This is a genomic window from Fructilactobacillus sp. YLN 2412 (assembly GCF_059488745.1).
Window position 1 is genome coordinate 519,045 of the sequence record NZ_CM183165.1, and the last position, 57,671, is coordinate 576,715.

The following is a 57,671-nucleotide window of genomic DNA, read 5'->3' on the forward strand; positions in this document are numbered from 1 at the left end:
TTCAAGTTCATTGACAATTCGGTTAACGCTAATTACATTACCAGGAATTGGATTACTTGAAAGAACTACGGTATCTCCAGGTTCAATTGCAATCTGACGATGAGTTCCATTGGCAATTCTAGAAAGAGCAGCCATTTGTTCTCCTTGAGAACCTGTACATAAAATCATAGCCTTGTCAGCAGGAAGTGATTTTAATTGAGCAGCATCTACAAAAGCACTGTCCGGGACTTTAATATATCCTAATTCTCTACCGTTTACTACGGCTGCTTCCATACTACGTCCGAATACAGCAATTTTTCTACCATGTTTGTAAGCAGAATCAATTGCTGTCATTACACGCGATAAGTTTGAAGCAAATGTTGCAAAAATAATTCGTCCATGCTCTTTATCGAATATTTTTCTAACAGATTTGCTAACATAATTTTCAGATTTGGTCCAAACAGGTTTTTCAGCATTGGTACTATCACCCATTAGGCATAAAACACCTTCTTCGCCCAGTTTTGCCATGGCTTGTAAATCTGGTGGAGTGTTAGTAACAGGGGTTAAATCAAATTTATAATCTCCTGTTTCAACAATTACTCCATCCGGAGTATGGACTGCTACTCCAAGTGCATCAGGAATCGAATGAGTAGTTCTAAAGAAAGAAACGCTAGTTTTTTTAAACTTTAAAACAGATTTTTCATTGATTTCATGAAGCTCGGCCTGTTTTAACATGCCATGTTCTTCAAGTTTACCTTTAATTAAAGCAAGTGCTAATGGTCCAGCATATACGGGCACGTTAATGGCCTGTAAAATGAATGGAATTCCACCAATATGATCTTCATGACCATGAGTGATAACTAAAGCCTTGATTTTATCTTGATTTTTAACTAAATATTGATAATCAGGAATAACATAATCAATTCCTAGTTGTCCATCTTCTGGAAACTTAATTCCAGCATCAATTAAAACAATTTCATCTTGGAACTGAACCCCATATGTGTTTTTTCCAATTTCGCCTAGTCCACCAACGCCGTAGATTGCAGTTTCATTATTTTTGACGTTTAGTTTATTCATTATTTATTAAACTCCGTAATTTTAAAATCTGGTTCATTTTTTTCAAACTCTAAATGTTTACCTTCAAGAGGTTGAATGTATTCAATTGTATAATCAGTATTTTCATCAATTAAATCTCTAACTTTAGCCTCGGTTTCAGTATCTAAATATAAAGACTTAGTTGATTCCCGTTTAGGATTTTCTTGAGGTTTTTCTTGGTATAAAACTTTAAAAATCAAAATGATTACTCCTTTTCTAAAAACTTTTAAGTGTCGAACTAATTGTTGGTAATTACCAACTATTGTGTAACATTCTACCATAATAAAATGTATAAGTATATCTTCGTTAACTTACCAACTATATACGGAACGTGATAATATAGACTAAAATATTAAACTGGAGATAAATATGCAAATTTTTATTGAATTAACGATTGGATTTGTGGTTGCTGTTATTATTTACAATATTTTGCATCATTTCTTAGTGACCATTCCTGATCGCAAATATCAAATTGCTGTAAAAAAGCAGGTTGATAACGAAGTCTTTCAAATTATTTCTGAATTAAAAGATGAAAAAAATGTTTTAGTCATTGATCGGTTTATTAACTCAAATGTTCTGACGAGTGTTTGGGGACGGGGAGTAATGGTTTTTGAATATCGATGTCATGTGAAAACCAATCAGGATTTAAAGTATACTCGTGCTACCATTGACAATAAATTGCGAAAACAAGCCAAACAAGATAATTTTGTTGATAAAAACGGTAACGTTAAATTGATTTTAACTGACTGTTGGCTTAACAATCATATTTTAGTGTTTGATGTGGCTGATGAACGAAATCGAGCTACTTATGAATACGTTAAGGATATTAAAAAAATGGATGAAAAATAACAGTGCATTATTTAATGCACTGTTATTTTAAATTAATCTATAAAAATTTCATTTTCAGTCTGATTAAATGGATTTTTTGTATCAATATGATCATAAAATAAAGTTCCATGTAGATGATCAATCTCATGTTGAGCAATGATAGCAGGGTAGTGTTTCAATCTTACTTTGTGTTCCTTGCCGTCTAAATCTTGGTATTTGATGGTTACACGATCAGAACGTGGAACATATCCTGGAATATCTTTATCAACAGATAAGCACCCTTCACCAACAGTTAAAGCTGCTGTTTGCACAGAATTAGAAATAATTACTGGATTAACCATAATGGCTTTAAATGGTGATTTTTGTCCATCTTCTTCTGGTGGGGTTAAAACCGCCGCCATTAATTTAGAAACGCCGACTTGTGGTGCTGCCAAGCCAACTCCTGCTCGCAAATTATATTTTTTACATTTTTCTGGATCTTGACTGACTTCTAAATATTTCATCATATTTTGGCCCAGCTCACGATCTTCTTTACTGAGTGGAAACTTAACTGTTTCAGCTTGTTTTCGCAAAACAGGGTTTCCATCTCTTGTAATATCTTTCATTAGGTACAAAAGATTACCTCCATTCGTTTCAATAACTACTAATCAATTATATTGCATTTACGTAATTATTGTAAGACTAGTGGAAATTTAATGAAAATTTTACTTTTTATGATTTATAATGTTAGATTATATAAAGACAGTCTAAAAGACGAGGGGGATTACCATTTTTAAATCTAAGATATTAATTAAAGGGGATACTAAACGTGTTTCTGCCATGCTTCATTCATTAATAATGAGTGATTTGGCGTTGTCAGTATTAGTTAATGATGAAGAAAATTTTTCCAGTGACTTTTTAGCGAGTGAAATGTGTCAAAATCTTGATATTAAAGAAATTAATTCTGAATCTAAGTTAGATGATTTTGATGCTATGATTTATCTACCAAATACTGATTTTTATAATCCTAAAGTTACTGACGCAGTTAGAATTGCAGAAGATATTTCTGATGAGCTTGATAAATTTAGAGATACCATTAATGATGTTATTTCACGTGGTTTTAAAGGTAAAATAATCCTTGATGCCCCTCATGATGAAGTTTTTGTTTATTTTGCAGCATATTTTTCTGGATTTGATGTTAATAAAATTATTGGACTTGGTACGTTACCTCAAGAAATGATATTAAGGGAAAAATTAGTAAAAGAATTTAAGGTTAGTGATGAAGATATCAACGTAAATACTTTGGGATTGAGTACTAATAATTTAGTGGCATGGAGTAGAGTTTATATTGGCCCTGCTACTTTATTATCTTATATTGCTAGTGATAATAATAATTTTGATTCGAAATTAATTACAGATGTACAAGAAATGATTTCTGACCCACAAATCGTCACAAATTTAATGATTCAAGCGAAAGCAATTATAAAATTATTAAATTATCTTTCAAAAAGTGAATCATTAATCTGTTCAGTTGTAAGTTTAAATAAAGAAAATGATAAATTTAGTTTGGATCTCTCACCCAAGTTAATTAATCACAATGGGATTATTCAATCAATTAATTTACAGCTTTCTGATGACGAAACTAAAGAAGTTGATGATGATTTAAAATGGGCGACTAATATAATTGAAAATATAAAAGAAGGTAAAGCACATGGTAAGAAAGACTAATGAAACTTATTCTTATCCAATCGTTGAAGACTGGTCAACGAAAGAATTAGCTGAGGTAACAGAGTTTTTCCGTAATGTTGAACGGGCTTATGATTTGCCAAATGGAGTTAATCGACAGAAATTAGTAAACAGTTTTAAACGTTTTCAAGAAATTAATCCTTCTCGAACGGAGCAAAATAATTTGCGTCGTGAATTTGAAAGGAATTCTGGATTTGATATTTATCATACTTTAAAAAAAGCAGAGCAAAATCCAAAAATTAAAAACATTAAACAAAACGATTAGACGTGATTTAGCAGTATTGACGTAATTCACTCTAATGTGATATCATCATAAATAGTGTTAATAGCGAATTTAAAAGAGTGCAAGTTAATTTTTAGATTAACAATAGGCAATTGAATGAGCTGTGAGATAATCACGGCTTTTTATCTTGTAAATGGTCTATCTAAAATTGATTGCTCACTTTTTTAACTGCTTTTTGAGGAGGAAACATTTTTGAAAACAAGAGATGATATTAGAAACATTGCGATTATTGCCCATGTCGATCATGGTAAGACGACATTGGTTAATGAATTATTAAAACAATCTGACACTTTAGATGGACATGATAAAATCCAAGATCGTGCACTTGATTCCAATCCAATTGAACGTGAACGTGGAATTACTATTCTTTCTAAAAATACTGCCGTTAAATACGATGGCAAGCAGATTAATATTTTAGATACACCTGGACATGCTGATTTTGGTGGAGAAGTTGAACGAATCATGCGAATGGTTGATGGTGTACTTTTAGTGGTTGATGCTGCTGAGGGCACTATGCCACAAACACGATTTGTTTTGAAAAAGGCTTTGGAACAACATTTGACTCCAATTGTTGTTATCAACAAGGTTGATAAGCCAGGTGCTCGTCCTGAAGAAGTTGTTGATGAAGTACTTGATTTATTTATCGAATTAGGTGCAGATGAAAGTCAACTTGAATTCCCAGTTGTTTACGCTTCAGCTATGAATGGTACTTCAAGCGACAAACCAGAATTAGAAGCACAAGAACATACAATGAAACCAGTTTTTGATGCAATTTTAGATAATATTCCTGCACCTATTGATAATTCAGACATGCCACTTCAATTTCAGGTAGCCATGCTTGATTATGATGACTTTGTTGGTCGAATTGGAATTGGTCGTGTTTTCCGTGGTAAAATCAAAGTTGGTGACAGCGTTGTCGTTATGAAACTTGATGGTTCAAAACAAAATTTCCGTGTTACTAAAATTATGGGATTTGTTGGTCTAAATAAAGTTGAAATTAACGAAGCAAAAGCCGGTGATTTAATTGCTGTTTCTGGTATGGAAGACATTAATGTTGGCGAAACAGTTGTTTCTCCTGAAAAATTAGAGCCACTACCAATTCTTAGAATTGATGAGCCAACTATGAGAATGACTTTTGGTACAAACACTTCTCCATTTGTTGGTAAAGATGGAAAATTTGTTACTGCTCGTCAATTAATTGATCGTCTTGAAAAAGAGCTTCATACTGATGTTTCTCTTCGTGTTGAAGAAACTGATGACCCAGGTGCATGGCTAGTATCTGGACGTGGTGAACTTCATTTATCAATTTTAATTGAAACCCTTCGTCGAGAAGGTTTTGAACTGCAAGTTTCTCGTCCTGAAGTTATTTACAAAACAATTGATGGTGTTAAATGTGAGCCTTTTGAATCAGTTCAAATTGACACTCCAGAAGAGTATTCTGGCTCAATTATTGATACTTTATCACAACGTAAAGGTGAAATGCAGAATATGGAAAGTGTTGGAAACGGACAAACTCGGATGAGTTTCTTAGTTCCTTCACGAGGATTGATTGGTTATTCAACTCAATTCCTTTCACTTACTCATGGTTATGGTATTATGAACCATAGTTTTGAAAAATATGCTCCAGTTGTTAAGAATTGGGATCCTGGCCGTCGTAATGGTACATTGGTATCTATTAATACTGGTAAAGTTACGACTTATGCAATCATGGCTGTCCAAGATCGTGGTAAGATTTTTACCGATCCATCTACTGAAGTATACGAGGGTATGATTGTCGGAGAAAATTCTCGAGATAATGACATTTCAGTTAATATTACTCGAGGACGTAATCAAACTAATGTCCGTGCTGCGGGATCAGAAGATATTGCTAAAGTTAAAGCACCGGTTCATCTTACTCTTGAAGAATCACTTGAGTTTTTAAATAGTGATGAACTTTGTGAAGTAACACCTGATCATGTTCGTTTGAGAAAACGTATTTTAAACACTAACGAACGTGAAAAGTCAGCCAAAAAACAAAAACACAATAATTAATTATTGGATTAAGATTACTCATTATGAGTAGTCTTTTTTTTAGCTTATAATACTAGTACAATAGTTATATTAGGATAAATTATTGTATCGTTGGAGATTGATTATGAGAAAGTTTTTTAGTAAGATTGATTGGTTTTTATTCTTTCCTTATATTTTATTGTGTGGGATTGGAATAGTGATGGTATATTCTTCTAGTGCTGGGATTGGACTACTGCATGGTGGAGTAGCTAAATCATATATGATTAAGCAGCTGATTTTTGTTGTGATTAGTGTTATTTCTCTTTTGGCTATGTCTAGAATCAATTTTAGAATATTAAGAAGTCAAAAATTTATTATTTTTTTTACTTTGATTATGGCTTCATTGCTTTGTTATTTAAAATTTAAAGGTGCTACTATCAATGGTGCTGCTGGTTGGATTTCGTTTGGTGGAGTAAGTTTGCAACCAGCTGAATTGTGTAAATTTTTCTTTATTATCTATTTTGCTTATTTGTTTTGGAAAAGGCAGCAAAAAATTGTTAGTATCGGGTTATTTAAAGCATCAATCAGTAATGTTCTTCCTTTTTTTATTCCTACTGTTATGTTGGGATTGATTTTAATACAACCAGATACTGGTGGATTTGCTATTAATTTGTTTATTATAATAGCTATGTTTGCTGCTGCTAGTAAAAGTACAAAATCAGTATTTACTTGGGCAGTTCTTTGTTTTGCAGGACCTTGTTTATTGCTATGGGTATTTATTAATCCAATTGCAAATTGGGCTGCTAATAGTCATAGTTATCAATTACAACGATTTGTATCGTTTAATAATCCGTTTTTACATGCACAAAGTTCAGGGCAGCAATTAATTAACTCTTATTATGCAATTAGTAATGGCGGTATTTTTGGTAGAGGTTTGGGGAATAGCATCCAAAAAATGGGTTATCTAGCTGAACCGAATACAGATTTTATTCTTCCAATTATTTCAGAAGAATTGGGACTTATCGGAGTAATAGTTGTTTTGGGATTGTTATTTGTGATGATTGTTAGAATCATAGACATTGGTTTTAAAACTACTAACATTTATTACAGTTCAATTTGTTATGGGACAGCAGCTTACTTTGTTATCCAAACGTTATTTAACGCTGGTGGTGCTGTTGGTATTGTTCCATTAACTGGAGTTGCATTACCATTTATTAGTTATGGTGGATCTAGTCTTCTAACTTTAAGTCTTTGTTTGGGAATGGTTTTGAATATTAGTCGAATTGAAAAAATGAAAAACAAACATAAGTTGAAACATTCGAGGTGATTTTTTGTCACAATTTGAAAATCGAACGGAATTAATAATTTCCGTTTTTGCTATTAAACAGGCTAAAACATTACAAAAATATGGTGATATTCGTTTTATTTCAAATAAAATGCATTATGTGATTTTGTTTGTTGATAGTAAAAAATTAGATGAAATAATTAAAGAAATAAAGAAACAGCATTTTGTTAAGAAAGTCGAAATTTCTAAAACTCCAGCTTTAGCAATTGATTTTAGTGAATTAAATCAAAATGTAGAAGAGGAAGGTTAAGTTAGTTATGCGGATAATCTCTGGAAAATATGGCGGTAGAAAAGTTCAACCCGTTCCTGGTAACAAAACGCGTCCAACTACTGACAAAGTTAGGGAATCATTATTTAACATGATTGGACCTTACTTTGATGGGGGTAATTTTCTTGATTTATTTGCAGGATCAGGAGCAGTTTCAATTGAAGCAATTTCACGCGGTATGAAACATGCTATTTTGGTTGATCACCAATATGCTGCTTATAAAATCATTAAAAAAAATATTCAGATTTCTAATGAAGAAATTTCTGATTTTACGGTTTGGAAAATGGATGCCGAACGTGCAATTAAAAAACTTTCTGTTCAAAATAAGAAATTTGATTATATATTTTTAGATCCACCATATGCTAAGCAGCAAATGATTAAGCAATTAAATGAAATTAACAATTATAACTTATTAAATGTTGATGGAATAGTGATTTGTGAGACTGATAATAAAACTGAGATTGGTGAAGTTGATGGTTATCACTTAATGCGTAAAAAGAATTATGGACTAACGAGTATTACAATATATCAAAAAATTCAAGGGGAAGATATGAAATGAAAAATGCAGTTTATCCAGGAAGCTTTGACCCTTTAACTAATGGTCACTTAAATATTATTAAGCGGGCTAGCGTTATTTTTGATAATGTAACAGTTGCAATTGGTATTAATCCTGAAAAAAACAGTTTATTTACTGTAAAAGAACGTATTGATTTAATTAATCAATGTATTTTTGAACTAAAAAATGTGACAGTTAAGTCTTATAGCGGGTTGACAGCTAATTTTGTTAAAGAACAAAATACCAATATTGTTATTCGTGGTACGAGAGATTCTAGAGATTTCATTTATGAGCAAGAAAATGCTAATCTTAATAGTCTGATAGATAAGGATATTGAGACGATTTTATTATTTGCTAATCGTGATTATGAACTGATATCTTCTTCAATGGTAAAAGAAATTAATCGTTTTGGCGGAGATGTTTCTAAATTTGTTCCGGCACCAGTTGAAGAAGCTTTAAAGGAGAAAAAGACGAGTGAATAAATTTATTCAAAAAGTTAAAAAACATAAATTTTTAATTTCATTCATTATATTTATTTTATTTTTATTATGGTTTCTTTTTTGGCCGTTAAAATCATTAGTTGAATCTCCTGGAGAAGCGATTAATATTCAACCAATGGTTAAAATTAATGGCAAAAAGCCGCTTAAAAAAAGTCATTTCATGATAACTGCCGTTTCACTTTCTCAAGCAAGACCGATTTCGTATGTACAAGCTAAAATTGATCCACATTTATCAATTGAAAAAGCGGATGATATTACTGGCGGACAAAATAACGAGCAGTTTAATAATGTTCAAAATGTTTATATGAACAGTGCAATTAACAATGCTATTTATGTTGGATATCACAAAGCTAGAAAGTCAGTAAAACGAACTTATCATGGAGTATATATTTTGAATGTATTACCACATTCAGATTTTAAAAACAAACTTCAACCTGCTGATTTAATTGAGTCAATCAATGGTAAACGGATGAAGCAAAGTACTGAGTATGTTAAATACATTAAGCATTTACCCAAAAATGCTAAATTAGAAATTCATTTTAAACGAAATGGTAAAAATAAATTTGTTAAAGGTGAAAAACGAGAAATTGTTCCCGGATTTAATGGAATTGGAATTACGATGATTGATGATATGACAATTAAAACTAATCCTAAGGCTTCTATTACTCCTGGAGATATCGGGGGACCATCAGGTGGATTAATGTTTGCATTGCAAGTTTATAGTCAGTTACAAGAACATCAATATTCATTTAAAAAAATTGCTGGAACGGGAACTATTGCTACTAATGGTGATGTTGGTGAGATTGGTGGAGTTGACAAAAAAATCATTGCTGCTAATAATAGTGGGGCCCAAGTTTTCTTTTGTCCTTATGTAAAACCAACCAAAGAAAATCTTATGTTGGAACCTGATCATAAGACTAATTATCAAGTAGCAAAGGCAACTGCTAAAAAATATGCTCCACATTTAAAAGTTATTCCAGTTTCATCATTTGATGACGCTTTAAATTATCTAAACAAAAATTAACAAAAGACATCAAACTAATTAAAGTTTGATGTCTTTTTGCGTATTTATGTTTAGGAAGGGGATTAAGATGGATAAGTATATTGAAAAAGCACAGGAAATATTTGAGGAATATAAATTTAAAATTGTCATCGGATTGGTATTTTGTATCTTATTACTAGTTGGTTTTTTAATTTTTACTCAGAAGGTAAATAAGCCACATTCAGTTCAAGCGACAGACACTCAACCAACAACTTTATCTAAAAATGGAACTAAAGTGAAAAGTCATAGTAATGAACAAATTTTTGTAGATGTAAAAGGAGCAGTGAAAAATCCAGGAGTATATCAAATGAATAATAGTATGCGTGGGTCTGATGCCGTAAATTTTGCTGGTGGTTTTACAGAAGCAGCAGATATAAACCATATTAATTTAGCAAAAAAAGTCACTGATCAAGAAATTATTTATGTACCTTTACATGGTGAAATAGTTGGAATTCCCAAAAGTGATTCTATTAGTGATAGTAGACAACCTAACCTTGAAAATCCTGAATCTGATGAAAAGAGTTCTGCTATGGGGAATAAAGTTAATTTAAATGATAGTGACAAAACTAAGTTACAAACTATTAATGGAGTTGGCGATAAAAAAGCAGATAAAATTATTGATTATCGAAATCAAAATGGACCTTTTAAAAGTGTTGATGATTTAAAAAATGTTCCCGGGTTTGGTGAAAAAACAGTTTCAAATTTGCGACCATCACTGACTGTTTAATGTAAATCAAAATAATTATTGCTATACTTAGGGAAAGGATAGGTAAGGGGATAATTATGAAGAAAAAAAGGATTCCGTGGGATCAATATTTTATGTTACAAGCAATTTTAACTGCCACAAGAAGTACTTGTGAAAGATTATCGGTTGGAGCAGTACTTGTAAGAAATAAACGTGTAATTGCCTGCGGATATAATGGATCTGTTTCAGGCGATGTTCATTGTACAGATGTGGGTTGTTATTTAGTGAACGGACATTGTGAGAGAACCATCCATGCTGAAATGAATGCAATCTTACAATGTGCTAAATTTGGTGAATCGACTGATAATGCAGAAATATATGTTACTGATTTTCCTTGTTTACAATGTACAAAAATGTTGTTGCAAGCTGGAATCAAAAACATTAAATATTTGCGTGAATATCATAATAGTGAATATGCCAAAAAATTATTGCTTAATCAACATGTTAAGGCTGAAAAAATTAAAATTAAGAAAGAACAAATTGATAATTTACCATTCGATGAATACTTATCTATCGATAAATAATTAAAAAAAATTTTTATATTTTTACGGCTATTCTTTGGAGTCTTGTTAGCGTTACAATTTTGATTGATTTTTGGTGGGGAATAATTTTAACCTTAATTTGGTTAATTAGAATTTATCGACTTCAGATTAAAAAAATATTATTTGTTAATTTGTTATTAATGTTAATTCCCATCTTGATTTTTACTTTATATCAACATAATGAAACAACTAAGGTGGTTGATTTAAACCACAATTGTGGGCTATCTAAGCAGATTAAAATAGAAATATTACCAGATGAATTAAAAATTAACGAAAATAAATTCCATGCAATTGGATATGTACCTAAAATTAATCAAAAAGTTGTTCTTTTTGGGTTTTCTAAGAATAATCAAGAACAGCAGTTATTAAAATCAATTAAAACTAAGTCATTAGTAGAAGTTACAGGGGATTTATCTGAGATAGAAAAAGCACCTAATTTTAATCAGTTTGATTCCAAATCATTTTATGGTGAACAAGGAATTCATGGTCAAATAAAAGTTATGCAGATTAATAAGATTTCATATGATTTTAAGCAAAATATTAGTGAATGGATGCATTTAATTCGTTATAAAGGATTACAAAAAACAAGTCAGTTTCCAAAAACACTCAAAATGTATGTTCAAAGTTTGTTGTTTGGATTTAAAAATAGTGATTTTAAAGACAATATGTTAGGTGTAAAGCAACTTGGGTTAATTCACTTATTTAGTATTTCGGGGATGCATGTTTATTTTTTAATTAATTTTGTGATACTTTTTCTTTCTTTATTACACATTAAACGAGAATCTATTGAGTGGATACTTATTTTAGTTTTGCCCGGATATTTTATTGTAGCAGGAGCATCAGTTGGATTATTACGAGTTATTTTAATGGTTGAGGGAAGATTAGGAGTAAAAAAATTAGGTCTTTATTTTACACGTTTGGACATCTGGTCATTGGCATTAATGATTAATTTGTTAATTAATCCTATGCTCTTATTACAGTTTGGTTGCCAATTGTCTTACGTGTTATCGTTTGCATTAATTTATGCTAATCGTCTTAATACTGTTAAAAGAACCATCATGATGAATGTGATTGGTCTTCCTTTTATCCTTTTCAATCTTTATGAATGGCATATTTTGTCTTTACTTGCTAATATTTTAATAATTCCTTTCTTTTCGGTTATTATTTTTCCCATTGTAATAATTGGTTATTTTTTAGCAAGATTTAATTTGCCGTTTGTTAATTTAATTGATAATGGATTATCAATTTTTGATAAAATTATGATGGGAGTTTCTAGATTTCCTGGCGAAATAACATTTGGAAAACCTATTATGTTAGTCGTAATTGGAATGGTAATTTTGAGTTTGTTAATATTAGAAGTACCCAATTTAAAAAATAAAATAATATTAATAAGCTTATTTATACTTACTTTTTTAGTGATTCATTTTCCACTAACAGGTGAAATAACTTTTTTTGATGTAGGACAGGGTGATAGTGTTCTAGTAAGACAACCATTTAATACCTCGATAACTTTAATTGATACAGGTGGGAAACCTAATTTTTTTGCTAAAGAGGGTCAAAAGACAATTTACTTAGCCCCTGAGACATCTATGAGATACTTAAAGAGTATCGGTATTAATCATATTAATAACATTTGTTTGAGCCATCAGGATGCAGATCATATTGGTGATTTGCCAGCTTATTTAAATGATATGAAAGTTGATTATGTATATGTTCCTTGGGGAATGAGTCATAATCAACATTTTATGAAGAAAATCAAACCATTTATGCACAAATTTGAATTGGTGGAAGTAAAAGATGGCAATGATATTTCCAATACCCCGCTTCATGTCGTTCATCCTTTTATAAAAGGATTAGGTAAAAATGAAGACTCAATGGTTTTATTTGGTAAAATTAATGAAAAAAACTGGCTTTTTACAGGTGATTTGACTAGAGATGAAGAATTAAAGGTTCTAAAAAAATATCCTCATATGAAAGTAGATGTAATAAAATTAGGCCATCACGGAAGCAAAACTGCTTCTGACCCTAACTTTATTGCAGCAATCAAACCGAAGATTGGAATTATTTCAGCAGGAAGAAATAATCGTTATGGACACCCTAATGATGAAACTTTAGAAACGATGAAAAACAATAAAATCAAAACAATTAATACCCAAACGAATGGAATGATAACGTATAAATTTTCATCAAACGATATTGGTGAATTTAATACCAAATGGAAGGATCAAAAACATGTCAATAGTTGAGGAAGTTGAGTCTATTTCTAAAAATCCAAGTTCTGTTTATTTAGTAGTTGGGGAAAATGATTATTGGGAAAATCAAATTATCAATCAACTTAAAAAAATTATTCCACAAGAAGAAAGAACGATGAACTTTGCTGCATATGATATGGATAGTGTTCCATTGTCAGAAGCAATCAATGATGCTTTATCAATTCCATTTTTTGGTAATCGACGTGTAGTAATTGTAAAGAATGCTTTTTTTTTAACTGGAATGCGTAATAAAAGTAAAATAAAACATAACATTAGTGAACTAGAAAAATATTTAGATAACGTTTCTAGTAACACTGTCTTGCTGATTTTTGCACCGTATTCTAAATTGGATGGGCGAAAAAAAATCACTAAAAAATTAAAAAAAAATAGTACTATGATTAACTTAAATGATTTTTCTGAACGCGAAATTATTAACTTTGTAAAACAATATATTAACAATAAACATTATGAAATTAGTAATGATGCACTTAACGAGCTATTCTCAAGAACTCAAGGTGATCTTTCTAAAATGATTAATGAATTAAATAAAGTTTTGATTTATTGTAATAAAGAAAAAAAAATTGATCTAGAGATTGTTGATTTACTAGTTGCTAAATCAATTAATCAAAATGTTTTTTCATTGGTTAATTATTTGATGAGAGGAAAAACGACAAAGGCAATTCAGTTTTATCATGAATTACTTGAGCAAAAACAAGATCCAATTAAAATTAATGCAATTTTAGAAAGTCAATTTAGATTATTATTGCAAGTTAAGGTTTTAAAAGATTATGGATATAGTGCTGCTATGATTGCCAAGTCTTTGAAAATTCATCCGTATCGTGTAAAACTTGCCTATCAGTCTGTTGAATCATTTACAGTAGAGTATTTACAAGCGGCATATTTAGAATTAGTACAAATTGAATGCAAACTAAAAAGTAGTCAAGAAAATTCAGAACTACTTTTTGAAATGTTTTCAATTAAATTTAGTAAAAAAAAGAACTCGATTTAAAATCGAGTTCTTTTTTATTTTTATAATGTATTCTTAATCTTAGCTAAGTGTGACTTTTTACGGTTAGCACTATTAGTTTTGATTAGACCTTTTGATTTAGAATGATCAATTGCAGCAATTGCATCACGATAAATCTTTTCAATATCTTTAGCACCATTTGCACTAGCTTTTTCAAATCTCTTAATGGCACTTCTCATTTCATTCTTTTCAGAAGCGTTTCTTTTACGAACGATTTCATTTGTCTTCATACGTTCGATAGCTGATTTAATAACTGGCATAATATGTTCACCTCCACTTAGTGAAATAAATTCAATAATTCCACAGTTTTAACGGTCTTAATTATACAAAAGAGCCGCTCTAATTGCAATACTAACTAGATATATCATTTAGACTTGTTAAATGAAGCTAAATAAGGTATATTAAATACTGTACCTTAATCTTGGTTTTGCGAGTCACTGACGTAGTACCCAGTTTGAGGAATAAAAAAGGATAGAAAGGTGGAATAATAATGGCATTAACTAAAGAACAAAAAACAGACATTATTAATAAATACGCTAAGCATGAAGGTGACACTGGTTCTACAGAAGTACAAATTGCTGTATTAACTGCAGATATCAATGAAATCAATGATCATATGAAGACTCACAAAAAGGATTTTCATTCTCAACGTGGACTTATGAAAAAAATTGGTCACCGTCGTAATTTATTAGGATATCTTCGTAAAAAAGATGTTCAAAGTTATCGTGAATTAATTAAACAATTAGGCTTACGTCGTTAAGATTAGATAAAAAGATGAGACAATTTTAATTGTCTCATCTTTTTTTGAAACAAATTATTCTATAATTATGTTACACTTAATTACAAGTTATATTGGGACGGATTGAAGCTTAGTCTTCATAAAGAAAAACAATTTGTAATTTTGAGGTGTATTAAAATGAAAAAAAATGTAAAAATCATTCCTCTAGGAGGAGTGCGAGAAGAAGGTAAAGATTTATTTGCCGTTGAAGTTAATAATAATAGTATCTTTATTTTAGACTGTGGTTCTAAGTTTCCTTTAGATGAAATGTTAGGAATTGATTATGTTATTCCTGATTTTTCTTATTTAAGAGAAAACCAAAGTAAAATTGTCGGAGTGTTTTTAACCTCTGGTCATTTAGACTCCATTGGTGCACTTCCGTACTTCTTAAGTGAATTTAATGTTCCTGTTTTTGGAACGCAGTTAACTATTAAATTAGCAAAGCAAATTGTAGCAAAAGATAAGAAATCTGCTAAATTTGATGATTTTCATGTTATTAATGATGAAAGTGAAATTGTTTTTGATGATGGTACTGTTAGTTTCTTTGGTGTAACTCATTCGATTCCTGATGCTGTTGGTATTTCTATTAGCACGGAGTTGGGGAGTATAGTTTATACTGGTGATTTTAGATTTGATCAAACGGTTCCAAAACAGTATCAGACTAATTATGCTGGGATTTCAGCGATTGGGAAAAAGAAAGTTTTAGCACTGCTTTGTGATTCACGTAATGCTGAAAATATTGGAAAAATTGATGAGGAACAAAAGGTTCGTAATTATTTAGTGGATACTTTTGATTTTCAAAATGGGAGAATGATTGTAACATGTCTTTCAGATCATATTTTGCGGTTGCAAGAAATTATTAATGCTGCTAATCAGACGGGTCGAAGAATCTTTTTTGCTAATGATAAGTCTAAAGATATAATTGATGCATCAATAAAAGATGGTAAAATTACGCTGCCTAGTGATGATGTTTTTGTAAATTCAACTACCGATTTAAAGAAATTAGATCCTTCTCAAGTAATTATTTTACATGTTGGTCAGCCAGGAGATGCTATGCGATCATTAGAACGAATGGCTAGTAAAAAGAATCCACAAGTTAAAATTGAGAGTGGTGATTTGATATTGTTAGCCACGGCTCCAATGCGTTCAATGGATAATGCCTGGGCTAAAACTAGAGATTCAGTATATAAAGCTGATGGGACGGTTGTAAGCTTAGATAGTGCTCTTAATTTATCAAGTGATGCTAGTCGTAGTGATATTCAATTGATGCTTAGTTTGTTAACACCTGAATACTTAATTCCTGTTCAAGGTGAATATCGACAACTACAAGCTACCAAAGATGCGGCAATTGCCACTGGTTTCCCCGCTAGTAATATTATTATTCCTGCCAAGGGCGATGTGATCGAATTTAGTGATGATAATATGTTGATGGCTCAATCTGTTTCAGCTTCTGATACTATGATTGATGGTATCGGCGTTGGAGATATAGGAAATATTGTATTGCGTGATAGAAGTGTTTTATCACAAGATGGAGTATTTATTGCCGTGGTAACAATTGATCGAAAGAAAAAGAAAATCATTGAAAAACCTAAAGTTACATCTCGTGGTTTCGTTTATGATGAATCGAATAAACCCTTATTAAAAGAGGCTTCTGATCTAGTTGAAAAAACTGTGCAAAATAATTTAGATAATAAAGATTTTGATTGGGGACATTTAAAACAAGATGTTCGTGAAAAATTAAGTACATTTTTATACAAAAAGACTGATCGGCGTCCAGTTATTCTTCCAGTTATAATGGAAGTAAATCAGCATCATCGAAAATTTAAAAATAATAAAAAGAAAAATTAAGCTGTTAAAAGAATTGAGTTAAGCTCAGTTCTTTTATTGTTTCAAGGTGAAAATAATGAACGAAAATCAATTAAAGGAATTCAAAAAAGCGCAAACTGCAATTAAAGACCAAAATTATAAATTATCTACTGATATTTTATTGAATTTGTATGATGAAGTGGATCAAGCAAATATTGTTAGTTTATTGGGTAAATCTTTGTATAATGAAAAAAAATATGCTGAAGTTGGTCGTTTGATTGATGATAATTTCGACTTTTTTTTAGTTGATGACCCCAATTTTTTATGTAAAGTACTATTGACTAATCATCGTTATATCGATTTGCGAATGATTGCGAATGGATTATCAAAACAAGAACGGAATGATTTTTTACAACAAATTAAGGCTGCTGAAACTAAATATAAGCAAAAACAGCCAGCTGCGATTCATGAAAATTCACGAGAATTTATGCATCTCGGGGCTTTTTCTCCACAAAAACAACAGCTAATCATTCAGCAAGCTGAGCAGTTACCATATGATGAGTATGTAAAGGGAACGATGGCTAATATAGTTGATTCAGATGTTCATCCAATTTGGAGAATTCAACTTTTAAATAATCTAATGAGATTAGGATATCAACAACCAGTTAAATTTCTTTGGATTGATAATAAAGTGTATAAAGTTATTCCCGCAAAAACAACAGATACAAAAGATACCGTTAGTTATCGAAGAATGATGAAATTATTAAAAAATCAATATGAACAAACTGATCCAATTAAGTTTGAACAATTAAGATTAATTATAAATTTGGATTTGCAAAATTTGTATCCATTTATTGACAAGACAATTGACAATGTTAATTTGTGGCTAAAAGAAATTGAAAATGACGTTGTGGGTGTAAATCAAAAAGAGAAAGTAAATGATACGAATGCGTCAATTTGGTTGACTAAAGTTAATGAAATGATGACTTCGATAATGAATTAATAAAAATAGGTCTTAAGTATTTACAAATTAAAATTCAATATATATAATAAGTTAGTGAATTCTTTGGATGGAACGTATTTTATATTTTAAAGAAATGTAGTATAATAATTTATAAAGATACTTTGGTATTCCACCAAAGAACGTCTTACGAAAATAATAGGAGGGTTTCATAATGGCAAAAGAACATTACGAAAGAACAAAGCCCCACGTTAATATTGGTACTATTGGCCATATTGACCACGGGAAGACTACTTTAACTGCAGCAATTACAAAGGTTTTATCAGAAAAAGGTTTGGCAAAAGCTGAAGACTTTGCTGATATCGATGCTGCTCCAGAAGAAAAAGAACGTGGTATTACCATCAACACAGCTCACGTTGAATACGAAACAGAAAAACGTCACTACGCACATATTGATGCTCCAGGACATGCTGATTACGTTAAAAACATGATTACTGGTGCTGCTCAAATGGATGGTGCTATCTTAGTTGTTGCCGCAACTGATGGTCCTATGCCACAAACTCGTGAACACATTTTGTTAGCTAAACAAGTTGGTGTTGATCATATCGTTGTTTTCTTAAACAAGACTGATATGGTTGATGATGATGAATTAATTGATTTAGTTGAAATGGAAGTTCGTGATTTATTATCAGAATATGGTTACGATGGTGACAATATTCCTGTTATTCGTGGTTCAGCTTTAAAAGCACTTCAAGGTGATAAAGATGCTGAAGACCAAATCATGAAGTTAATGGATACTGTTGATGAATACATTCCAACTCCAGAACGTGACGAAAACAAACCATTCTTGATGCCTATCGAAGACGTATTTACGATTACTGGTCGTGGTACTGTTGCTTCTGGACGTATCGATCGTGGTACTGTTACAGTTGGTGATGAAGTTGAAGTTGTTGGATTAGTTCCTGATGTTTTAAAGACTACTGTTACTGGTCTTGAAATGTTCAGAAAAACTCTTGATAAGGGTGAAGCTGGAGATAACGTTGGTGCTTTACTTCGTGGACTTAACCGTGAACAAGTTGTTCGTGGCCAAGTTCTTGCAGCACCTGGTTCAGTTGAAACTCACAAGAAGTTCACTGCTGAAGTTTATATCATGACTAAAGAAGAAGGTGGACGTCATACTCCATTCTTCTCAAACTACCGTCCACAATTCTACTTCCATACTACCGATGTTACCGGTGTTATTGAATTAGATAAAGGTACTGAAATGGTTATGCCTGGTGATAACGTTACATTCCACGTTGAATTAACTAAACCAGTTGCTATTGAAAAAGGTACTAAATTCACTATTCGTGAAGGTGGTCATACTGTTGGTGCCGGTACTGTTACTGAAATCGACGACTAATAATTAAAAAAAGAATTGAAGACATTGTCTTCAATTCTTTTTTGTTTTGCTTTTAATTCAAAATGTTTACATTTTATTAATCATACGTTAAAATAAGTTAAGTATATTATTACTTGAAAAAGTTTTAATCTTTTTCATGTTGGAGGAATTAAAATGTCAGATTGGGTAAAAAAAGATTTAAATAAAGGTGAATTAAAATTTGAAATTGACCTTGATAAAATTAAAGAAGGTTTAGATAAAGCCTTTAATAAGAATAAGAAAAATATTAAAGTTCCTGGTTTCCGTAAAGGAAAAGTTTCTAGACAGGTATTTGATCAAATGTATGGCGAAGAAGCATTATACCAAGATGCATTAAATATTTTACTTCCAGAAGCCTATGCTGCAGCAGTTTCAGATTCTAAAATTGATCCAGTTGGTCAACCACAAATTAGTGTAGAATCAATGGAAAAAGGTAAACCATGGGTATTAAAAGCTGATATTAGTGTAAAACCTGATGTTAAATTAGGTGAATACAAAGGTGTTACTGTTCCAAAGCAAAATACACGAGTTTACAAAAAGGATATTGACGCAAAGCTAGATTCAATGCGTCAAGCTCAAGCTGAATTAGTATTAGTTGATCGTCCTGCTAAAAAGGGTGATACAGTAATCATTGATTTTGATGGTTCTGTTGACGGCAAACATTTTGATGGCGGTAAAGCTAACAACTATTCTCTTGAATTAGGGTCTGGATCATTTATTCCAGGATTTGAAGATCAATTAATTGGTCATAAAGCTGGCGACGATGTAGATGTTAAAGTTACTTTCCCTAAAGATTATCAACAAAAAGATTTAGCCGGCAAAGAAGCTCTTTTTGAAACGAAAATTCATGAAGTTAAAGAAAAACAATTACCAAAACTTGATGATGATTTTGCAAAGGATGTCGATGAAGATGTTGACACCCTTGATGAGTTAAAAGATAAGATTAAAAAAGAACTTAAAGAACAAAAGGAAGCAACTGCTAACGATACTATTCAAACTGATGCAGTTGAAGAAGCTACGAATAATGCAACAGTTAAAGATATTCCACAAGCTATGCTTGATGAAGATATTCAACGTCAAATGGATCAATATCTTGCTGGTATTCAACAACAAGGCATTCCAGCTGATATGTACTTTAAAATGACTGGTACTTCAGAGGATGATTTGAAGAAACAATTTGCAGCTGGTGCTGAAAATCGTGTTAAAACTAGTTTAGTACTTGAAGCAATCGTTAAAGCTGAAAAAATTGATCCTTCAGAAGATGAAGTTAACCAAGAAGTAAAAAATCTTGCTGACCAATATGGTATGAAAGAAGAAGCTGTTCGTGGTGCTTTATCTGATGACATGTTAAAACATGATATTGGAATTCGTAAAGCTGTTGATGTTATTGTTGACAACGCTAAACAAGTTGCAAAATCTACATCTAATTCAGATAATGAAGAAAAAGAAGATAAATAAATCTTAATTAAGTTTTAGAAAAAGGGTCTATTCAACGTTGATTGTTGTAGACCCTTTTTGTGTCAAACTAACTCTTTTGAAACATTTTTTCTTTATGTTATAGTTTTGGAAGGCAAAAAGTGGCTTAGATAAAGAAAGAGGAGAATTTTTAAATGTTTGATGATAATGATAAAAATGAAGTGGTGACATGTTCATTTTGTGGCAAATCACAAGATCAAGTAAAAAAAATTGTAGCTGGACCTGGTGTATATATTTGTAATGAATGTATCGACTTATGTAAACAAATTATTGAAGATGAAACAAAAAAGCAAGATGTTACTGGCGAAATCAAAGTTTTAACTCCTAAAGAAATAGTTGACCGTCTTAATCAATATGTAATTGGACAAAATGAAGCTAAAAGAACTTTAGCAGTCGCTGTTTATAATCATTATATGAGAATCAAAGAGTTGACTAATCACGAAAGAGAAGATACTAATGGTGATGAAAAAGCGTATAAAGATTTAGAAGCTGAAACTGAGATTCAAAAAAGTAATATCTGTATGATTGGATCAACTGGTTCTGGTAAAACATATATCGCACAAACTTTGGCAAAGATTATTAATGTTCCATTTGCAATTGCAGATGCTACTACTTTGACGGAAGCTGGATACGTTGGTGAAGATGTTGAAAATATTTTGTTGAAGTTGTTGCAGAATGCTGATTATGATGTTGATCGAGCTGAAAAGGGAATTATATACATCGATGAAATCGATAAAATTGCTAAAAAAAGTGAAAATGTGTCAATTACTCGTGATGTTTCTGGAGAGGGAGTTCAACAGTCATTGCTTAAAATTTTAGAAGGAACGATTGCTAATGTACCTCCCAAAGGTGGTCGTAAGAATCCTCAACAAGATTTCATTAAAATTGATACAAAAAATATTTTATTTATTGTTGGGGGTGCCTTTCCTGGGATTCAAAATATTGTTAAGCAACGTTTAGGCGATCAAACAATTGGTTTTGGATCAAAGTATCACGATACTGCTAAAATAAATGAAGACAATCTTATGCAACAAGTAATCCCAGAAGATTTGATGAAATTTGGTTTAATTCCTGAATTTATCGGACGCTTACCAATTTTAACTGCATTAAACAAATTGGATGAAGAAGATTTGGTAAAAATTTTAACAGAACCTAAAAATGCTTTAGTCAAACAATATCAAAAATTATTAGCTCTTGAAGGAGTTAAATTAACTTTTGATAAAGAAGCATTACGAATGATGGCTAAAGAAGCAATTAGTAGGAATACCGGAGCTCGTGGTTTACGTTCAATTATTGAAAATGTAATGCGAGATACTATGTATCAACTTCCTAGTCGTGATGATGTTTCTGAGGTCGTAATTACTAAAAATACAGTAAAAAATCATAGCGAGCCACGTTTGATTTTAAAAAAAGAAGTTAAATAGTCCTTGAACGGAGAATAAAAATGAAAGTAAATGATGTTGAATTAGTGATGAGTGCAGTTGATCCTAAGCAATATCCTAAAACCAGCTATCCTGAAATTGGGTTTTTAGGACGCTCAAATGTGGGGAAATCTTCTTTAACGAATGTCCTCTTTAATCGAAAAGATTACGCGCATACATCTGGACAACCAGGAAAAACTCAAACTTTAAATTTTTATGATATTAATCATCAGTTATATTTTGTGGATGTTCCTGGATACGGATATGCTCGTGTTTCAAAACAGGAACGTGAAAAATGGGCAGAAATGATTGAAACCTACCTAACACAACGAACCGAACTTCGGGGTGTGGTTAATTTAATTGATGGACGTCATGAGCCAAGTGATTATGACATTCAAATGCGTGATTGGTTAGATTATTATAATATTCCTGTTCTCTATGTGGCAACAAAAGTAGATAAGTTGCCTAAGAGTAAATTGAAACAACAAAAAGAAATGTTACAAAACAAGCTAGAATTACAAGATAATGAAAAATTGGTAATGTTTTCCGCTAAAACAAAAGTTGGAAAAGATGAAATTTGGAATTGGATTGAAGATAGAATCAAAGCATAAAAAAATCAGCTGTTATTAACAGCTGATTTTGTGTTTACTTTTTTTCATTTCTTTTTAAAAATTTATTTCTTTTTTTAGTTTCTATCTCTTTATCATCCACATTATCTTTTTTCATAAAATCACTGCGTTGGTTATTTTTTGGATTGATTTTAGCAAATTTGTTGAGCATTTCATCTAAATCAGCTTGCTTGTTAATGTGTAGTCCCATTATATTCACTCCTTTTATTCATCATAGCAAAAAGTTATTTGAATGTCATTTGGTTATACAATAATGCGTAAATTAATTATAATTTAAATAGTAACACATTAGAAAGGAGGGACTTGATAATGGCATCTAAACATATCGAAGATAAATTGAAACTTTTACCTGAAAAACCTGGAGTTTACATTATGAAGGATGATAATGGTAAAGTTATTTATGTTGGTAAATCTAAAAACTTGAAAAATCGCGTTCGATCTTATTTTAAAAGTAAACAATATGGTAGAAGGGCTAAATTAGTTAAAAATATTGCTGACTATGAAACGATTATCACAACTACTGATAAAGAAGCTTTTTTACTTGAAATTACCTTAATTCAAAAATATCGACCTTATTATAATGTGCGTTTAAAAAATGGAAATGGTGGATATCCATACATTAAAATCACTAATGAAAAAGATCCACAAATGATGGTTACAAGTTATGTTAAAAAAGATGGTGCTTATTATTATGGTCCTTATCCGAATGTTTATGCAGCTGATGAAACGTTAAAGTTTTTGCAAAAAATGTATCCACTGCGCAGATGCCATGGCTATCAAGGACGGGCCTGTCTTTATTATCATATGGATCAATGTCTTGGAGCTTGTTTTAAAGAGGTTTCAAAAACTGAATATGATGAACAAATAAAAAAGATAAAATCATTTTTAAATGGAAATGTAGCAGCTGCAAAGAAACTAATTAAAGAACGAATGAATGTTGCTTCTGATAATATGGAGTATGAAAGAGCTGCTGAACTTCGTGATCAATTAAATTACATTCAGGCAACTGTTGAAAAACAAAAAATTATTTCACATGATTATACTCAGAGAGATGTTTTTAATTTTTATGCAGATAAAGGATGGCTTTCAATTCAGGTTTTCTATATTCGACAAGCACGATTGATGAAACGTGTTAAAAGATTATTTCCCATTTTAAGTACTCCTGAAGAAGAAATGACAAATTTCATTGTGCAGTTTTACAATCAAAAAGATCAGATTCAGCCACGAGAAATATTAGTACCAGAGTCTATTGATGCTAGTGTGATAACTGAGCTCACTGGCATTCCGGCACGTACTCCAATCAGAGGCCAAAAAAAGGCATTATTAAAGATGGCCCAAGAAAATGCCCAATATGTTCTTGATGAAAAATTTCGATTGATTGAAATGAATCATAGAAAAACTGTTGGAGCAATGGATGAGCTTAGTAAATCATTAAATTTGAAAAAGTTGAATCGAATAGAAGCATTTGATCATTCTCATATTGATGGTGCTGATTTAGTTTCAGCAATGGTAGTTTTTGAAGATGGAAAGCCAAACAACAAGAAGTATCGTAAGTATAAACTAAAAACAGTTGATCATGCGGATGAAGCTGCTAGTACTAGAGAAGTAATTCGTAGACGGTATACACGATTATTAAAAGAACATGCTGAAATGCCTGATTTGATTTTAATGGATGGTGGCGAAATCCAAATGAATGCCGTTAAAGATGTTCTTGAAAATGAATTGGGATTAGATATCCCAGTGGCAGGGATGGTTAAAAATAATAAACATAAAACAGCTGATTTATTATTCGGTGATAATGATAATCATGTTGATTTGAACCCTCAAAGTCAGGCTTTTTATCTTGTTCAAAGAATTCAAGATGAAGTACATCGTTTTGCAATTAGTTTCCATCATGATTTGCATAGTAAAAATTCTATGACATCTAGATTAGATAGTATTAAAGGAGTTGGACCTAAAACCCGTAACAAATTGTTACGAAGCTTTGGATCAATGAAAAATATTGAGGAAGCCAAAGTTGAAGAAATTCAGGAACTTGGCATTCCTAAAAATGTTGCTCAGACAATTAAATATACTTTTCAAAATTCCAAACCAGTGGCTAGGATGAGAAAAATGTAGTAAATAAGAACGGAGAAAATATGTTTGTAGATCAAGTAAAATTTAAAGTTAAAGCCGGCAAAGGTGGAGACGGAATGGTTGGATTTCGGAGGGAAAAATATGTTCCCAATGGCGGTCCTTCAGGTGGAGATGGCGGTCGTGGTGGAAATGTAGTCTTCAAAGTAGATTCTGGCATGAGTACCTTGATGGATTTTAAATACAAAAAATTATTTAAGGCTGAAAATGGCGGCAATGGTGGCAACAAAAAAATGACAGGAGCAAGTGCTGACGATTTAGTGATCAATGTTCCAGAAGGTACTACGATTTTAAATAATGAAACTAACCAGCCAATTGCAGATTTAACTAAGCCGGGTGACACGGTTGTAATTGCCAAGGGTGGTCATGGCGGACGAGGCAATGTTCACTTTGCAACCGCTAAAAATTCAGCCCCTGAAATTGCTGAAAATGGAGAACCAGGTGATGAATTAGAAGTTAACTTACAACTACGCTTGTTAGCAGATGTTGGCTTAGTTGGATTTCCTTCTGCAGGAAAATCAACGTTATTAAGTACAATTACTAGTTCAAAGCCTAAAGTTGCCCAATACCATTTCACAACATTGGTACCCAACTTAGGAATTGTTAGAAATGACGAGGGCAATGATTTTGTGATTGCTGATTTACCTGGACTAATTGAAGGAGCATCTAAAGGTGTTGGATTGGGATTTGAATTTCTTCGTCATATTCAAAGAACACGAGTTATTTTACATCTAGTTGATATGAGTGGAATAGAGGGAAAAGATCCTTATGAAGATTACCAAAAAATAAATAAAGAATTAGAAAATTTTGATAAATCCTTGTTGAAAAGACCTCAAATAATTGTGGCTACTAAGATGGATATGCCGGACTCAGAAGCAAATTTAGCTTTATTTAAAAAAGAATTATCCAAACATGATGACCAGCTTGCCATTAAAATTGACCCAATTTCTTCGATTACGCATCAAGGTTTAGACCAATTAATTCATGATACTAGTGATTTGTTGGAAAAAACTCCTAAATTCCCATTAGTTGATGAGAAAATGGATATGATAGATCAAGCTGAGGTAGTTTATGAAGCTGATGAAGCAGAAAAACCATTTAGTATCAATCGTGATGACGATGGAACATGGATTATATCTGGCAAACGAATTGAACGATTATTTCAAATGACTAATACTGAACACACCCAAAGTATGATGCGCTTTGCTCGACAAATGAGAGGGATGGGAATTGATGATGCCCTACGAGAAGCGGGAGCTAAAGATGGAGATGTGGTCCAGATTTTGGACTTTACTTTTAACTATGTAAATTAACAAAAAAGTAGTTAACAATTGTTAACTACTTTTTTAACCGAAAATAATCATATTTCCATTAATACGATAACCAAAAATTTTAGTTAAATTTGGAGTTTCTATAAAAAATGAATATATATTGTTTGTTTTGTTAGTTTTAGCAATGAATTCTCGAAGATTTAAGGGATTTTTATTTTCCTGACTAATAAAAATTATTTTATCTGAATTGAATTTAAGGTCAGTTACTGGGTTTATTTTTCCAGCACATTCAAGAAATAATAGATTTTCATGATTTAAATCTGCTGAAGAAACTTTAAATTCATTTAGTTTAATAATAATCACCTGATTTTCTATGTTTGTGGTATGCTACAATATAATTATATAGTAGGTTTTACGATTAAAATAATTTTAAGCTTCCTAAAAGGAACGGTAAATAATATGCAATTAGAGTTTTTTGGAACCGGTGCAGGAGTCCCCGGTAAGTTTAGAAATGTCTCCAGTGTGGCATTGAGATTATTAGATGAGATTAATCAAGTTTGGTTGTTTGATTGTGGCGAAGGTACTCAGCAGCAGATTTTACGGTCAACGCTGAAGCCGCGTAAAATTGATAAGATCTTTATTACTCATTTACATGGTGACCATATTTTTGGATTGCCTGGTTTACTATCTAGTCGGTCGTTTCAAGGTGGTAATGATCAATTGACAATTTATGGCCCAAAAGGAATTAAAGATTTTGTGCAAACGTCATTACGGGTATCGCAAACCAAACTTTCTTATAAAATAAATTATGTTGAATTAACTAAGCCTGGTATTATTTATGAAGGTAAAAAATTTACGGTAATTGCTGATCGACTTGATCATCAAATTGAATGTTGGGGATATCGGATTGTTGAACATGACCATCCTGGTGAGTTGATGGTCGAAAAATTAAAAGATGATAATATTCCAGCTGGACCAATTTATGGGCAGATAAAGCTAGGAAAAGAAGTTACTTTGCCAGATGGACGCCATGTTTTAGGTAAAAATTATATTGGTTCGCCGCAAAAAGGTCGAATTGTAACTGTTTTGGGTGATACTAGAAAAACTGCTAGTATTAAGGAACTAGCAAAAAATGCGGATATATTGGTTCATGAAAGTACTTTTGGCAAAGGAGAATCCAAGTTAGCACGGAATTATTATCATTCTACTAATGTACAGGCAGCTCACCTGGCTAATGATGCTGAGATACAAAAATTGTTGTTAACTCATATCTCTGCTCGTTATACTGCTAAAATGGCCCGTGAGTTACAAAAACAAGCTCGTGAAATCTTTCCTAACACAAAAGTGGTAAAAGATTTTGACTTAGTTGATATTCCATTTAAAAAAGAAGAGGAGAAGTAAAATGAAAAAACAATTTACAATAATTACAGGGATTATTCTTATAATTATTATGACCATTTTTGTATTATTAAATATGGAAGATACTGCTATTAATTTTGGCTTTACAACAGTTAAATTACCATTGATTTTAGTACTTCTAATTATGATGCTATTAGGTGCTTTGATTATCTTTTTATTTTCCTCAGTTAGTTCAGTTAAAGCTAATCGTAAAATGAAAACAAGCCAAAAAAAGATTGAAAATTTACAAGCTGAAATTCAAGAATTAAACAATAAGTTAAAGAACATTGCTGTTAGTGGTGAAAAACAACATCTTGAACAAGAACAAAGTATTTCACAAAAGAATGATACAGACCATAAAGCTCAAAATTAAAACTTGAAAGAAGGATATTGAGTGTTTTCTTCAAAATTTAATTGGAAGTTAAAACCTAATCTTGCTAAAACGGATCAAGTTGAAAAGTTATCTTCTGAACTAGGAATCACTCCGTTAGTAGCACAATTACTTATAAATCGGGGTTATACTGATGAAAACAAGATTAGACATTTTCTTAGTCCGGATACCTCAGATTTACTTGATCCTTTTTTGCTTCATGATATGGAAAAAACTATTACAAGGATTCAAAAAGCAATTGAAAATGATGAGCAAATAACGATTTATGGTGATTATGATGCTGATGGATTAACTAGTACTTCTATTCTTTATGAAACATTACTTGAAATTGGTGCCAATGTTAACTACTATATTCCTAATCGATTTAATGATGGCTATGGTCCAAACGTGAAAGTATTTAAAAAAATTATTGCAAATGGAACTTCTTTAATTGTAACGGTTGATAATGGAGTGTCTGGGTTTGAAGCAATTGAAAAAGCTAATGAACTAAAGTGTGATGTGATTGTTACAGATCACCATGAATTGCCTGAAAAACTACCAAATGCTTATGCAATTGTTCATGCTGATTTAAGTCCTGAGTATCCGTTTAAATATTTATCTGGAGCCGGGATTGCATTTAAAGTAGCGACAGCACTGAATGATGAGATTCCACAAGAACAACTTGATTTAGCTGCAATTGGGACAGTTGCTGATTTAGTTTCTCTTACAGGAGAAAATCGAGCCTTAGTGCAATTCGGCTTAAACGTAATTCATTTGACTGAACGTCCTGGATTAAAGGCACTTATTAAACGTGCTAAAATAAAGTTAAAAAATGTTGATGAAGAAGACATTGGATTTAAAATTGCTCCCGTCCTCAATGCGATTGGAAGGATGGGAGACGCTAATTCTGGTGTTGATCTTTTGACAACTACGGATGAGACAACAGCAGATAAATTAGCTAAAATAACTGAAAAGAAAAATGAACAACGAAAAGAAGCAGTTGTTCAAATTATGTCACAAGCTGAAAAGCAAGTTCAAAATGCAACTAACCAAAAGCGTAAGACACTTTTAATAGTTGGTAAAGATTGGAATGCAGGAGTTCTAGGAATCGTTGCTAGTAGAATTAAGGATAAATATAATAAACCGACCATCATTTTAACTCAAGATAGTGAAGGGAAATTTGCCAAAGGTTCTGGAAGAAGTATCGAAGGTTTTGATTTATTCAAGGCGTTAGCTACGGATCAGAATTTAATGACGGCATTTGGTGGTCATGAAATGGCGATTGGAATGACTATTCCAGTAGCTAATATAACTAAGATTGCTGATGTTTTTGAAAAAGCTGCTGATAATCAAAAATTATCATTTGCACAAAAGCCAACTTTGTTGATTGATTATCAAATATCTGCTGATGATATTAATTCAGATTTATACGATAATATTAATGTTTTAAGTCCTTTTGGTAGAGATAATGAAAAACCTGAATTTTCAATTAAACCTAATACTTTAATTGATGTTAAAGCTATTGGACAGGATAAGACGCATCTAAAGTTTTTCCTATTAGGTAGTAGACAAAAAATAGCAGCGATTGATTTTGGAATTGGAAAGCAGTTAAAAGAAATTTATCATCTTTCAAATAATTTAAAAGTGGCGGGGACACTTAACAAAAATGAGTTTCGTGGGCGAAACTCATTACAAATTATGGTAGATGATCTAACAATTGATGGTTGTATCGTTGAAGATAAACGAACTTCAAAATTAGTTCAACCAATGTTTTCTGAAACAGGAACTTACGTGTTTTTTAACCCTGCCAACAAAGAAAAACTTGAAAAATATTTAGGAAATGATTCACAAGCAATTTTGGCTAGTCAAGTTATTGAAAACAGTCATTATGAAAAAGTTTTTATAGTTGATTGTCCTGAAAAAGTAACTGATTTGCAAAAAATGCTTGAAAATTTAGATACTGAATTATTAGTATTATATTTGTACAAAAAAAATGGTATAAAACAAATAGGAATGCCAACTCGGGCACAATATGCTAAATTATTTAAATTTATTCAACTACGCCCAAAAGTTATGTTGCGCAAACAACTTGATAAAATTTCTAATACTTTAAAAATCAATAAAAATATGTTGATATTTATGTTTCAAGTTTTTGATGAATTGGGTTTTGTAGAAATTCAAAATGGAGTTATGAAAAAGGTTTTTAATCCACCACATCAAGATTTAAATAGTGCTCCGATTTATCAAAAACGTCAACAGGAGTTAGAAATTGAAAAACAATTATTAGATCTTAATCATGACGAATTTATTAAATTAATTCAAAATATTAATGACAAGTGATGAAAGGAAGTTTTTGTATGGTACTTAATTTAAAGGATTATGTAGCTAGTTATCCTAATTTTCCTGAACCGGGGATTTTATTTCGAGATATTTCCCCATTACTAGAAAATGGGCCAGCCTATCATCAAGCTACTAATGAGATTGTTGATTATGCTAAAAAATTAAATGTTGATGTGGTAGTAGGTCCAGAAGCCAGGGGATTTATTGTAGGTTGTCCAGTTGCGTATGATTTAGATATTGGTTTTGCTCCAGCACGAAAAAAAGGTAAACTTCCTGGTAAGACTGTCAAAGCAACTTATGGATTAGAATATGGTCAATCAGCATTATATTTACATGCTGATGCTATTAAACCTGGACAACGAGTTTTAGTTACTGATGATTTATTAGCAACTGGTGGGACCATTGCTGCTACGATTAAATTAGTTGAAGATTTGGGTGGCATTGTGGTTGGAACAGCATTCTTAGTTGAACTAATGGATCTTAAAGGCCGTGATAAAATTAAAAATTATGATGTTTTTAGTTTGATGAAATACTAAATAAATATATACTATTCAACTTGCAAATTTTTTTCATTAAAATTATAATTGAATAGTATTACTTTGGAGAGTTGGCAGAGTGGTAATGCACCGGACTCGAAATCCGGCGAACCGAGCTTATACTCGGCGCGCAGGTTCAAATCCTGTACTCTCCTTAATTATCATTTTTATTCTTTGCTATTTCTGTTTAAAACGTTGATTTAACGGAATTTCTTAAAATTGAATAGGGAATAAAATTTAAAAGTTTTTGCAATGAAAAGAGACACTAATTAATTTTAGTGTCTCTTTTCATTGTCTATTTTTATGATTGATAATTGTTTAATTATTATTTTTATGGCATAATAATAAGCAATAAATGAAGGAGGTGAATAATATGAATAACTATACTGGATTGCTTGAAACTGGTGACGGAAGAATTGTAAATCTCAACAATGCCAACTCGATTACTCCACGTGAAAAAGAAGGTAAAATTGTTTCATATCATGTACATTTTACTAACAACACTACTGAAGAAATTGACTTAGAAGCATTTGAAGATTTACGTAAACATGCTCTTAACAGTGATAACAAATAAGCACCATAGTTTCGAAAGACATAAAAACACTCTCTAGTTATTATATATAATGCTAATAACTAGAGAGTGTTTTTATATTATTAACTTTTAAAAATATACTTGCATTTGAATTACTTTACCAATTATTTTTCCAGGATTATCTTCATTTAAAATTATTGGATGGTATTTAGGATTATGATTATCAGGTACTAGTATAATTTCATTACCTTGATACTGAATTCGTTTTAAAGTTGTTTCGTTATCATTTAATAAGACAGCAGCAAGACTACCATTTTCAACTTCGTATTGTTGGTGAACCAAAACATAAGCACCATTTGGAATCGTTGGTAACATAGAATCTCCTCTACATTTTAAATAGAAGTTAACTCCATTTGGAATTGATTTTTTGAAGGTTGGGAGATACTCTTCGATATTTTCTTGCGCTACAATTGGTGTTCCACAAGCAATTTCTCCAATTACAGGAACATCAATCATCTTTTCATCATCATATACTTCAAGTTCATGATGATGAATATCTAATCCTGCCAATTTAAAAATATTTATTTTTGAAATTCGGAGTCCTTTAGCTAATTTTATAAGAGTAGCCGGTTTGGGAATATTAACTAAACCATTTTCAATTTGAGACAAATATGAACTTGACATCTTTGCTTGTAAAGCAGTTTGTCTAACTGAAAAACCCTTCTTATTTCTAATTGCTTTTATTTTTATTCCAAAATCATTATTCTTTGAATTCATTATTATACAAACCTTTCTTTCAATTTAGTATAACAGTAATGAATTGAAATTATTATGAAAATAGAAACAAAAAAATAAATTTGATTGAAAAACAGAAACGTTATGCTATAGTTATTCTTATAATGAAAGGAGAATCCTAATGATTAGTTTAAAATTAAAAGATCCAGAAAAAGTGAGAAAGACTGTTTCCATGGAAGGCTACTCAATCAATGGATTTGCAAAAAAAATTAACTCTAACCCTGGTTATATCGGTAAAATATTATATGGTAAAAAAGATCCTTATCCACCATTAGCAAAAAAAATTGCTGATGGATTAGGAGTAGAAATTAAGGATATATTTTTTTGCTAATTGTGTTCGAAAAACAGAAACAAGACTTTGCTTTTTCCATTTAGATTAATATCTAAATAAATGTTTTAACTTTCTTATTTAATTAAGACTTTCACATTAAAATTAATAATTTTTAAAGATAAATCAAAAAATAAATAAGGCTATATTATTGCTGATTTTTGGCAATTTTATAAATAAAATTCAAAAAAATATAGTAAAAACAATTGAAATTTGTGAAAAATATCATATACTTAATAATGTTTAATTCAATGAAAAGGAGTTGTAAAAGTATATGAAAGATAAAAAAAGTGGGTTACGTAATATTTTAAATCGATTAGAAGAATTTAAAATCGATGGATTTGGATTAGTTATTTATGCTATTTTAGTTATCATTCTTATAATGGTAATGTATCTTGGAATCTTACCTGAAGATAATACCAGTAACATTTTTGCTGCTTTATTTATAATGGTAGTTTTAGGAAATGTATTTTATTGGTTAGGTTCCCATTTACCAATTTTCAAAAGTTATTTAGGTGGTGGAGCTGTATTTGCATTATTTGCACCAGCATTAATGGCGATTACGGGTTTAATTCCAAAATCAACTATTAATGTTGTAGATAAGTTTGTTTCTGGCGCTGGGTTTGTTGATTTCTTCATTATTTCACTGATTGTTGGTGCAATTTTAGGAATGAATCGAAAGATGTTACTAAAAGCATCTGTCCGTTTTCTGCCAGTAGCATTTTTATCAATGGCAATTGCCTTTCTTGCAGTTGGAATAGTTTCAACTTTAATTGGTAAAGGATTTAATTATGGAGCATTATTTGTTGCATTCCCTGTAATGGGCGGAGGTATTGGAGCTGGAGCAATTCCACTTTCAAGAATCTATCATCAAGCATTTGGTGGCTCAACTGATTATTTATCAATGTTGATGCCAGCTGTTATTTTAGGAAACGTCTTTGCAATTATTGGAGCTGGATTAGTAAGTAAACTTTTTGCCAATAGCAAAGGAAATGGTCATGGTAAAATGATGCCTGGAAACTATGACAGTATTGCTAAAGAAGATATTAAAATTACATACCAAAAAATGGGTGTAGGTTTGATGGTTGCTACTGCTTTTTACATGGTTGCGTTAACATTAAATCATTTTATTCCTATGATTAATGAATATGCTTTTATTATTTTATTGGTTATTATTTTTAAAGCTGGTGGTTTGATTCCTAAGTACTATGAAGAATCAGCTGTTACTTTTAGTAATTCAATTACAAAGAATTTAACTCATGCTTTATTAGCTGGTGTAGGATTAACTAAGTTAGATTTACCTGTTTTAGGTCATTCATTGACTTGGCAATTTGTAATTCTAGTGTTGACTAGTGTTGTTGTTATTACGATTGCTGCCGGATTTATTGGTAAGTTATTTGGTCTTTATCCAGTTGAATCAGCTATTACTGCAGGATTAGTTAATAATTCAATGGGTGGGACTGGTAATATTTCTGTATTAGCAGCTTCTGATCGTATGAATTTAATTGGATTTGCTCAAATGGGTAATCGTTTAGGTGGTGCGATTATGTTGGTAGCCGCCGGGATTTTTATTTCAGTATTTGGTTAATTAAACTAATAATATGGGCACTTTTATTCTAATGAGAATAAAGGTGTTTTTATATTTTATTGCATAATTTTTTGAGAAAGAAGTTAGGTATGGTTCACAAAATTGGAAATCATATTTTTACGACAAAAGAGCATTTTAAAATGAAACAGGGTAAAATAGTTAGTTATTTATCAAATTCTGTAAAATGTCCTTATACTATTTATCAATATCAAGCACATCAAGTAAATGGCAGGATTCAATTATTACAAAAACCAGTAAAAATGTTTAATGTTAAAGATTCGCCAAATAGAAGAGCTGAATTTTTAAAAATATTGAACTCTGAAGGTATCAACTATGAACAAACAAAATTATTTTAAATAAAAACCACCAATTCAAAAATTGGTGGTTTTTATTAGGGAAAGTATTATTTAATTCTTAATATTGTAGATTTGTGATCCTAAATTGGTACCGTCAATGTTTTGTGAAGTTGAAGAAGTAATATTATTGTTATTAATTCCTTCACTAGCACTAACTGAAAGTGGATCACTATTATTCTTCAAAACATATACCATGGAGTTTTTAACAGTTTGATTTTTACCGATATTTTCTTGTGGATTTGATGGAATGGATTTATCAGTAAAATTTGATTTACTTAATTTTTGCTTATTTTGAGAAACTTTGAAGGTTGTATTCCAAGCTTCTTCGGGAGTCATATTTTTATTAGACGTATTTTTGGTGGTATAAAGAAAAACAACTAACGGATTAGGATTATTTTGACTTTTTTTAACGGTTTTAACGCCAGTAATTTTAATCGTTTTATCACTTAATTTCGCTTCATTATTTCTAAAAAATGACTCTGATGGCATTTTAGCTTTTTTAGAGTTATTTGTATTATTTTGCTTTGATGAGTTTTTATGATAACTTCCATCTAAAGAACAAGCTGTTAGAGCAAAAGTACTAACAATTATAAAACTTCCAACTAATAATTTTTTCAATGAAAACGCTCCTTATATTATATTTGATTTAATTGTACAACATAAAACGTAATTAATAAATGTAGCAAATGTTTGGATTTTATTGTTTATTAGTTTACAATTAGTACAAAAGATATGGTTGATTACAACTTGTATGTACACAATATCTTTAATTAGAATAACCGTAGGAGGTTTAATTATATGAAAGTTGCAGTAGTTGGTTCATCACATGGTGGTTTTGAAGCAGTTAGAGGTGTCTTACATGATTTTCCTAATGCAGAAATTGATTGGTATGAAAAAGGGGATTTCATTTCGTTTTTGTCATGTGGAATGGAATTATATCTCCAAGGAATTGTTAAAGACGTTAACTCTGTAAGTTATGCTACCATTCCGGGAATGGAAGAAAAAGGCGTTCACGTTAAAATTAATTCAGATGTTACTAACATTAATCCTGATGCACATACTATTACAGTTGTAGATGTAAATAACGGTAAAGAAAAGACTGAAAATTATGACAAATTAATTTTGAGTGTCGGTGCCGTTCCATTTCAGTTGCCAGTTCCAGGCAAAGATTTACAAAATATTTATGCAATGCGTGGACGTGATTGGGCAATTTTACTTAAGGAAGCAGAAGTAAAACCAGATATTAAGAATGTAACGGTAGTTGGTTCTGGTTATATTGGAATTGAAGCTGCTGAATCTTTTGCAAAAGCTGGAATGCATGTAACAATTATTGATTTAAACCCTAGTATTTTGGGGACTTATCTTGATCCTGAATTTACTGATATTCTAGCAGATAAACTTAAAAATGAAGGTATTGATATCCGATTAAATCAATCAGTTAAAGAATACATTGGTAATTCTGATAAAAAAGTTACTAGTGTTGTTTCAACCAATGGCGACTCATGGGACGCTGATTTAGTGATTGAAACTGCTGGAATTCGTCCCGCTACAGAATGGTTAGACGGAATTGTTGATCTAAACGAACGTGGTTTGATAAAAACTGATGAATATCAACAAACTAGCCAACCAGATATTTTTGCTGCTGGGGATGCAACCGAAGTAGAATTTGCACCAACTGGCAAAAAGCAACAAATTGCGTTAGCAACTAATGCTCGTCGTCAAGGACGTTCTGCCGCTCATAATTTGAATGAAAAGCGTAGAAAAACAACTGCAGTGTCTGGATCATCAGCATTGCATGTCTATGATTACAAATTTGCATCTACGGGAGTTAAGGACGTTACTGCAGATAAATGCGGTGTTAAAGTTGAATCTGTATTTGTAAAAGATACAAAGGTTCCACCATTCGTACCTTCTAATCATAATGCTGAGGTATATTTTAAATTAACTTACAATCCTGAGAACCGCGAAATCATGGGTGCTCAAATCATGTCAAAAATGGATACAACTGCTAATATGAATACAATTTCTCTTGCTATTCAACAACATATGACAGTTGACGATTTGGCTTATGCTGATTTCTTTTTCCAACCTGGGTTTGATCGTCCTTGGAATATTATGAATGTGGCTGCCCAAAAAGCTCAAGATAAATTAGACAAATAAAATTATCAATTAAAAACTTCAAGTTTATCTTGAAGTTTTTTGTTTTTCCTTTAAACTGGTGAATAAGTTAAAATTAAATTGTTCATTGAAATTAATCATTGAATAGTTAATAATTAACGATTATAAATTGAATTGTGCTGTATTGGGGGAATGGATAATCATGCCAAAATTAGACGAGAGATTAAGCGACACCTATAATCACGTTTTAACTAGTATTACACCATCACAAATCAGATCTTTTTCGAAAGAGATTAGCAATGTTCCTGATTTAATTAGTTTAAATGTTGGGGAACCAGGCTTTAACACACCAGAACATGTTAAAGATGCCGCAATTAAAAGTATTGCTGAAAATAAATCACATTATTCACCACAAAATGGGTGGAAAGAGTTAAGAGAAGTTATTAGTAACTTTTTATCTCAACGTTATGGAATTAATTATGATCCAGAGACTGAAATTACAGTAACTGATGGTGCAACTGAGGCCTTATCAAGTACTTTTCTTGCCACGGTAAATCCGGGGGACAAAGTATTAGTACCAATGCCAGCTTATCCTGCCTATACGTCTGTGATTGAAATGGCTGGAGGGGTTGTTGTTCCAGTTGATACTTCTGATGATAAATTTAAGTTAACTAGTGAAAAATTAATCCAAGTTTTGGATGAAAATCCAGATATTAGTGAAATTATTCTTAATTATCCCAATAATCCAACTGGTGTTGAATACACCGATGAAGAGTTAAAAGCATTAGCTAAAATTTTGCAAGACCGAGGAATTTTGGTTATTGCTGATGAAATATATAGTGAATTAACTTATGAACTTAAACATACATCAATTGCTGAGTTTATCCCAAATAGCACGATTGTCATTAATGGAGTTTCAAAATCACATGCTATGACTGGTTATCGTTTAGGATATGTAGCAGGACCAGCTGAAGCAGTTACTAACGTCAATAAGGTTCATGGGTATTTGGTTACTTCTCCATCTAACCCAGCTCAATATGGTGCAGTAGAGGCACTTGAAAATGGTGTTGATGACACTAAACCAATGTTGAAGGAATATCGTAAGCGTCGTGATTTGGTAACAAAGGAACTTAGAGAGCTCGGGTTTAAAGTTATTAGTCCTGATGGGGCATTTTATATCTTTGCTAAAATCCCAGATAAATACGGTGAAAATTCACGTGAATTTGCGCTTCGTTTAGCTAAAGAAGCTCATGTAGGAGTTACACCTGGTAGTGCTTTTGGTAAAAGTGGAGAAGGATATTTAAGACTCTCTTACGCCGCTGATATGGATCAGATTGAAGAAGCAATGAAACGAATTAATCAATTTGTTAATGAAAAAGGATAATAATAATCCCCTGAAAATTTAATTTCAGGGGATTATTATTATTTTGGTGCTTTAGCAATTAAAAGGTCGCCATTTGATAATTCTAAGCTGGAATCGAATCCATCTAAAAATTCAGTGGTATTTCTTTCTGGGAAGTCTTCACTAGTTCCATCAAGAAACTTAATCTCTAAAGCATATCCATCGGGACCTTGGTTGGTTAGAGTGATTAATTTAACTTGAATCTGACCATCAGTAACGGGGATTGTTTTTTCAATTGACGTCCCTGATTTTGGGAATTCAATATTAATTCTTTTCATAATTTTCACCTCATTTTTTAATACTAGTTAAATTTTAACAGGGTAGTAAATGATTTGCTAAAATAATAAACAAATGTAAAATTAAAATATTAGATTATTTCAATAAATGGAGTGATGAAATGAATATAGGAATTGATAAAATAGGATTTTTTACTCCTAATTATTATGTTAATATGGTTGATTTAGCTCATGCCAGAAATGAAGATCCTAATAAATATTTAATTGGAATTGGTCAAACTAATCAGGCAGTTATTCCGCCAACTCAAGATTCTGTAACCATGGCTGCAAATGCTGCTTTACAAATTATTGATGATGATAATCGGTCGAAGATTAGTTTAATAATTTTAGGGACTGAAAGTGGAGTAGATAATTCTAAATCAGGAGCCATCTATTTACAAAACTTATTGAGTTTAAACAAGCAGGCACGTGCTTTTGAAATTAAACAAGCTTGCTATGGAGCAACTGCAGGAATTCAAATGGCGAAAGATTTTGTTAATTTGCATCCTGATCAGCAAGCATTAGTAATTGGGTCAGATGTGGCTCGCTATGGAATTAATACCCCTGGAGAAGTAACTCAAGGAGGAGGGGCGGTTGCGATGACAATTGCTGCTGATCCACAAATTATGTCAATCAGCCAAAATAGTAGTGTTTATTCAGATGATATCATGGATTTTTGGCGACCAATTAATCAAACTAATGCACTAGTTGATGGGCACTATTCGAATGATATTTATCAAAAGTTTTTTAATATTACTATTCATGATTATTTACAAGAAAATAAGATGCAACTTGATGATTTAAAAGCAATTGTATTCCATTTACCCTATACCAAAATGGGATTAAAGGGTTTGCGAGAAATCTTACCAGAAGTATCAGAAACTAAGCAATCTGAATTATTACAAGAATTTGAAGCTAGTAGAGTTTATAATAAACAGGTTGGAAACTTATACACAGGATCATTGTATTTAAGTTTATTATCTTTATTAGATAATACTATAGATTTAAAATCAAATGATAAAATTGGGATTTTTAGTTATGGATCAGGAGCACAAGGAGAATTTTACACAGGTATTTTAAAGTCCAGTTTTAAAAATGAATTAAGAAAGCAAAAAGTTGAATCAATATTAAAGCAACGTAAGCAGTTAGATGTTTCTCAATACGAAGATTTATTTTTGCAATGGCCTAAAATTGACGCCGGTGATTTTGTACTAGATGTCACGAACGACAATGCTAAAGTTGTATTTTCTGGTGTAAATGGCAGTAAAAGACAGTATAAAATCCAAAAATGAGATTGACAGTTTTGGTTAAAACAACTATCGTATAAATAATAAGAATCTTTAAAAACGTCCAGAGAGGCGGTAAGATTTTAGTCGATTTAAAAATTTGATTGTGCTAAAAGACTGTCATCTCTGGATGACGGTCTTTTTTATTAGGAGGAGAAACAGCTTGCAAAAAAATGATGATATTATTTTAGATGTTAATGAAAAACCCAGTGGAATAAAATGGATTGGACTGTCACTGCAACACATGTTTTCAATGTTTGGTAGCACGGTGATTGTTCCATTACTAGTTGGGTTAAGTCCTAGTATTGCATTGTTTGCTTCTGGAATTGGCACTTTGCTCCATATTTTAATCACTAAAGGGAAGATTCCAGCATATATGGGATCAAGTTTTGCTTTTATCACACCTATGATAGCTTTAATGAAGACTACTGGTATTTCTGGTGTTCAACAAGGTGTCATTTCTGTCGGAATCGTTTATTTACTGGTAGCGATGTTAGTATGGATGTTAGGAACGAATTGGATTGATAAATTGTTACCAGCAATTGTAGTTGGACCAATCGTGATCGTCATTGGATTATCATTAGCTGGAAGTGCTGCTCAAGATGCAATGATGAAAAATGGAAGTTATAATTTAATGTATTTCATGATTGCATTGGCAACGCTATTTTTAGCTATCTTTTTTAATATGAAATTAAAGGGATTCTTAGGGATGATTCCAGTTTTATTAGCAATCATTGCTGGATATTTAATCTCAATGGCATGTGGACTAGTTAATATTCATGCTATTGCAACTGCTCCTTGGTTCAAAGTTCCTAATTTTCAAATCTTAGGAACTGAAAAAGGCTTTCATTTTGATTTCAATGCCATTTTAATCATGGCACCAATTGCTTTTGTGACGATGACAGAACATATGGGTCATTTAATGGTTCTTGGAGAATTAACTCATCGAAACTTTTTTAAAGATCCTGGATTAAATAGGACACTAGCAGGTGATGGAATGGCTTCGTTAGTAGCCGGAATTCTAGGTGGACCTGCAGTTACAAGTTACGGTGAAAATATTGGTGTAATGGCAATTACTAAAGTTTATAGCGTATATGTAATTGCTGGAGCAGCATTGTTTGCAATGGCCTTTGCCTTTGTGAATAAATTAAATGTTTTGATTATGCAAATGCCACTTCCTGTGATTGGTGGAATTAGTTTTCTGTTATTTGGTACCATTGCCTCTAGTGGGATTAAAATTATGATTGATAATCATCTTGATATGAATAAAAAACGCAATTTAATGATTGCTTCTGTGGTATTAGTAATTGGAGTTGGAAATGCTTATCTTCAATTAGGTCATTTTCAATTTACTGGAGTTGCTTTGGCAACAGTAATTGGAATTGTTTTAAATTTAGTCTTGCCAATGGAAGATAATGATACACCTCAAGCTGAAGAAACTGATGCAATTGACGCTGACACAACTGACACTCTTTAAAAAATAATTTTACACAATTAGATTCCTTGAAACGGCTAATTTTACAGTGATTAGCCGTTTTTTGTTACTTGGTTTTAACTTAATTTATATAGTGTAGATGGAAAATGAATAAATGTTTAGTTATAATGATAATACATACAAAAAATAAGTGAATTGGGAGATGCAATTGTGAAAAAGAAATGGCCGTTATTATTAATATTAGGATTAACAACGATTGTCTTAGCTGCTTGTGGTAAATCACAGAGTGAAACCAAAACTCCAGGAACTTTGACGATTGGGCTTGAGGGAACTTATGCACCATATGCTTATCGAAAAGATGGTAAGTTAACTGGTTTTGAAGTTGAATTAGCTAAAGACACTGCTAAGAAAATGGGAATGAAGCCTAAGTTTGTAACAACTGGGTGGGATTCCTTGATTGCTGGATTAAATTCAAATAACTATGATGTTATTTTTAATAATATGGCAGAAAATTCAAAACGTAAAAAGCAGTTTAGATTCTCAAAACCATACGTTTATTCTAAATCTGTGATTATTACCAAAAAAGATTCAAAAATAAAGAATTATAAAGATCTTAAAAGTCAAAAAGTTGCTGCTGGAACTGGAACAGATAATTGGAATAATGCTAAAAAAATGGGAAGTACTCCCGTTTCTTCTCCGGATTTTCAAACTTCAATGAATATGATTAATCAAGGTCGAGTCAGTGCTGCGGTCAATTCTCGTGAAGCTTTTGAATATTGGAAAAAGAGTCATAAAAATACGGATTTAACTTATAAAACTATTCCTAACAATGTGATTGAACCAGATGCTATTGCACCAATGATGAATAAAAATTCAAGTGCTTTAAATAAAAAGATGAATAAAGCTCTTGATGAAGAACGTCGTGATGGGACAATTAAGCGTTTGTCTATCAAATATTTTGGGACCGATATTACAAACAAATAGGAGCTAAATTGATATGTGGAACATCATCATTTCATCATTACCTAGTTTAATTGAAGCAATGCTTAAATATACGATTCCACTGGCATTGATTTCTTTTGTATTCGGGATGATTATTGCAATTGGCGTAGCATTAATTAAATTTTTAAATCCTAAAATTAATGGATTACTCTTAATTTTTTGGAAGTTAATTCGATTAGTAGCTAACTTTTATGTATGGGTTTTTCGTTCAACACCATTGTTAGTTCAGTTATTTATAATCTTTTTTGGACTTCCATCAATTGGAATTAAATTACCTCCTTTTACAGCTGCAGTAATTGGATTTTCATTAAATACTGGTGCTTATGGATCAGAGACGATTCGTTCAGCTTTGATGTCAGTAAGTAAAGATCAGTGGGATGCTGCTTATACACTTGGTTTTAGTACGCCACAAACTTTATGGCGTATTATTATGCCACAAGCATTTCGAATTGTTTTACCACCTTTGTCTAATGAGTTTATTGGACTTGTTAAAGATACTTCTTTAGCAAGTACAATTACGATTGCAGAAATGTTTCAGGTAAGTCAACAGATTGCCGCACAAAATTTTCAACCATTGTTGATGTATGTTGAAGTGGCAGCGTTATATGCCTTCTTATGCACAATTTTGAGTGTATTACAGCATTATCTTGAGCATCGTTCTTCAAAGTTTATTAAAGGGGACGCAAATTAATGTTAAAAATTAAAGATATCAAAAAAAGTTTTGGTAAAAAAGAAGTTTTAAAGGGCATTAGTACTATTTTTCCAGAGAAAAAGACAACTGTGATTGTTGGACCTTCTGGATCAGGGAAAACGACTTTATTACGTTCTTTAGATTTGTTGGTTAAACCTGATTTTGGAATAATTGAATTTGATGATTTGAAAATTAATTTTTCTGAACCTTTCACTAATAAAACTGCTAATGCATTACGTGATAAAACCAGTATGGTATTTCAAAATTGGAATTTATTTCCTAATCTGACTATTTTACAAAATATTACTGAAGCTCCAATATACGTTCAAAAAATTAACAAAACAGCGGCTAAAAAGCAGGCTCATGAGTTATTAAAAGAAGTTGGATTAAATGAATATGCTGATGCTTATCCGAGTGAATTATCTGGTGGTCAGCAACAAAGAATTTCAATTTGTCGGGCTTTAGCAGTTAAACCAGAGTATATTTTACTAGATGAACCAACAAGTGCTCTTGATCCAGAAATGGAAACGCAAGTGCTAGAAATGTTGGAACGCTTATCTGATCAAGGTCAATCAATGATTATGGTTACTCATAATATGCAATTTGCTAAAAATGCTGCTGATAAGATCTTATTTATTGAAAATGGAAAAGCAGATTTTGATGGCACCAAGGAAGACTTTTTTAGTACATCTGCTCCTAGAGTTAAAGAATTTTTGCATGGTATTTCATTAAATTAATAAAAAAACTACCTAAAATTTTTAGGTAGTTTTTTATATTTAAATTATGTCTAAATAAAAGCAATCATCGAAATTACTATAAATGAAATTAAACAGTAAAGTAATTTTTCTTGTCGTGAAAAAATTTGTATTCCATATGATACTAGGACTAATGCAATCAATAAAATATCTTTAAACAAAGGGAAGTTAGCCAAAACTAATCCAGCAAAGATAATAATACAGACTACATTAATTAAATCTGCTAATTCATGATGAAAAGTTAAATTAAAAAACAAAAAGTACAGCGTACATAAAATGCCAACATTCAAAACTACATTTTGATCTAAGTATTGTTGGTTCAAAAAATTAATAGCTGAAGTTGGAATTACAGAATTAACAATTGAAAAACAAAACAATCCATAATAATTTTTTAAATTCATATTTGGAATCATAATACAAATGTTGACAATTCCAATTAAGATGAAAGCTCCGATTAATGTTATAGGGAACCAACTAATTAACGCTAAAACAATTGGAATTATATTAACGCTGATTAAAATCATTGGATTAAATTTTTTTATAATACAATTTATAATACAAATAGATGATATTGACCAACAAATTTCACAAAGTAACATAAAAATGGATTTAAAAGAATTAAGTTGAAACAAATTGTTGTTAGCGGCGATATTCCAAATATAAATATTAAAAAAAATAAAGCAAATTATTTCAATTGCTATTTGTAACTTTTTAAAATAAACTAAATGATTTTCCATGTTTTTACCTCAATTGTTTTAATATTAGAATATTTTACAAAGTTATTCAACTATTTATTTTTTCTTAAATATGATAATATAGAATAGTTATGAGTGTATTCCCGATAGGATTCACATACTTTGTGAAGATGCCTTGTAACCAAAAATACTAGGGGGAATGAAGATGTCTGAAAAACATTTATTTACTTCTGAATCAGTTTCAGAAGGACATCCAGATAAGATTGCAGATCATATTAGTGACGCAATTTTAGATGCAATGTTAAAAGAAGATCCAAATGCTAGAGTTGCTTGTGAAACTTCGGTAACAACCGGGTTAGTATTAGTTTTTGGAGAAATTTCAACTACTGCTGATGTTAATATTAGAGAAATTGTTCGAAATGTGATTAGAAAAGTAGGATATGATAATCCAGCTTATGGTTTTGATGCTGATAATGTTGCTGTGTTGGTTTCAATCGATGAACAATCTCCAGATATTGCTCAAGGAGTTGATGAGTCTGAAGAAACTAGGAGTGGAGCAGATGATCCGTTAGATCAAATTGGTGCAGGTGATCAGGGAATTATGTTTGGTTATGCAATTGACGAAACACCTGAATTAATGCCATTGCCAATTTCTTTAGCTCATCATTTGATGCAAAAAATTGCTAAGTTACGTAAAGATGGAACTATTTCATATTTGAGACCTGATGCTAAAGCTGAGGTTACTGTAGAATATGATGAGAATAACAAACCATTGCGAGTAGATACAGTTGTATTGAGTACTCAGCATGATCCAGATGTTACGCAAGAACAAATTAAGCAAGATGTGATTGAAAAGGTTGTTAAGACAACTATTCCAGCTAAGTACTTAGATGATAAAACCAAGTATTTAATTAATCCAACTGGAAAATTTGTAATAGGTGGGCCTAATGGTGATGCTGGTTTAACCGGACGTAAAATTATTGTTGATACATATGGCGGTGCTGCTCATCATGGTGGTGGTGCATTTTCTGGTAAAGATGCCACTAAGGTTGATCGTTCTGCTAGTTACGCCGCTCGTTATATTGCTAAGAATATCGTAGCTGCTGGATTAGCTCATCGACTTGAAATTCAATTGGCATATGCAATTGGGGTCGCTGAACCAGTATCAATTGAAGTAAACACTTTTGGGACTTCTAAATATTCAGATGAAACTTTAATCAAAGCAATTAGAAAAACCTTTGATTTGCGTCCAGCTGGAATCATTAAAATGCTTGATTTAAAACGACCAATTTATGAACAAACTTCTACATATGGTCACTTTGGAAGAACAGATGTTGAACTACCTTGGGAACAAACAGACAAGGTTGAAGCATTAAAGAAAAATGTTAAATAAAAAACGACCTTAGTAGGTCGCTTTTTTATTCTGAATGATTAGGGGATAATTGAATGACGAAAAAAAGGAAAACAAATGTACAAGTCGTGACATTTGCTTTATTTATTGCCACTTTTATGAGTGCGGTAGAAGGAACGATTGTTTCAACTGCTATGCCAACTATCGTTGGTGATCTTCATGGGGTTTCTTTAATGAATTGGGTATTTTCCATTTTTTTGTTGACAAATGCAATTGCTACACCGATTTATGGTAAATTAGCTGACCAATTAGGTCGAAAAAAAGTGTTTATTTTTGGAGTTTTGGTTTTTACCATTGGTTCCATGTTTTCTGGATTGTCAGATAGTATGGAAATTCTGATTATTTGGCGAGCAGTACAAGGAATTGGAGCAGGAGTAATTATGCCAGTTTCTTTTACGATCGTTGCTGACATGTATTCATTTAAAAAAAGAGCAGGTGTCGTGGGTTTATTGGGATCAGCTTGGGGAATTGCTTCAATCGTAGCTCCGCTGTTGGGTGGATTTATTGTAGATAATCTTTCCTGGCATTGGATTTTCTTTGTAAATGTACCGATTGGATTATTGACTATTTTTTTAATTAGTATTTTTTTGTTTGAACCCAAACAAAAGCGAACCGGGAAAATTGATTACGGCGGCGTAATCTTAATTGCTATCTTTTTATTATCTGTAATGTATATGTTTCAGATTATGGGTGAAAGCCCACTTAATTTATGGTTAATTGGTTTGTGTTTATTTATAGCATTTATAACCGGATTTTTATTTATTAAACAAGAACAAAAAACTAGTGATTCAATTATTCCAATGGATATGTTTAAAAATCGAACTTTTGTAACACAAAATTTAATTGCGGCTTTAATTAGTGGTTTTATTTTTGGATATGAGGTTTATCTTCCTGATTGGACACAAGGAATTTTAGGATTGAAAGCAACAATGGCAGGATTTGCTATCACTCCTAGTTCAGTTTTATGGATGTTAGGATCATTTTTAACTGGCAAATTAATTGTTAAATATCGCCCCCAAACAATTACTAATGTTAGTTTAATTTTGATTGCATTTGGGGCAACTATGTTAACAATCCTACCAATTTCAACACCGTTTTTTATTTTCTTTATTATTTCAGGAGTCATGGGAATCGGTTTTGGAATTTGTATTACAGTATCTTCAGTTACGGTTCAAAACGAGGTGTCAAAAGATCGGATTGGGGTTGCTTCATCTTTTAATACTCTTAGTCGAACTTTAGGTCAAACTCTAATGATTTCAGTTTTTGGCATTGTGATGAATAATACAATGGCAAATGGAGTTTTAAAACATCATGGAACTAGCATGAGATTAATGGACCAATTAATTAATCCTCAAACTGCAGTCAAGATTAATAGCAAGTTATTGCCAATTCTTAGAAACATTTTGTATACAGCAATTCACCATGTTTTTGAGGTTGCATTGTTATTGGTTATTGCCGCATTTGTAGTTAATTATTTTGATAAACCAAAAAAGAAAATTTAACGTTTTTGAATAGCCAATAAAATTGGAGGTTCATGAATTTGATTAATGAATTGATATTGTAAAATATTGTATTCGGATTGATTGATATTTTTTGCAAAATCAATTACTTGTTCTTTTTCTTGTTTTCCACCAGGATGTCCGTAATAGATTACAATTATAATCAAACCATTTTTTTGTAGTAGTTTCATACTGCTCTTAATTGCTGTAATGGTAGTTTTTCCTTTAGTAATAATAGAATGATCGCCAGCAGGTAGATAACCAAGATTAAAAATGGCTGCGGCAATGGGTTTATCAATATATTTTTCGATATTTTCATGACTATCATGAATTACCTTGGTCTGTAAATCACAATTATTTTTATTAACTAAATTTTGTGTTGTTTTAATTGCAGCGGTTTGGATGTCAAAACTATAAACATGGCCTTTTTTTCCAACTAGATTAGCAAGAAATAAAGTATCATTTCCTTTTCCAGCAGTTCCATCAATTACTGTATCATTTTGCTTAATGGTATCTTTTAATAAAAGATGACTAAAATTTAATGCTGATTTTAATTTCATATTGAATTACCCTCTATAAACAACTATATTATTTTTAATAAAGCTATTATACCAACAAAATTGCTTGTTATTTTTTCAAAAGTTTGATAAAGTTACTTTTAATGAAATATATAAATTGTAGATACGAATTAGTAGATATTATACTGTTTAACAGAGACTAAGTGGCTGGTGTAAGCTTAGAAACAGATAATTTTGAACTTCTCGTTGAATTTTAACAGAATTTAGTATGTTAAACGTATTCCGCGTTAAGGATCATTGAGAGTCTCTTTATTGTAAAGAGAAATTTAGGTGGTACCGCGGAACGTCGTCCTATAGAATTATGTAATTCTATGGGATTTTTTTATTGATTACGTTAAGGGGTGGAATATTGTGGCTTATAATCATGAAAAAGTAGAACAAAAATGGCAAAAATATTGGGAAGAAAATAAAACTTTTCGAACAAGTGATAAACAAGAAAAAGAAAAATATTATGTATTAGATATGTTTCCTTATCCTTCTGGTCAAGGTTTACATGTTGGTCATCCTGAAGGCTATACAGCAACAGATATTATGGCTCGGTTTAAACGGATGCAAAATAAAAATGTACTTCACCCAATTGGGTGGGATGCTTTTGGTCTTCCGGCTGAACAATATGCTATGAAAACCGGACATAACCCTAGAGAATTTACACATGAAAACATTACTAATTTTAAACGTCAGATTAAATCACTTGGTTTTTCATATGATTGGGATCGTGAAGTAAATACTACAGACCCTAAATATTATAAATGGACTCAGTGGATTTTTGAACAATTATATAAAAAAGGCTTAGCATACGAGGATGAGATTGAGGTAAACTGGGCTCCCGATTTGATGGGAGGTACAGTTGTTGCCAATGAAGAAGTTGTTAATGGTAAAACAGAACGGGGGGGTTATCCTGTTTATCGAAAACCAATGAAACAGTGGGTTTTAAAAATCACTGCATACGCTGATCGTTTGTTAGATGATTTGGATGATTTAGATTGGCCTGAAAGTATTAAACAAATGCAACGAAATTGGATTGGTCGTTCAGTAGGTGCAAGCGTTAAATTTAAGGTTGCTGAAAATGAGAATCAAGAGATTGAAGTATTTTCAACTAGAGCAGATACATTGTTTGGTGCTTCATACTTGGTACTAGCTCCTGAAAATCCAATCGTTGATCAAATTATGACACCAGAACAAAAAGAAGCAGTTGAAAAATATCGTGCTAAGATTGCTTCTAAATCAGATTTAGAGAGAACTGATTTAAATAAAGATAAATCCGGTGTTTTCACAGGTGCTTATGCGATTAATCCAGTAAATGGTAAACAAATTCCAATTTGGATTGGTGATTATGTTCTTTCTTCTTATGGAACAGGTGCAATTATGGCCGTTCCAGCTCATGACCAACGAGATTATGAGTTTGCCAAAAAATTTGATTTACCAATTATCCCTGTAATTAAAGGGGGAGAGATCAGTAAAGAAGCTTATACTGGTGATGGCGTTCACATTAATTCTGGGTTTCTTGATGGTCTTGGTAAACAGGAAGCGATTGACACAATTATTAAATGGCTTCAAGACCATCATGCAGGAGACAAAAAAGTTAATTATAAGTTGCGTGATTGGATTTTTTCTCGTCAACGTTATTGGGGAGAACCCATTCCAGTTATTAACTGGGATGATGGGACTAAATCTTTAGTTCCAGAAAAAGATTTGCCACTTAGATTACCTAAAACTGATAACTTAAAACCTTCAGGGACTGGTGAGAGTCCATTGGCTAATTTGGATGACTGGGTAAATGTAACTGATGAAAATGGACGTCATGGTAAAAGAGAAACCAATACTATGCCTCAATGGGCAGGGAGTTCTTGGTATTATTTGCGTTACATCGATCCAGATAATGACAAAATGATTGCTGATCCTAAGAAGTTAGATTATTGGCTTCCAATTGATTTATACGTTGGTGGAGCTGAACATGCAGTGTTGCATCTGCTTTATGCACGCTTTTGGCATAAATTTCTATACGATTTAGGCGTAGTTCCTACTAAAGAACCGTTTCAGAGATTAGTAAATCAAGGAATGATTTTAGGAACTAACCATGAAAAAATGTCAAAATCCAAAGGTAATGTGGTTAATCCTGATGATATTGTTAATGAATACGGAGCTGATACACTCCGTTTGTATGAGATGTTTATGGGACCTTTAACTGAATCAAAACCCTGGAGTACGGATGGAATTGTTGGAGCTAACCGTTGGATTAAACGTGTATGGCGGATGTTTTTAAATGATGATGATACTTTGAGTAACATGATTGTTGAAGATAATGATGGTTCGCTTGATAAAATTTATAACCAGACTGTAAAGAAAGTTACAGATGACATTGAAAACATGCGATTTAATACAGCTATTTCTCAAATGATGGTTTTTGTGAATGAGGTTTATAAGGTTAAAAAATTACCTAAAAAGTATGCTGATGGATTTATTAAACTACTGTCACCAATCACTCCGCATATTGGGGAGGAAATTTGGCAAAAATTAGGTCACAAACAACCGATTGATTATACTGAGTGGCCTAAGTATGATGAAAACAAACTACAAGACACTAGTTTTGAAGTAGCAGTTCAAGTTAACGGGAAAGTTCGTACGCATTTAACTGTTAATGTTGATACATCAAAAGAAGAAGTTCAAAACTTGGCACTTGCAGACGAAACTGTAAAAGGCAATTTACAAAATAAGACAGTTAAAAAAGTAATTGTAGTTCCAAATAAACTAGTTAATATTGTTGCTAAGTAGTTATGTTTTATGAATTTTGAGGTGAAAGTAGGTTAGATTTTTGGATAACAATTTTGAAGATAATGAAATTGAAGAAGAAACCGAGTTTGCGGATTCTGAAAAAGCTAAAGGACAGATGTTGAAAGGATCTGCCTGGATGACGATTGGAAGTATTTTATCTCGGATTCTGGGAGCTTTATACATTATTCCCTGGCGTTTAATTTTCGGAGTATCATTATTTCCGATTGCTAATTCGCTCTATACCCAGGGATATAATATATATAGTTTTGTTTTAATTGTTGCAATTGCAGGAATTCCATCTGCGATTGCTAAGCAAGTTGCTCATTATAATGCATTAAATGAGTATGGAGTTGGAGTTAAATTATATAAACGTGGCCTAGTCTTAGCAATAGTGATGGGAGTTCTTAGTGCCTTGATTCTTTGGTTTGCAGCTCCCTTTTTAACTAATGGTGATGATAATGTTATTCCTGTAATTCATTCATTGTCGTTAGCAGTTTTAATTATTCCAACTATGAGTTTAACAAGAGGTTATTTTCAAGGTTATCAAGATATGGCGCCTTCAGCTATTTCACAATTTGTTGAACAACTGGCACGAGTAGTATATATGTTGGTATCAGCATTTGTGGTTTTGGATATTATGCATGGTAATTGGGTTACTGCAGTTTCTCAATCGACGTTTGCTGCTTGTGTTGGTGCAATTTTTGGTTTCTTAATTTTGGGTTGGTACTATTGGCGACGTCGATCATACTATCGTGGACTAGTGGCAAACAGTAACAATAAATTAAATGTACCTACCAACCAATTGTATAAAGAGATTATTAGTCAGGCGACCCCATTTGTAATTTTAGGGGCTGGAGTAACTATTTTTTCCTTGATTGATCAGTTTACTTTTTTCAATATTATGCGAATGGCGACTAATTTTTCTGAAAGTACATTACAGGTTAACTATGCAATTTTTGCTGGGAATGCTAACAAGTTGACTATGATTGTAGTTTCTTTGGCTTCTTCATTAGCGATTGCAGTTGTTCCATTACTTTCAGAAGCATATACTAAGAAAAATAAAAAAGGAATGCGTGATCAATTTTCAAATACATTGATATTGTTTGAATTTATTATGATTCCAGCTGCTTTAGGAATGGCAGCTATTGCAGGTCCTTTAAACCGAACTTTTTATGGAACATCAAACATGGATTTCAGTAGTAATATATTGGCATTTTCTGCCATTGAATCAATTCCAATTGGATTATTTGTAGTTGTTTCAGCTGTTATGCAAGGTGTCTCACAAAACAAACGAGCAGTTAAATACTTTGTGATTGGTGTCATTGTTAAATTAATCACGCAATTTCCATTGGTTTATGCTTTTGGTGCATTTGGAACTTTGATTTCAACCATGGCTGGCTTCATTGTTGCTAATGAATTAATCATTTATTCTTTAAAAAAATCTTTTGGTATTCAAGAAGAAAAGATTGGCAATTTTACGGCTAAGATTTTGTTTTATTCATTGGTTATGTATTTTGTAGCATTAGTTGCAGTTTATGGATTGAATTTTTTACTTGGTTTCATTGTTAATCCGTTCAGTTCAATGATGAGTTTGGTTGTAACTGTTATTGCTGCTTCAATAGGTGGCTTTGTTTATATGTATTTATCATTAAGAAGTCGAATAGCAGATGAAGTTTTAGGTAAACGGGTACAAAAAATTAGAGATATATTGCATATTAGTTAAATTTATAAAATAAAAAGAGTTGAAACCAATTTGGTTTCAACTCTTTTTAGGCTTCATTATCTTTCATAAATTTAGGTAAAAATTCTGAAATTTGATGTGGTAACACAACATATTGTTTTTTTGCTAAAATATCAGCAATTTTACTATGAGTATAAACAGCTGCTAAAACCGCATTTTCTGTATCTTTAAATTGTGCAACAAATCCACCAATGATTCCTGCTAATGTATCTCCCATTCCACCAGTTGCCTGGGCAGGAGTACCAGTAGTATTCTGATATACTCCATTTTTAGTGTAAACTTGAGTTCGGTGTGACTTGACTATCACAATTGAATTTTTGAAGAGTTTTTTATAAGCAATTAAATTATTTTTTTCTGTTTGATCTTTAATTTTAATCCCTGATAAACGCTGCCATTCCATTTGATGGGGTGTAAAAATTAATTTTGTTTTTGGGAGTTGTAACTGATATTTTGCGATTAAATCGATTGCAGATCCATCAATAATTAAAATTTGATTTGGATTCACAGTCTTGAGAACGGTTTTTAAAATTGTTAAACCATTTTCGTCTGTTCCTAATCCGGTGCCAATTGTAATTACATTCATGTTCTTAATTAAATCAATCATCTCAGTAGTGTTTTTATAATCAGCAAACATGGCTTCTGGAAGCCAAGAATGCAGGCTTGATTGATTGCTTTTGTCAGTTAGTGTAGTTGTTAGTCCAGCACCTGAATAAACCGCACCTAAGGAGCTCATGATAATTGCACCGCCAAAGTTTTGGTTTCCTCCTATCAGAGCAATTTTTCCATAGGTTCCTTTAAAACTGTTATCTGGTCTGACTTTAATTGTTTCTTTTAAAATTGATTGTTCGATTTCTTTCATTATCCGTCACCTCGGGGTCATTATATCATGATCTGAATTTCATTTATGCTAAAATTAATGTATTGAAAGGATGATTTTAATGATTGATTGGAAAAATGAAGCAAAAAAATATGAGAAAGATTACTTATCAGATTTAAAAGATTTAGTAGCAATTGATAGTTCTAGAGATATTGAACATAGTACTGACGAGTTTCCTTTAGGTCCTGGTCCTGCTAAATCTTTAGAAAAGTTTTTGGCAATTGCTAAAAGAGATGGTTTTGTAACTAAAAACATTGATAATATTGTTGGTTATATTGAATTTGGTACTGGTGATAAATATTTTGCAATGTTAGGACATGCAGATACAGTCCCTGCTGGAAAAGGTTGGGATACAGATCCATTTCAAATGACCATTAAAGATGGAAATGTAATTGGTCGAGGGACTTCTGATGATAAAGGTCCAGCATTAGCTGCTTACTATGGTTTAAGAATGTTAAAGGACAATAATATTATTCCTGATTTGAAGATTAGATTAATCATTGGAACTGATGAAGAAACTAATTGGACAGGAATGAAACGTTATTTTGAAGTAGAGCCTGCACCTGAAATTGGGTTTTCGCCAGATGCTGAATTTCCTTTGATTAATGGTGAAAAAGGTAATGTAACTTTTGAAACTGAATTTAAGGGTCAAGAGTTACCGGGGGAAAATAGTTTAATATCATTTAACGCTGGTTTAAAAGAAAATATGGTACCGCGTGATGCTGAGGCAATTATTGATACTAAAGATTGCAAACAAATTGCTTCTAATTTTGAAAATTTTCTGTTAAATGTCCCAGTAACTGGAACTTACGAAATTAATAATCAACAAATTAAATTAGAAGTGGTTGGTAAAGCTGCGCATGGAATGGAACCTAAAAATGGAATTAATGCTGGAACATATCTTGCATCATTTTTACATCAATATAAATTAGATGAAAGCGGAGAAAATTTCATTGGTTTTATTGCTGATAAATTACAAAATGACTCTAGAGCAAATAAACTTGGTCTAAAATATACTAATGATATTATGGGCGATTTAACCATGAATGTTGGTATCATGAATTATGATACTCAAAATGGTGGAATGGTGAATACTAATTTTAGATACCCTAAAGGTGTTACAGTTAAAAAAATCCAACAACAATTACAAGACAATACTGCTTATTATGGCGGTAATGTTAAATTGATTGGTGACATGATACCTCATTTTGTTAGTCCAGATGATCCTTTAGTTACAACATTAATGAATATTTATAAAACACAAACTGATCAACAAGCTGCCCAACCAGAAGTTGTGGGTGGGGGAACTTATGCCAGAATGATGGAGCATGGAGTTGCATTTGGAGCATTATTTCCAGGTGCAGAAGATACTATGCATCAGGCTAATGAATTTCAACCAATTAATGATTTATTATTAGCAATGTCAATTTATGGTCAAGCCATTTACGAATTAACAAAATAAATATTTTTGTTGACAGTTTTTTTAAATAGTTATATATTAATTCCATTAGGAAACGAGCTGTTAAATAAAAAAACGGAAAAGTTGAGTATAAATTGGAATGTCTTAGAGAGTCTCGATTTGGTGAAAAGAGATGGCTGGAAGGTTTAGAAGATGGGCTTGGAGTTTTTATTAGTGAAGATTAAGCTAATAACGGATTTGTAGTCGTTACTACTACAAGGTTATACGTTATTGTGTAACTTACTGAGATTAATTTAGCGATAAATTAATAAATTAAGGTGGTAACGCGGGAACATCCGTCCTTTTATAAGGGCGGGTGTTTTTTGTATGAAATGAAAGCAGGTAGAATTATGAGAATTAAAAAGAAATATGTAATTGGAATTGGATTGTTAGTTATTTTACTTTTTTTAGGTTATTTAAGTTTTGGAAAACAAGCAACTCAAAACAAAAATACGATTACAGTTGGAATTATGGCCGGATCAAAATCAGAACAAGAAATTTGGGACTCAGTTGCTAAGACTGCCAAAAAAAGATATGGACTTCGAATTAAATTTCAAAGATTTACTGATTATAGTCAACCAAATGCAGCATTATCAAGTAATAATATTGATGTAAATGCATTTCAAAATTATCCTTTCTTAGATATCTGGAATCAAAAAAATCATACTAGCATTGTTCCAGTCGGTGATACAATCATTGAACCAATGAGAATTTATTCTTATAAGAACCAAAGTATTGTTAAAATTCCCACTAAATCAACTATTACAGTTCCTAATGATGCTAATAATGAGTCACGAGCTTTATTTGTGTTACAAAGTGCTGGTCTGATTAAAATTAAGTCTCATACAAACTTAGCAACTACTAAAGATATTATTAAAAATGATAAAAATTTAAAGATTAAAGAAGTTGATGCTAGCCAAACTGCACGTTCTTTAAATGATGTAGAAGCAGCTGTTGTTAATGGTAATTATGCGCAAACTGCTAATTTGAATCCTAGAAAAGCAATTTTTACCGAACCTTTAAAAAAGGATTCTCATAAATGGATCAATTTTATTGCATCAAATAAAGAAAATCGGAATGATAAAAAGATCAAGGAATTAGTAAAAGCATATCAATCACCTGAAACTGCCAAAGTTATTAAAAGAGTATCTGGGGTAAACCAGCTTCCAGCTTGGAATTTAAAGCTTAAATAAAGGAGAAGGAATTTTGGAAAAAGCTAAAAAAATAAAAATTTTACAAGATTTAGTTCGAATTAAATCTGTTAATGGTAATGAACTTGCAATTGCTAAATATTTTTCCAATTTATTGCAAGAATATGGAATAAAAAGTAAAATTATCCCTTTAAATGGGAATGATCATAGAGCTAATTTGATTGTTGAAATTGGGAAAAATAACAATCGAGTTCTTGGATTTACTGGTCACGCGGATACAGTAGCAGTCGTAAATGAAAATGATTGGGATTTTCCACCTTTTGCTGGGGTAATTAAAGGTAATCGTTTATATGGACGTGGAGCAGCTGATATGAAAAGTGGACTAGCAGCTGAAATAATTACCTTAATCGAACTAGTTGAAACTAATCAAGTTCCAGATGGTAAAGTCAGAATGATTATGACGGCTGGAGAAGAATTTGGAGCGCCTGGAGCTCATCAGATCCCAAAAGAATTTATTAAAGATTTAGATGCCTTGGTAGTTGGAGAAGCAACTGATGGAAATATTACTTATGCGCATTCTGGTAGCTTGAATTATCGAGTAAAAAGTAGCGGAAAACCCGTTCATAGTTCTACACCTGCATTGGGAATAAACGCGATTCAAGGGTTGGTTGAATTTATTAATGTTGAGACAAAAATATTTGAGGATGCTGATAAAGATACTATTTTAGGAAATGTTCAACATAGTGTAACGGTGATTAAGGGTGGCAATCAAATTAACACCATTCCAGCAGAAGCTTCCCTTCTTGGTAACGTGCGTCCAACACCTAGTTTTAATAATAAACAAGTAATAGCTTTACTAAAGCAGAAAATCGCTGAAATTAACGAACAAACAAATTATCAATTGAAGTTTGAACTTTTACACAATTTTTATCCAATTTATACTTCTCAAGATAATGGTTTTGTGCAAACTGCTCTTGATATTTCCAGCGATATTTATCAGAATCGAAATATTAAATTAATTGTTGATAATGGGGCTAGTGATGCAAGTATATTTGTGCAAAATAACCCTCAAATGCCAGTAATTTTGCTTGGACCCGATAAAGAAGGATCTTCTCATCAAATAAATGAACATACTACAATTAGTAGTTATTTGGACACCATTAAAATTTATAAAAATTTAATTTTAAATTATTTTTCTAAAACAATTTAACTATTTACCTGTGGATTTTGTAAATTAATTTGATGATTCTTGACATTTTCACGTGTGTTCATTATTATTAAGAATAGATTAAGTAAAAGGCGTACTTTAAATCAATCCTGAGAGATTGACAAGCTTAGTAATATGATAAAATAAGTGAACTTTGTCTTTCACTAAACATATTTAAAATTTACATTTCAATTAATCGTTTCCAGTGAGAAACCAATTGAGTTAATAAAGATATAATCAATTTGGCTACTTACTAGAAATTTTAGTAAGTAGTTTTTATTTTACTTAAAATATTTTTGCTAGTTAATGTTGTTTTTATAACATAAAGAGGGGTAAATAATGAAAAAAAGATATTTGTTATTAGAAGATGGGAAGATCTATACTGGCGAAGCTTTTGGTGGAAAACAAGAATGTACTGGTGAACTTGTATTTAGTACAGGGATGTCTGGATATCAACAATCAATTACAGATCAATCATATAATAATGAAATATTAATGTTTACTTATCCTCTCATTGGTAATTATGGAATCAACCGAGATAATTTAGAATCTACCAAGCCAACTTGTAAAGGAGTAGTAGTAAGCGAAGTTGCTCGTAGAACTGCTAATTGGCGAATGACAATGTCGCTTTCAGAATATTTAGTTCAACAGGATATTCCTGGAATTAGTGGGATTGATACGCGTGCTATTACAAAACATATTCGCGAACACGGTGCTATGAAGGCATCCATTTTAAATGAGATTAAAACTGATAGTTTAGAAACATTGAAAAAAACAACATTAAATCCAGAAGTAATTAAAGAAAGTGCAACTAACAATGCGTATACAGCTCCATCAGTTGGTAATCGTGTGGTTGTAATTGATTTTGGTTTAAAATATTCTATTTTACGTGAATTATCGAAACGAAATTGTGATGTCGTAGTTTTACCCCCAACTGCTACTTTGCAAGATGTAAAAGAAATTAATCCAGATGGAGTAATGCTTACTAACGGTCCCGGTGATC

Annotated in this window: 57 protein-coding genes, 1 tRNA gene, 1 riboswitch and 1 other annotated feature (2 of these 60 cut by a window edge); of the genes, 46 read left to right on the top strand and 12 right to left on the bottom strand. The window is 31.7% G+C overall.

The window, feature by feature from the left end:
• Positions 1–1,056, bottom strand: the 5' portion of a protein-coding gene (gene rnjA, locus AC0GLR_RS02485; protein WP_495605196.1) for a ribonuclease J1. The gene continues 633 nt to the left of window position 1, outside the view; only the first 1,056 of its 1,689 coding nucleotides appear in the window; its start codon is at positions 1,054–1,056; its stop codon lies beyond the left edge, outside the window.
• Positions 1,056–1,274: a DNA-directed RNA polymerase subunit epsilon gene (locus tag AC0GLR_RS02490; RefSeq protein WP_495605197.1), complete on the bottom strand. Its 219-nt coding sequence runs from the start codon at positions 1,272–1,274 to the stop codon at positions 1,056–1,058. The genes rnjA and AC0GLR_RS02490 overlap by 1 nt, the downstream gene beginning before the upstream one ends.
• A gap of 169 nt (positions 1,275–1,443) precedes the next feature.
• On the opposite strand from AC0GLR_RS02490, the gene AC0GLR_RS02495 reads away from it, so the two are divergent.
• Complete coding sequence (locus AC0GLR_RS02495) at positions 1,444–1,923, top strand: hypothetical protein (protein ID WP_495605198.1); 480 nt, start codon at positions 1,444–1,446, stop codon at positions 1,921–1,923.
• Positions 1,924–1,955: 32 nt separating this feature from the next.
• Here AC0GLR_RS02495 and def read toward each other — a convergent pair whose 3' ends face one another.
• Entirely contained in the window at positions 1,956–2,516 is a 561-nt protein-coding gene (gene def, locus AC0GLR_RS02500) for a peptide deformylase (RefSeq protein WP_495605199.1), read from the bottom strand.
• 238 nt (positions 2,517–2,754) lie between these two features.
• Between def and AC0GLR_RS02505 the strand changes: the two genes are divergently transcribed.
• The 12 genes from AC0GLR_RS02505 (at position 2,755) to holA (ending at position 14,158) form a co-directional block, all read left to right on the top strand.
• Complete coding sequence (locus AC0GLR_RS02505) at positions 2,755–3,609, top strand: Rossmann-fold NAD(P)-binding domain-containing protein (RefSeq protein WP_495605200.1); 855 nt, start codon at positions 2,755–2,757, stop codon at positions 3,607–3,609.
• Entirely contained in the window at positions 3,593–3,892 is a 300-nt protein-coding gene (locus AC0GLR_RS02510) for a UPF0223 family protein (RefSeq protein ID WP_495605201.1), read from the top strand. The genes AC0GLR_RS02505 and AC0GLR_RS02510 overlap by 17 nt, the downstream gene beginning before the upstream one ends.
• Positions 3,893–4,102: 210 nt before the next feature.
• Positions 4,103–5,941, top strand: coding sequence for a translational GTPase TypA (typA, locus tag AC0GLR_RS02515; protein ID WP_495605202.1), 1,839 nt, complete (start codon positions 4,103–4,105; stop codon positions 5,939–5,941).
• Between the two features lie 103 nt (positions 5,942–6,044).
• Positions 6,045–7,226, top strand: a complete 1,182-nt coding sequence (locus AC0GLR_RS02520) for an FtsW/RodA/SpoVE family cell cycle protein (RefSeq protein ID WP_495605203.1) — start codon at positions 6,045–6,047, stop codon at positions 7,224–7,226.
• Between the two features lie 4 nt (positions 7,227–7,230).
• Positions 7,231–7,494 (top strand): YlbG family protein, encoded by a 264-nt coding sequence (locus tag AC0GLR_RS02525; protein ID WP_495605204.1) that lies wholly within the window; start codon positions 7,231–7,233, stop codon positions 7,492–7,494.
• Positions 7,495–7,501: 7 nt separating this feature from the next.
• Entirely contained in the window at positions 7,502–8,071 is a 570-nt protein-coding gene (gene rsmD, locus AC0GLR_RS02530; RefSeq protein ID WP_495605205.1) for a 16S rRNA (guanine(966)-N(2))-methyltransferase RsmD, read from the top strand.
• A complete protein-coding gene (gene coaD, locus AC0GLR_RS02535; RefSeq protein WP_495605206.1) occupies positions 8,068–8,550 on the top strand; it encodes a pantetheine-phosphate adenylyltransferase in 483 nt (160 codons plus the stop codon). Before rsmD ends, coaD begins: the two co-directional genes overlap by 4 nt.
• On the top strand, positions 8,543–9,592 hold the full coding sequence (locus AC0GLR_RS02540) for a SepM family pheromone-processing serine protease (protein ID WP_495605207.1): 1,050 nt from the start codon (positions 8,543–8,545) through the stop codon (positions 9,590–9,592). Before coaD ends, AC0GLR_RS02540 begins: the two co-directional genes overlap by 8 nt.
• Positions 9,593–9,659: 67 nt before the next feature.
• Complete coding sequence (locus AC0GLR_RS02545) at positions 9,660–10,337, top strand: helix-hairpin-helix domain-containing protein (RefSeq protein ID WP_495605208.1); 678 nt, start codon at positions 9,660–9,662, stop codon at positions 10,335–10,337.
• A 56-nt stretch (positions 10,338–10,393) separates the two neighbouring features.
• The gene (locus AC0GLR_RS02550; protein ID WP_495605209.1) at positions 10,394–10,879 is read left to right on the top strand and encodes a ComE operon protein 2; all 486 of its coding nucleotides are present in this window, start codon (positions 10,394–10,396) and stop codon (positions 10,877–10,879) included.
• 59 nt (positions 10,880–10,938) lie between these two features.
• On the top strand, positions 10,939–13,143 hold the full coding sequence (locus tag AC0GLR_RS02555) for a DNA internalization-related competence protein ComEC/Rec2 (protein WP_495605210.1): 2,205 nt from the start codon (positions 10,939–10,941) through the stop codon (positions 13,141–13,143).
• Entirely contained in the window at positions 13,130–14,158 is a 1,029-nt protein-coding gene (gene holA, locus AC0GLR_RS02560; RefSeq protein ID WP_495605211.1) for a DNA polymerase III subunit delta, read from the top strand. The genes AC0GLR_RS02555 and holA overlap by 14 nt, the downstream gene beginning before the upstream one ends.
• A gap of 20 nt (positions 14,159–14,178) precedes the next feature.
• Here the strand turns inward: holA and rpsT are convergent, their stop codons facing one another.
• Entirely contained in the window at positions 14,179–14,436 is a 258-nt protein-coding gene (gene rpsT / locus AC0GLR_RS02565; protein ID WP_495605212.1) for a 30S ribosomal protein S20, read from the bottom strand.
• Between the two features lie 230 nt (positions 14,437–14,666).
• Here rpsT and rpsO point away from each other — a divergent pair, with 230 nt between their 5' ends.
• The 7 genes from rpsO (at position 14,667) to yihA (ending at position 22,649) form a co-directional block, all read left to right on the top strand.
• Positions 14,667–14,936, top strand: a complete 270-nt coding sequence (rpsO, locus tag AC0GLR_RS02570) for a 30S ribosomal protein S15 (RefSeq protein WP_495605213.1) — start codon at positions 14,667–14,669, stop codon at positions 14,934–14,936.
• A 156-nt stretch (positions 14,937–15,092) separates the two neighbouring features.
• On the top strand, positions 15,093–16,802 hold the full coding sequence (locus AC0GLR_RS02575) for a ribonuclease J (RefSeq protein WP_495605214.1): 1,710 nt from the start codon (positions 15,093–15,095) through the stop codon (positions 16,800–16,802).
• 55 nt (positions 16,803–16,857) lie between these two features.
• Entirely contained in the window at positions 16,858–17,763 is a 906-nt protein-coding gene (locus tag AC0GLR_RS02580) for a hypothetical protein (protein ID WP_495605215.1), read from the top strand.
• A gap of 172 nt (positions 17,764–17,935) precedes the next feature.
• Positions 17,936–19,123, top strand: a complete 1,188-nt coding sequence (tuf, locus tag AC0GLR_RS02585; protein WP_054646868.1) for an elongation factor Tu — start codon at positions 17,936–17,938, stop codon at positions 19,121–19,123.
• A gap of 153 nt (positions 19,124–19,276) precedes the next feature.
• Positions 19,277–20,599, top strand: coding sequence for a trigger factor (gene tig / locus AC0GLR_RS02590; protein WP_495605216.1), 1,323 nt, complete (start codon positions 19,277–19,279; stop codon positions 20,597–20,599).
• A 152-nt stretch (positions 20,600–20,751) separates the two neighbouring features.
• The gene (gene clpX, locus AC0GLR_RS02595) at positions 20,752–22,041 is read left to right on the top strand and encodes an ATP-dependent Clp protease ATP-binding subunit ClpX (protein WP_495605217.1); all 1,290 of its coding nucleotides are present in this window, start codon (positions 20,752–20,754) and stop codon (positions 22,039–22,041) included.
• Positions 22,042–22,061: 20 nt separating this feature from the next.
• Positions 22,062–22,649: a ribosome biogenesis GTP-binding protein YihA/YsxC gene (gene yihA, locus AC0GLR_RS02600; protein ID WP_495605218.1), complete on the top strand. Its 588-nt coding sequence runs from the start codon at positions 22,062–22,064 to the stop codon at positions 22,647–22,649.
• 34 nt (positions 22,650–22,683) lie between these two features.
• On the opposite strand, the gene AC0GLR_RS02605 is transcribed toward yihA, so the two are convergent.
• Positions 22,684–22,857, bottom strand: coding sequence for an SPJ_0845 family protein (locus tag AC0GLR_RS02605; RefSeq protein ID WP_495605219.1), 174 nt, complete (start codon positions 22,855–22,857; stop codon positions 22,684–22,686).
• Between the two features lie 119 nt (positions 22,858–22,976).
• On the opposite strand from AC0GLR_RS02605, the gene uvrC reads away from it, so the two are divergent.
• The gene (uvrC, locus tag AC0GLR_RS02610; protein WP_495605220.1) at positions 22,977–24,785 is read left to right on the top strand and encodes an excinuclease ABC subunit UvrC; all 1,809 of its coding nucleotides are present in this window, start codon (positions 22,977–22,979) and stop codon (positions 24,783–24,785) included.
• Between the two features lie 20 nt (positions 24,786–24,805).
• Positions 24,806–26,113, top strand: coding sequence for a GTPase ObgE (gene obgE / locus AC0GLR_RS02615; RefSeq protein ID WP_495605221.1), 1,308 nt, complete (start codon positions 24,806–24,808; stop codon positions 26,111–26,113).
• A 33-nt stretch (positions 26,114–26,146) separates the two neighbouring features.
• Here the strand turns inward: obgE and AC0GLR_RS02620 are convergent, their stop codons facing one another.
• Positions 26,147–26,434, bottom strand: coding sequence for a hypothetical protein (locus AC0GLR_RS02620; RefSeq protein ID WP_495605222.1), 288 nt, complete (start codon positions 26,432–26,434; stop codon positions 26,147–26,149).
• 96 nt (positions 26,435–26,530) lie between these two features.
• On the opposite strand from AC0GLR_RS02620, the gene rnz reads away from it, so the two are divergent.
• The 6 genes from rnz (at position 26,531) to AC0GLR_RS02650 (ending at position 31,289) form a co-directional block, all read left to right on the top strand.
• Positions 26,531–27,472 carry a ribonuclease Z gene (gene rnz / locus AC0GLR_RS02625; RefSeq protein ID WP_495605223.1) on the top strand — a complete coding sequence of 314 codons (942 nt, stop codon included), beginning with the start codon at positions 26,531–26,533 and terminating at the stop codon, positions 27,470–27,472.
• A 1-nt stretch (position 27,473) separates the two neighbouring features.
• Positions 27,474–27,842, top strand: coding sequence for a lipopolysaccharide assembly protein LapA domain-containing protein (locus tag AC0GLR_RS02630; RefSeq protein WP_495605224.1), 369 nt, complete (start codon positions 27,474–27,476; stop codon positions 27,840–27,842).
• 21 nt (positions 27,843–27,863) lie between these two features.
• Positions 27,864–30,179: a single-stranded-DNA-specific exonuclease RecJ gene (recJ, locus tag AC0GLR_RS02635; RefSeq protein WP_495605225.1), complete on the top strand. Its 2,316-nt coding sequence runs from the start codon at positions 27,864–27,866 to the stop codon at positions 30,177–30,179.
• Between the two features lie 17 nt (positions 30,180–30,196).
• The gene (locus AC0GLR_RS02640) at positions 30,197–30,715 is read left to right on the top strand and encodes an adenine phosphoribosyltransferase (protein WP_495605226.1); all 519 of its coding nucleotides are present in this window, start codon (positions 30,197–30,199) and stop codon (positions 30,713–30,715) included.
• A gap of 65 nt (positions 30,716–30,780) precedes the next feature.
• Positions 30,781–30,870: transfer RNA gene (locus AC0GLR_RS02645), tRNA-Ser, on the top strand.
• A gap of 218 nt (positions 30,871–31,088) precedes the next feature.
• Positions 31,089–31,289, top strand: a complete 201-nt coding sequence (locus AC0GLR_RS02650; RefSeq protein ID WP_495605227.1) for a hypothetical protein — start codon at positions 31,089–31,091, stop codon at positions 31,287–31,289.
• 87 nt (positions 31,290–31,376) lie between these two features.
• Here the strand turns inward: AC0GLR_RS02650 and AC0GLR_RS02655 are convergent, their stop codons facing one another.
• The gene (locus tag AC0GLR_RS02655) at positions 31,377–32,024 is read right to left on the bottom strand and encodes a helix-turn-helix domain-containing protein (protein WP_495605228.1); all 648 of its coding nucleotides are present in this window, start codon (positions 32,022–32,024) and stop codon (positions 31,377–31,379) included.
• A gap of 139 nt (positions 32,025–32,163) precedes the next feature.
• Here AC0GLR_RS02655 and AC0GLR_RS02660 point away from each other — a divergent pair, with 139 nt between their 5' ends.
• The 3 genes from AC0GLR_RS02660 to AC0GLR_RS02670 all read left to right on the top strand — a co-directional run bounded on the left by AC0GLR_RS02660 (position 32,164) and on the right by AC0GLR_RS02670 (position 34,314).
• Positions 32,164–32,373, top strand: coding sequence for a helix-turn-helix transcriptional regulator (locus AC0GLR_RS02660; RefSeq protein WP_495605229.1), 210 nt, complete (start codon positions 32,164–32,166; stop codon positions 32,371–32,373).
• A gap of 271 nt (positions 32,374–32,644) precedes the next feature.
• On the top strand, positions 32,645–33,958 hold the full coding sequence (locus AC0GLR_RS02665; RefSeq protein ID WP_495605230.1) for a 2-hydroxycarboxylate transporter family protein: 1,314 nt from the start codon (positions 32,645–32,647) through the stop codon (positions 33,956–33,958).
• A gap of 140 nt (positions 33,959–34,098) precedes the next feature.
• On the top strand, positions 34,099–34,314 hold the full coding sequence (locus AC0GLR_RS02670; RefSeq protein WP_495605231.1) for a hypothetical protein: 216 nt from the start codon (positions 34,099–34,101) through the stop codon (positions 34,312–34,314).
• Positions 34,315–34,365: 51 nt separating this feature from the next.
• On the opposite strand, the gene AC0GLR_RS02675 is transcribed toward AC0GLR_RS02670, so the two are convergent.
• A complete protein-coding gene (locus tag AC0GLR_RS02675) occupies positions 34,366–34,932 on the bottom strand; it encodes a DUF5067 domain-containing protein (RefSeq protein WP_495605232.1) in 567 nt (188 codons plus the stop codon).
• Between the two features lie 180 nt (positions 34,933–35,112).
• On the opposite strand from AC0GLR_RS02675, the gene AC0GLR_RS02680 reads away from it, so the two are divergent.
• Together AC0GLR_RS02680 and AC0GLR_RS02685 are read left to right on the top strand one after the other, a co-directional pair.
• Positions 35,113–36,474: an FAD-dependent oxidoreductase gene (locus AC0GLR_RS02680; protein WP_495605233.1), complete on the top strand. Its 1,362-nt coding sequence runs from the start codon at positions 35,113–35,115 to the stop codon at positions 36,472–36,474.
• A 160-nt stretch (positions 36,475–36,634) separates the two neighbouring features.
• Entirely contained in the window at positions 36,635–37,816 is a 1,182-nt protein-coding gene (locus AC0GLR_RS02685) for an aminotransferase class I/II-fold pyridoxal phosphate-dependent enzyme (protein ID WP_495605234.1), read from the top strand.
• A gap of 38 nt (positions 37,817–37,854) precedes the next feature.
• On the opposite strand, the gene AC0GLR_RS02690 is transcribed toward AC0GLR_RS02685, so the two are convergent.
• Positions 37,855–38,112 carry a hypothetical protein gene (locus AC0GLR_RS02690; RefSeq protein ID WP_495605235.1) on the bottom strand — a complete coding sequence of 86 codons (258 nt, stop codon included), beginning with the start codon at positions 38,110–38,112 and terminating at the stop codon, positions 37,855–37,857.
• A 119-nt stretch (positions 38,113–38,231) separates the two neighbouring features.
• Between AC0GLR_RS02690 and AC0GLR_RS02695 the strand changes: the two genes are divergently transcribed.
• From AC0GLR_RS02695 to AC0GLR_RS02715, 5 genes are all read left to right on the top strand, one after another.
• Positions 38,232–39,401, top strand: a complete 1,170-nt coding sequence (locus tag AC0GLR_RS02695) for a hydroxymethylglutaryl-CoA synthase (protein WP_495605236.1) — start codon at positions 38,232–38,234, stop codon at positions 39,399–39,401.
• A gap of 157 nt (positions 39,402–39,558) precedes the next feature.
• Positions 39,559–40,872, top strand: a complete 1,314-nt coding sequence (locus AC0GLR_RS02700) for a uracil-xanthine permease family protein (RefSeq protein ID WP_495605237.1) — start codon at positions 39,559–39,561, stop codon at positions 40,870–40,872.
• A gap of 168 nt (positions 40,873–41,040) precedes the next feature.
• The gene (locus AC0GLR_RS02705) at positions 41,041–41,814 is read left to right on the top strand and encodes a transporter substrate-binding domain-containing protein (RefSeq protein ID WP_495605238.1); all 774 of its coding nucleotides are present in this window, start codon (positions 41,041–41,043) and stop codon (positions 41,812–41,814) included.
• A gap of 13 nt (positions 41,815–41,827) precedes the next feature.
• Positions 41,828–42,523, top strand: coding sequence for an amino acid ABC transporter permease (locus AC0GLR_RS02710; RefSeq protein ID WP_495605239.1), 696 nt, complete (start codon positions 41,828–41,830; stop codon positions 42,521–42,523).
• Positions 42,523–43,260 (top strand): amino acid ABC transporter ATP-binding protein, encoded by a 738-nt coding sequence (locus AC0GLR_RS02715; protein WP_495605240.1) that lies wholly within the window; start codon positions 42,523–42,525, stop codon positions 43,258–43,260. Before AC0GLR_RS02710 ends, AC0GLR_RS02715 begins: the two co-directional genes overlap by 1 nt.
• Positions 43,261–43,310: 50 nt before the next feature.
• Here the strand turns inward: AC0GLR_RS02715 and AC0GLR_RS02720 are convergent, their stop codons facing one another.
• On the bottom strand, positions 43,311–43,802 hold the full coding sequence (locus AC0GLR_RS02720) for a hypothetical protein (RefSeq protein WP_495605241.1): 492 nt from the start codon (positions 43,800–43,802) through the stop codon (positions 43,311–43,313).
• A gap of 295 nt (positions 43,803–44,097) precedes the next feature.
• A riboswitch (SMK box riboswitch) is annotated at positions 44,098–44,181 on the top strand.
• Here AC0GLR_RS02720 and metK point away from each other — a divergent pair.
• Positions 44,179–45,366 (top strand): methionine adenosyltransferase, encoded by a 1,188-nt coding sequence (gene metK / locus AC0GLR_RS02725; RefSeq protein ID WP_495605242.1) that lies wholly within the window; start codon positions 44,179–44,181, stop codon positions 45,364–45,366. It overlaps the preceding riboswitch by 3 nt.
• Before the next feature lie 53 nt (positions 45,367–45,419).
• Positions 45,420–46,886 carry an MDR family MFS transporter gene (locus AC0GLR_RS02730; protein ID WP_495605243.1) on the top strand — a complete coding sequence of 489 codons (1,467 nt, stop codon included), beginning with the start codon at positions 45,420–45,422 and terminating at the stop codon, positions 46,884–46,886.
• On the opposite strand, the gene mnmM is transcribed toward AC0GLR_RS02730, so the two are convergent.
• The gene (mnmM, locus tag AC0GLR_RS02735; protein ID WP_495605244.1) at positions 46,883–47,443 is read right to left on the bottom strand and encodes a tRNA 5-(aminomethyl)-2-thiouridylate-methyltransferase MnmM; all 561 of its coding nucleotides are present in this window, start codon (positions 47,441–47,443) and stop codon (positions 46,883–46,885) included. The two genes, AC0GLR_RS02730 and mnmM, sit on opposite strands and share 4 nt — an antisense overlap.
• A gap of 109 nt (positions 47,444–47,552) precedes the next feature.
• Positions 47,553–47,758: a binding site (T-box leader), on the top strand.
• Positions 47,759–47,812: 54 nt separating this feature from the next.
• Here mnmM and leuS point away from each other — a divergent pair.
• Positions 47,813–50,233, top strand: a complete 2,421-nt coding sequence (gene leuS / locus AC0GLR_RS02740) for a leucine--tRNA ligase (RefSeq protein ID WP_495605245.1) — start codon at positions 47,813–47,815, stop codon at positions 50,231–50,233.
• A 115-nt stretch (positions 50,234–50,348) separates the two neighbouring features.
• Positions 50,349–51,956 carry a putative polysaccharide biosynthesis protein gene (locus AC0GLR_RS02745; RefSeq protein WP_495605405.1) on the top strand — a complete coding sequence of 536 codons (1,608 nt, stop codon included), beginning with the start codon at positions 50,349–50,351 and terminating at the stop codon, positions 51,954–51,956.
• 46 nt (positions 51,957–52,002) lie between these two features.
• Here the strand turns inward: AC0GLR_RS02745 and AC0GLR_RS02750 are convergent, their stop codons facing one another.
• Positions 52,003–52,833, bottom strand: coding sequence for an NAD(P)H-hydrate dehydratase (locus tag AC0GLR_RS02750; RefSeq protein ID WP_495605246.1), 831 nt, complete (start codon positions 52,831–52,833; stop codon positions 52,003–52,005).
• Between the two features lie 70 nt (positions 52,834–52,903).
• Here AC0GLR_RS02750 and pepV point away from each other — a divergent pair, with 70 nt between their 5' ends.
• From pepV to AC0GLR_RS02770, 4 genes are all read left to right on the top strand, one after another.
• Positions 52,904–54,313, top strand: a complete 1,410-nt coding sequence (pepV, locus tag AC0GLR_RS02755) for a dipeptidase PepV (protein ID WP_495605247.1) — start codon at positions 52,904–52,906, stop codon at positions 54,311–54,313.
• A gap of 329 nt (positions 54,314–54,642) precedes the next feature.
• On the top strand, positions 54,643–55,503 hold the full coding sequence (locus tag AC0GLR_RS02760; RefSeq protein WP_495605406.1) for a MetQ/NlpA family ABC transporter substrate-binding protein: 861 nt from the start codon (positions 54,643–54,645) through the stop codon (positions 55,501–55,503).
• Between the two features lie 13 nt (positions 55,504–55,516).
• Positions 55,517–56,671, top strand: a complete 1,155-nt coding sequence (locus AC0GLR_RS02765; protein WP_495605248.1) for an ArgE/DapE family deacylase — start codon at positions 55,517–55,519, stop codon at positions 56,669–56,671.
• A 336-nt stretch (positions 56,672–57,007) separates the two neighbouring features.
• Positions 57,008–57,671, top strand: the 5' portion of a protein-coding gene (locus AC0GLR_RS02770) for a carbamoyl phosphate synthase small subunit (protein ID WP_495605249.1). 434 nt of this gene lie beyond the right edge of the window; the window shows 664 of its 1,098 coding nt (coding positions 1–664); the start codon lies at positions 57,008–57,010; its stop codon lies beyond the right edge, outside the window.

Excerpts from the sequence above, each read along its gene's own strand:
- AC0GLR_RS02575 (WP_495605214.1), top strand. The coding sequence starts at position 15,093 with ATGAAAAAAAATGTAAAAATCATTCCTCTAGGAGGAGTGCGAGAAGAA.
- AC0GLR_RS02680 (WP_495605233.1), top strand. The coding sequence starts at position 35,113 with ATGAAAGTTGCAGTAGTTGGTTCATCACATGGTGGTTTTGAAGCAGTT.
- AC0GLR_RS02760 (WP_495605406.1), top strand. The coding sequence starts at position 54,643 with ATGAAAGCAGGTAGAATTATGAGAATTAAAAAGAAATATGTAATTGGA.
- AC0GLR_RS02655 (WP_495605228.1), bottom strand. The coding sequence starts at position 32,024 with ATGAATTCAAAGAATAATGATTTTGGAATAAAAATAAAAGCAATTAGA.
- AC0GLR_RS02695 (WP_495605236.1), top strand. The coding sequence starts at position 38,232 with ATGAATATAGGAATTGATAAAATAGGATTTTTTACTCCTAATTATTAT.
- coaD (WP_495605206.1), top strand. The coding sequence starts at position 8,068 with ATGAAAAATGCAGTTTATCCAGGAAGCTTTGACCCTTTAACTAATGGT.
- obgE (WP_495605221.1), top strand. The coding sequence starts at position 24,806 with ATGTTTGTAGATCAAGTAAAATTTAAAGTTAAAGCCGGCAAAGGTGGA.
- AC0GLR_RS02710 (WP_495605239.1), top strand. The coding sequence starts at position 41,828 with ATGTGGAACATCATCATTTCATCATTACCTAGTTTAATTGAAGCAATG.
- AC0GLR_RS02495 (WP_495605198.1), top strand. The coding sequence starts at position 1,444 with ATGCAAATTTTTATTGAATTAACGATTGGATTTGTGGTTGCTGTTATT.
- AC0GLR_RS02685 (WP_495605234.1), top strand. The coding sequence starts at position 36,635 with ATGCCAAAATTAGACGAGAGATTAAGCGACACCTATAATCACGTTTTA.
- mnmM (WP_495605244.1), bottom strand. The coding sequence starts at position 47,443 with ATGAAATTAAAATCAGCATTAAATTTTAGTCATCTTTTATTAAAAGAT.
- rpsT (WP_495605212.1), bottom strand. The coding sequence starts at position 14,436 with ATGCCAGTTATTAAATCAGCTATCGAACGTATGAAGACAAATGAAATC.
- AC0GLR_RS02650 (WP_495605227.1), top strand. The coding sequence starts at position 31,089 with ATGAATAACTATACTGGATTGCTTGAAACTGGTGACGGAAGAATTGTA.
- clpX (WP_495605217.1), top strand. The coding sequence starts at position 20,752 with ATGTTTGATGATAATGATAAAAATGAAGTGGTGACATGTTCATTTTGT.
- AC0GLR_RS02720 (WP_495605241.1), bottom strand. The coding sequence starts at position 43,802 with ATGATTTTAATCAGCGTTAATATAATTCCAATTGTTTTAGCGTTAATT.
- AC0GLR_RS02580 (WP_495605215.1), top strand. The coding sequence starts at position 16,858 with ATGAACGAAAATCAATTAAAGGAATTCAAAAAAGCGCAAACTGCAATT.
- AC0GLR_RS02545 (WP_495605208.1), top strand. The coding sequence starts at position 9,660 with ATGGATAAGTATATTGAAAAAGCACAGGAAATATTTGAGGAATATAAA.
- AC0GLR_RS02670 (WP_495605231.1), top strand. The coding sequence starts at position 34,099 with ATGAAACAGGGTAAAATAGTTAGTTATTTATCAAATTCTGTAAAATGT.
- holA (WP_495605211.1), top strand. The coding sequence starts at position 13,130 with ATGTCAATAGTTGAGGAAGTTGAGTCTATTTCTAAAAATCCAAGTTCT.
- rnz (WP_495605223.1), top strand. The coding sequence starts at position 26,531 with ATGCAATTAGAGTTTTTTGGAACCGGTGCAGGAGTCCCCGGTAAGTTT.
- yihA (WP_495605218.1), top strand. The coding sequence starts at position 22,062 with ATGAAAGTAAATGATGTTGAATTAGTGATGAGTGCAGTTGATCCTAAG.
- rsmD (WP_495605205.1), top strand. The coding sequence starts at position 7,502 with ATGCGGATAATCTCTGGAAAATATGGCGGTAGAAAAGTTCAACCCGTT.
- rpsO (WP_495605213.1), top strand. The coding sequence starts at position 14,667 with ATGGCATTAACTAAAGAACAAAAAACAGACATTATTAATAAATACGCT.
- AC0GLR_RS02690 (WP_495605235.1), bottom strand. The coding sequence starts at position 38,112 with ATGAAAAGAATTAATATTGAATTCCCAAAATCAGGGACGTCAATTGAA.
- uvrC (WP_495605220.1), top strand. The coding sequence starts at position 22,977 with ATGGCATCTAAACATATCGAAGATAAATTGAAACTTTTACCTGAAAAA.
- tuf (WP_054646868.1), top strand. The coding sequence starts at position 17,936 with ATGGCAAAAGAACATTACGAAAGAACAAAGCCCCACGTTAATATTGGT.
- AC0GLR_RS02550 (WP_495605209.1), top strand. The coding sequence starts at position 10,394 with ATGAAGAAAAAAAGGATTCCGTGGGATCAATATTTTATGTTACAAGCA.
- AC0GLR_RS02730 (WP_495605243.1), top strand. The coding sequence starts at position 45,420 with ATGACGAAAAAAAGGAAAACAAATGTACAAGTCGTGACATTTGCTTTA.
- metK (WP_495605242.1), top strand. The coding sequence starts at position 44,179 with ATGTCTGAAAAACATTTATTTACTTCTGAATCAGTTTCAGAAGGACAT.
- AC0GLR_RS02660 (WP_495605229.1), top strand. The coding sequence starts at position 32,164 with ATGATTAGTTTAAAATTAAAAGATCCAGAAAAAGTGAGAAAGACTGTT.
- AC0GLR_RS02640 (WP_495605226.1), top strand. The coding sequence starts at position 30,197 with ATGGTACTTAATTTAAAGGATTATGTAGCTAGTTATCCTAATTTTCCT.
- AC0GLR_RS02520 (WP_495605203.1), top strand. The coding sequence starts at position 6,045 with ATGAGAAAGTTTTTTAGTAAGATTGATTGGTTTTTATTCTTTCCTTAT.
- AC0GLR_RS02750 (WP_495605246.1), bottom strand. The coding sequence starts at position 52,833 with ATGAAAGAAATCGAACAATCAATTTTAAAAGAAACAATTAAAGTCAGA.
- tig (WP_495605216.1), top strand. The coding sequence starts at position 19,277 with ATGTCAGATTGGGTAAAAAAAGATTTAAATAAAGGTGAATTAAAATTT.
- AC0GLR_RS02605 (WP_495605219.1), bottom strand. The coding sequence starts at position 22,857 with ATGGGACTACACATTAACAAGCAAGCTGATTTAGATGAAATGCTCAAC.
- AC0GLR_RS02745 (WP_495605405.1), top strand. The coding sequence starts at position 50,349 with ATGTTGAAAGGATCTGCCTGGATGACGATTGGAAGTATTTTATCTCGG.
- AC0GLR_RS02715 (WP_495605240.1), top strand. The coding sequence starts at position 42,523 with ATGTTAAAAATTAAAGATATCAAAAAAAGTTTTGGTAAAAAAGAAGTT.
- AC0GLR_RS02665 (WP_495605230.1), top strand. The coding sequence starts at position 32,645 with ATGAAAGATAAAAAAAGTGGGTTACGTAATATTTTAAATCGATTAGAA.
- AC0GLR_RS02510 (WP_495605201.1), top strand. The coding sequence starts at position 3,593 with ATGGTAAGAAAGACTAATGAAACTTATTCTTATCCAATCGTTGAAGAC.
- AC0GLR_RS02630 (WP_495605224.1), top strand. The coding sequence starts at position 27,474 with ATGAAAAAACAATTTACAATAATTACAGGGATTATTCTTATAATTATT.
- pepV (WP_495605247.1), top strand. The coding sequence starts at position 52,904 with ATGATTTTAATGATTGATTGGAAAAATGAAGCAAAAAAATATGAGAAA.